48 protein-coding genes are annotated in these 55,728 nt (G+C 70.9%); 18 read left to right on the top strand and 30 right to left on the bottom strand.

The features are described from left to right. Nucleotides 1-549: 549 nt before the first annotated feature. The 4 genes from ACWD3D_RS03455 to ACWD3D_RS03440 are packed head-to-tail and all read right to left on the bottom strand — an operon-like array spanning nt 550 to nt 5,554. On the bottom strand, nt 550-912 hold the full coding sequence (locus ACWD3D_RS03455; RefSeq protein ID WP_451459239.1) for a cupin domain-containing protein: 363 nt from the start codon (nt 910-912) through the stop codon (nt 550-552). After that, nucleotides 909-2,222 carry a diaminobutyrate--2-oxoglutarate transaminase gene (gene ectB, locus ACWD3D_RS03450; protein WP_451459243.1) on the bottom strand — a complete coding sequence of 438 codons (1,314 nt, stop codon included), beginning with the start codon at nt 2,220-2,222 and terminating at the stop codon, nt 909-911. Before ectB ends, ACWD3D_RS03455 begins: the two co-directional genes overlap by 4 nt. Before the next feature lie 51 nt (nt 2,223-2,273). Next, entirely contained in the window at nt 2,274-3,551 is a 1,278-nt protein-coding gene (locus tag ACWD3D_RS03445) for a SidA/IucD/PvdA family monooxygenase (protein ID WP_451459238.1), read from the bottom strand. Then, nucleotides 3,548-5,554: a class I tRNA ligase family protein gene (locus ACWD3D_RS03440; RefSeq protein ID WP_451459242.1), complete on the bottom strand. Its 2,007-nt coding sequence runs from the start codon at nt 5,552-5,554 to the stop codon at nt 3,548-3,550. The genes ACWD3D_RS03445 and ACWD3D_RS03440 overlap by 4 nt, the downstream gene beginning before the upstream one ends. A gap of 167 nt (nt 5,555-5,721) precedes the next feature. Between ACWD3D_RS03440 and ACWD3D_RS03435 the strand changes: the two genes are divergently transcribed. The 9 genes from ACWD3D_RS03435 to ACWD3D_RS03395 all read left to right on the top strand — a co-directional run bounded on the left by ACWD3D_RS03435 (nt 5,722) and on the right by ACWD3D_RS03395 (nt 17,945). Further along, nucleotides 5,722-6,573 (top strand): GNAT family N-acetyltransferase, encoded by an 852-nt coding sequence (locus ACWD3D_RS03435; RefSeq protein ID WP_451459237.1) that lies wholly within the window; start codon nt 5,722-5,724, stop codon nt 6,571-6,573. Nucleotides 6,574-6,652: 79 nt separating this feature from the next. Continuing rightward, nucleotides 6,653-8,728 (top strand): FAD/NAD(P)-binding protein, encoded by a 2,076-nt coding sequence (locus tag ACWD3D_RS03430; protein WP_451459236.1) that lies wholly within the window; start codon nt 6,653-6,655, stop codon nt 8,726-8,728. Next, complete coding sequence (locus tag ACWD3D_RS03425; RefSeq protein WP_451459235.1) at nt 8,715-9,746, top strand: SIS domain-containing protein; 1,032 nt, start codon at nt 8,715-8,717, stop codon at nt 9,744-9,746. Before ACWD3D_RS03430 ends, ACWD3D_RS03425 begins: the two co-directional genes overlap by 14 nt. Next, the gene (locus tag ACWD3D_RS03420) at nt 9,743-11,104 is read left to right on the top strand and encodes a hypothetical protein (protein WP_451459234.1); all 1,362 of its coding nucleotides are present in this window, start codon (nt 9,743-9,745) and stop codon (nt 11,102-11,104) included. The genes ACWD3D_RS03425 and ACWD3D_RS03420 overlap by 4 nt, the downstream gene beginning before the upstream one ends. A 179-nt stretch (nt 11,105-11,283) precedes the next feature. Then, complete coding sequence (locus ACWD3D_RS03415; protein WP_451459233.1) at nt 11,284-12,399, top strand: GNAT family N-acetyltransferase; 1,116 nt, start codon at nt 11,284-11,286, stop codon at nt 12,397-12,399. Beyond that, complete coding sequence (locus ACWD3D_RS03410) at nt 12,392-13,669, top strand: ATP-grasp domain-containing protein (RefSeq protein WP_451459232.1); 1,278 nt, start codon at nt 12,392-12,394, stop codon at nt 13,667-13,669. Before ACWD3D_RS03415 ends, ACWD3D_RS03410 begins: the two co-directional genes overlap by 8 nt. Continuing rightward, nucleotides 13,663-14,943 (top strand): MFS transporter, encoded by a 1,281-nt coding sequence (locus ACWD3D_RS03405; protein ID WP_451459231.1) that lies wholly within the window; start codon nt 13,663-13,665, stop codon nt 14,941-14,943. Before ACWD3D_RS03410 ends, ACWD3D_RS03405 begins: the two co-directional genes overlap by 7 nt. Nucleotides 14,944-14,997: 54 nt before the next feature. Further along, the gene (locus ACWD3D_RS03400) at nt 14,998-16,500 is read left to right on the top strand and encodes a TldD/PmbA family protein (RefSeq protein ID WP_451459230.1); all 1,503 of its coding nucleotides are present in this window, start codon (nt 14,998-15,000) and stop codon (nt 16,498-16,500) included. Beyond that, nucleotides 16,497-17,945 carry a metallopeptidase TldD-related protein gene (locus ACWD3D_RS03395; RefSeq protein WP_451459229.1) on the top strand — a complete coding sequence of 483 codons (1,449 nt, stop codon included), beginning with the start codon at nt 16,497-16,499 and terminating at the stop codon, nt 17,943-17,945. The genes ACWD3D_RS03400 and ACWD3D_RS03395 overlap by 4 nt, the downstream gene beginning before the upstream one ends. 39 nt (nt 17,946-17,984) lie before the next feature. On the opposite strand, the gene ACWD3D_RS03390 is transcribed toward ACWD3D_RS03395, so the two are convergent. From ACWD3D_RS03390 to ACWD3D_RS03355, 8 genes are all read right to left on the bottom strand, one after another. Next, nucleotides 17,985-18,893: a helix-turn-helix transcriptional regulator gene (locus ACWD3D_RS03390; protein WP_451459228.1), complete on the bottom strand. Its 909-nt coding sequence runs from the start codon at nt 18,891-18,893 to the stop codon at nt 17,985-17,987. Between the two features lie 224 nt (nt 18,894-19,117). After that, nucleotides 19,118-20,194: a fatty acid desaturase gene (locus ACWD3D_RS03385; RefSeq protein ID WP_451459227.1), complete on the bottom strand. Its 1,077-nt coding sequence runs from the start codon at nt 20,192-20,194 to the stop codon at nt 19,118-19,120. Nucleotides 20,195-20,324: 130 nt separating this feature from the next. Then, entirely contained in the window at nt 20,325-20,459 is a 135-nt protein-coding gene (locus ACWD3D_RS03380) for a hypothetical protein (protein ID WP_451459226.1), read from the bottom strand. A gap of 223 nt (nt 20,460-20,682) precedes the next feature. Then, complete coding sequence (locus ACWD3D_RS03375) at nt 20,683-21,297, bottom strand: hypothetical protein (RefSeq protein ID WP_451459225.1); 615 nt, start codon at nt 21,295-21,297, stop codon at nt 20,683-20,685. A gap of 477 nt (nt 21,298-21,774) precedes the next feature. Next, on the bottom strand, nt 21,775-22,959 hold the full coding sequence (locus ACWD3D_RS03370) for an ATP-grasp domain-containing protein (RefSeq protein WP_451459224.1): 1,185 nt from the start codon (nt 22,957-22,959) through the stop codon (nt 21,775-21,777). Continuing rightward, nucleotides 22,947-24,233, bottom strand: a complete 1,287-nt coding sequence (locus tag ACWD3D_RS03365; protein ID WP_451459223.1) for an ATP-grasp domain-containing protein — start codon at nt 24,231-24,233, stop codon at nt 22,947-22,949. Before ACWD3D_RS03365 ends, ACWD3D_RS03370 begins: the two co-directional genes overlap by 13 nt. Nucleotides 24,234-24,436: 203 nt before the next feature. Then, nucleotides 24,437-25,105, bottom strand: a complete 669-nt coding sequence (locus ACWD3D_RS03360; RefSeq protein ID WP_451459222.1) for an iron-containing redox enzyme family protein — start codon at nt 25,103-25,105, stop codon at nt 24,437-24,439. Between the two features lie 48 nt (nt 25,106-25,153). Continuing rightward, nucleotides 25,154-26,053 (bottom strand): EamA family transporter, encoded by a 900-nt coding sequence (locus ACWD3D_RS03355; RefSeq protein ID WP_451459221.1) that lies wholly within the window; start codon nt 26,051-26,053, stop codon nt 25,154-25,156. Between the two features lie 623 nt (nt 26,054-26,676). Here ACWD3D_RS03355 and ACWD3D_RS03350 point away from each other — a divergent pair. Then, nucleotides 26,677-26,994, top strand: a complete 318-nt coding sequence (locus tag ACWD3D_RS03350) for a hypothetical protein (RefSeq protein WP_451459220.1) — start codon at nt 26,677-26,679, stop codon at nt 26,992-26,994. 34 nt (nt 26,995-27,028) lie between these two features. Here the strand turns inward: ACWD3D_RS03350 and ACWD3D_RS03345 are convergent. From ACWD3D_RS03345 to ACWD3D_RS03325, 5 genes are all read right to left on the bottom strand, one after another. Continuing rightward, nucleotides 27,029-27,837 (bottom strand): IS5 family transposase gene (locus tag ACWD3D_RS03345; protein ID WP_451459219.1). Its coding sequence is split into 2 segments (ribosomal slippage): nt 27,029-27,490 and nt 27,493-27,837, totalling 807 coding nucleotides; the frame shifts between segments, so codons are not numbered across the junction. Between the two features lie 49 nt (nt 27,838-27,886). Continuing rightward, nucleotides 27,887-29,992: a beta-galactosidase gene (locus ACWD3D_RS03340; RefSeq protein WP_451459218.1), complete on the bottom strand. Its 2,106-nt coding sequence runs from the start codon at nt 29,990-29,992 to the stop codon at nt 27,887-27,889. Nucleotides 29,993-30,112: 120 nt separating this feature from the next. Then, nucleotides 30,113-31,450: an ABC transporter substrate-binding protein gene (locus ACWD3D_RS03335; RefSeq protein ID WP_451459217.1), complete on the bottom strand. Its 1,338-nt coding sequence runs from the start codon at nt 31,448-31,450 to the stop codon at nt 30,113-30,115. Nucleotides 31,451-31,556: 106 nt separating this feature from the next. After that, nucleotides 31,557-32,507, bottom strand: a complete 951-nt coding sequence (locus tag ACWD3D_RS03330) for a carbohydrate ABC transporter permease (RefSeq protein ID WP_451459216.1) — start codon at nt 32,505-32,507, stop codon at nt 31,557-31,559. 5 nt (nt 32,508-32,512) lie between these two features. Next, complete coding sequence (locus ACWD3D_RS03325; RefSeq protein WP_451459215.1) at nt 32,513-33,439, bottom strand: carbohydrate ABC transporter permease; 927 nt, start codon at nt 33,437-33,439, stop codon at nt 32,513-32,515. 289 nt (nt 33,440-33,728) lie between these two features. Between ACWD3D_RS03325 and ACWD3D_RS03320 the strand changes: the two genes are divergently transcribed. Continuing rightward, nucleotides 33,729-34,715, top strand: coding sequence for a LacI family DNA-binding transcriptional regulator (locus tag ACWD3D_RS03320; RefSeq protein WP_451459214.1), 987 nt, complete (start codon nt 33,729-33,731; stop codon nt 34,713-34,715). A 334-nt stretch (nt 34,716-35,049) separates the two neighbouring features. Here ACWD3D_RS03320 and ACWD3D_RS03315 read toward each other — a convergent pair whose 3' ends face one another. The 6 genes from ACWD3D_RS03315 to ACWD3D_RS03290 all read right to left on the bottom strand — a co-directional run bounded on the left by ACWD3D_RS03315 (nt 35,050) and on the right by ACWD3D_RS03290 (nt 40,603). Beyond that, nucleotides 35,050-35,487: a hypothetical protein gene (locus ACWD3D_RS03315; protein ID WP_451459213.1), complete on the bottom strand. Its 438-nt coding sequence runs from the start codon at nt 35,485-35,487 to the stop codon at nt 35,050-35,052. A 158-nt stretch (nt 35,488-35,645) separates the two neighbouring features. Beyond that, a complete protein-coding gene (locus ACWD3D_RS03310) occupies nt 35,646-36,212 on the bottom strand; it encodes a hypothetical protein (RefSeq protein ID WP_451459241.1) in 567 nt (188 codons plus the stop codon). 160 nt (nt 36,213-36,372) lie between these two features. After that, nucleotides 36,373-37,539: an ROK family glucokinase gene (locus tag ACWD3D_RS03305; protein WP_328718577.1), complete on the bottom strand. Its 1,167-nt coding sequence runs from the start codon at nt 37,537-37,539 to the stop codon at nt 36,373-36,375. A 135-nt stretch (nt 37,540-37,674) separates the two neighbouring features. Continuing rightward, complete coding sequence (locus ACWD3D_RS03300; protein WP_451459212.1) at nt 37,675-38,526, bottom strand: ATP-binding cassette domain-containing protein; 852 nt, start codon at nt 38,524-38,526, stop codon at nt 37,675-37,677. Then, nucleotides 38,523-39,587: an ABC transporter permease gene (locus tag ACWD3D_RS03295; protein ID WP_451459211.1), complete on the bottom strand. Its 1,065-nt coding sequence runs from the start codon at nt 39,585-39,587 to the stop codon at nt 38,523-38,525. Before ACWD3D_RS03295 ends, ACWD3D_RS03300 begins: the two co-directional genes overlap by 4 nt. Then, on the bottom strand, nt 39,584-40,603 hold the full coding sequence (locus ACWD3D_RS03290; protein ID WP_451459210.1) for a sugar ABC transporter substrate-binding protein: 1,020 nt from the start codon (nt 40,601-40,603) through the stop codon (nt 39,584-39,586). Before ACWD3D_RS03290 ends, ACWD3D_RS03295 begins: the two co-directional genes overlap by 4 nt. A gap of 240 nt (nt 40,604-40,843) precedes the next feature. Between ACWD3D_RS03290 and ACWD3D_RS03285 the strand changes: the two genes are divergently transcribed. Further along, complete coding sequence (locus ACWD3D_RS03285; RefSeq protein ID WP_451459209.1) at nt 40,844-41,845, top strand: Gfo/Idh/MocA family protein; 1,002 nt, start codon at nt 40,844-40,846, stop codon at nt 41,843-41,845. A gap of 15 nt (nt 41,846-41,860) precedes the next feature. Here ACWD3D_RS03285 and ACWD3D_RS03280 read toward each other — a convergent pair whose 3' ends face one another. Together ACWD3D_RS03280 and ACWD3D_RS03275 are read right to left on the bottom strand one after the other, a co-directional pair. Then, nucleotides 41,861-43,057 carry a cytochrome P450 family protein gene (locus tag ACWD3D_RS03280; RefSeq protein WP_451459208.1) on the bottom strand — a complete coding sequence of 399 codons (1,197 nt, stop codon included), beginning with the start codon at nt 43,055-43,057 and terminating at the stop codon, nt 41,861-41,863. A 156-nt stretch (nt 43,058-43,213) separates the two neighbouring features. Then, nucleotides 43,214-44,128, bottom strand: a complete 915-nt coding sequence (locus ACWD3D_RS03275; RefSeq protein WP_451459207.1) for a DMT family transporter — start codon at nt 44,126-44,128, stop codon at nt 43,214-43,216. A 357-nt stretch (nt 44,129-44,485) separates the two neighbouring features. Here ACWD3D_RS03275 and ACWD3D_RS03270 point away from each other — a divergent pair, with 357 nt between their 5' ends. Both ACWD3D_RS03270 and ACWD3D_RS03265 read left to right on the top strand, forming a co-directional pair. Then, nucleotides 44,486-45,316 (top strand): aldo/keto reductase, encoded by an 831-nt coding sequence (locus ACWD3D_RS03270; RefSeq protein ID WP_451459206.1) that lies wholly within the window; start codon nt 44,486-44,488, stop codon nt 45,314-45,316. Nucleotides 45,317-45,842: 526 nt separating this feature from the next. After that, nucleotides 45,843-46,823, top strand: coding sequence for a DUF2804 domain-containing protein (locus ACWD3D_RS03265; protein ID WP_451459205.1), 981 nt, complete (start codon nt 45,843-45,845; stop codon nt 46,821-46,823). Between the two features lie 103 nt (nt 46,824-46,926). Here ACWD3D_RS03265 and ACWD3D_RS03260 read toward each other — a convergent pair whose 3' ends face one another. Beyond that, a complete protein-coding gene (locus ACWD3D_RS03260) occupies nt 46,927-47,256 on the bottom strand; it encodes a putative quinol monooxygenase (protein WP_451459204.1) in 330 nt (109 codons plus the stop codon). Nucleotides 47,257-47,482: 226 nt separating this feature from the next. On the opposite strand from ACWD3D_RS03260, the gene ACWD3D_RS03255 reads away from it, so the two are divergent. Beyond that, nucleotides 47,483-48,061 carry a hypothetical protein gene (locus ACWD3D_RS03255; protein WP_451459203.1) on the top strand — a complete coding sequence of 193 codons (579 nt, stop codon included), beginning with the start codon at nt 47,483-47,485 and terminating at the stop codon, nt 48,059-48,061. A 59-nt stretch (nt 48,062-48,120) separates the two neighbouring features. Here ACWD3D_RS03255 and alc read toward each other — a convergent pair whose 3' ends face one another. Together alc and allB are read right to left on the bottom strand one after the other, a co-directional pair. Continuing rightward, on the bottom strand, nt 48,121-49,290 hold the full coding sequence (gene alc / locus ACWD3D_RS03250; protein WP_451459202.1) for an allantoicase: 1,170 nt from the start codon (nt 49,288-49,290) through the stop codon (nt 48,121-48,123). Nucleotides 49,291-49,292: 2 nt separating this feature from the next. After that, nucleotides 49,293-50,612, bottom strand: coding sequence for an allantoinase AllB (gene allB / locus ACWD3D_RS03245; protein WP_451459240.1), 1,320 nt, complete (start codon nt 50,610-50,612; stop codon nt 49,293-49,295). A 479-nt stretch (nt 50,613-51,091) separates the two neighbouring features. Between allB and ACWD3D_RS03240 the strand changes: the two genes are divergently transcribed. Continuing rightward, entirely contained in the window at nt 51,092-51,883 is a 792-nt protein-coding gene (locus ACWD3D_RS03240; protein WP_451459201.1) for an IclR family transcriptional regulator, read from the top strand. 277 nt (nt 51,884-52,160) lie between these two features. Here the strand turns inward: ACWD3D_RS03240 and ACWD3D_RS03235 are convergent, their stop codons facing one another. Then, on the bottom strand, nt 52,161-52,463 hold the full coding sequence (locus ACWD3D_RS03235) for a DUF5955 family protein (RefSeq protein WP_328718589.1): 303 nt from the start codon (nt 52,461-52,463) through the stop codon (nt 52,161-52,163). Nucleotides 52,464-52,676: 213 nt separating this feature from the next. Here ACWD3D_RS03235 and ACWD3D_RS03230 point away from each other — a divergent pair, with 213 nt between their 5' ends. Next, nucleotides 52,677-53,288 carry a nucleotidyltransferase family protein gene (locus ACWD3D_RS03230; protein WP_451459200.1) on the top strand — a complete coding sequence of 204 codons (612 nt, stop codon included), beginning with the start codon at nt 52,677-52,679 and terminating at the stop codon, nt 53,286-53,288. Between the two features lie 94 nt (nt 53,289-53,382). Here the strand turns inward: ACWD3D_RS03230 and ACWD3D_RS03225 are convergent, their stop codons facing one another. Continuing rightward, nucleotides 53,383-53,838 carry a hypothetical protein gene (locus tag ACWD3D_RS03225; protein ID WP_451459199.1) on the bottom strand — a complete coding sequence of 152 codons (456 nt, stop codon included), beginning with the start codon at nt 53,836-53,838 and terminating at the stop codon, nt 53,383-53,385. A 226-nt stretch (nt 53,839-54,064) separates the two neighbouring features. Here ACWD3D_RS03225 and aceB point away from each other — a divergent pair, with 226 nt between their 5' ends. Continuing rightward, nucleotides 54,065-55,684 (top strand): malate synthase A, encoded by a 1,620-nt coding sequence (aceB, locus tag ACWD3D_RS03220; protein ID WP_451459198.1) that lies wholly within the window; start codon nt 54,065-54,067, stop codon nt 55,682-55,684. Nucleotides 55,685-55,728 lie beyond the last annotated feature (44 nt).

The raw sequence follows: 55,728 nt of genomic DNA, 5'->3' as shown, positions 1-55,728 counted from the left end.
GCCCCTGAGCCCGCCGCACGCGCGCCTTGCCGACTGTTCCCGTGTTGTCCGGCGGGATCTGCCGGGCGGGGGATCAGTCCGGGATGTCGACCGTCAGGGCGAACTCGGGAATTTCCTCTTCCTGGACCTCTTCGACGTGCTCGGTGCCCTCGTTCATCGCGGACGCCCTTCGCCTCACCGGCGCCCTCACCATCGAAGGGCGTTCACCGGCGGAGCCATCGTTGGCCGGATCGACCGCCGGCGCCAAGTGCGCCTGGATACGCACCCGTACGCACCGGCCGATGCCCTGAAGTCGGGAATCCGCCTTGCCCGCACAGACGAGCGCCGGCCTACCCGGGCCACTACTCCGCCCCCTGCGAAAACCGTTCCGAGGGAGACGGATTCACGCCGCACCCACCCGGGCAAGCCCGCCTTTCCCGCCGAAGCTCACCACCGGTCAGGCCAGGAGATGGTCCGGAAACGCCCTCACCTCCGGCAAGGTCCTGCTCGGCGACATGGACCTGACCTCCTGTGACGAACGGGGTCGTACGGGCCCGTGGGGTGGGTCCGTCACTTCTCCGAGTCGATGAAGAACACCTTGCGCAGGGACTCGGTGACTTCCCAGGTCGTGCGGTCGCCGGCCCGGAACGCTGCCATGTCACCCGGTTCCAGAGTCAGTTCGGGACCGTCCTCGACCTGGACGCGGGCGCTGCCGCGCACCACGACCAGGGTCTCGTTGCGCGGGAACTCCCAGGTGAACCGGCCCGGTTCGCAGTTCCAGACGCCGCGGACCACCGCCCGGTCCGGCGAGGCCCACAGCACGGCGGTACTCATCACGGGGTCCCCCGCGAGCACCTCCCCGGGGAAGCGGGTGTCACGGGTCAGTTCGACGTCCTCGACACGGGTACTGAAGGGAACGGCAGTTGTCGTCATGATGTGCGGATCTCCCAGGAGGATCGGGCTTCGGCCGCGTCCGCCACCGACTCGGCGACGATCTCCAGGCCCTCGTCGAGTTCGGCGTCGGACACGGTCAGCGGGGGCAACAGTTTGAGTACTTCGTCGCGGGCACCGGAGGTCTCCACCAGCAACCCGCGGTCGAAGGCGGCCTGGCCGGCCCGGCGGGCGAGGTCCGGATCGCCGAACTCCACGCCCCACACCAGGCCCCGGCCGCGTACCCGCGCACCGAGGTCCGCGTGGCGGCCGGCCAGCTCGCGCAGCCGCTCCTCGACGTGTCCGGCCCGGTGTGCCGTGCGGTTCTCCAGGGTGCTGTCCCGCCAGTACGAGCGCAGGGCGGCGGTCGCGGTGACGAAGGCGAGGTTGTGGCCGCGGAACGTGCCGTTGTGCTCGCCCGGCTCCCACACGTCGAGCTCGGACTTGAACAGCGTCAGCGACATCGGCAGCCCGTACCCGCTCAGCGCCTTGGACAGGCAGACGATGTCGGGGACGACGCCCGCCGACTCGAAGCTGAAGAAGGGGCCGGTGCGCCCGCAGCCCATCTGGACGTCGTCGACGATCAGCAGCATGCCGTGGCGTCGGCACACCTCGGCCAGTTCACCGAGCCATTCGGGCGAGGCGACGTTGATCCCGCCCTCGCCCTGGACCGTTTCGACGATGACGGCCGCGGGCCGGTCCATGCCGCTGTTGCCGCTGCGCAGCATCGCGTCGAGCAGTGCGGGTCCGTCGACGGTGCCGTCCGCGAAACCGTCGTAGGGCATCCGGTGGACCCCGGCGAGCGGGGTACCCGCCCCGGCCCGCTTGGACTCGCTGCCGGTCACCGAGAGGGAGCCGAGCGACATCCCGTGGAAGGCGCCGGTGAAGGCCACGACCGTGGAGCGTCCGGTGACCTTGCGCGCGAGCTTGAGCGCGGCCTCCACGCTGTTGGTGCCGGTGGGGCCGGGGAACATGACGCGGTAGTCGAGCCCGCGCGGGGTCAGTACGTGCTCCTGGAGCGCGGTGAGCAGCTCGGTGCGGGCGGCGGTGAACAGGTCGAGGCTGTGGGTGATGCCGTCGCCGGCCACGTACGACAGCAGAGCCTCTTTGAGAGCGGGCGGATTGTGGCCGTAGTTGAGGGTTCCGGCCCCCGCGAAGAAGTCCAGATAACTGCGTCCCTGGGCGTCCTCGACACGGGAGCCGCGGGCGTGGGTGAACTGCACGGGCCAGGTGCGGCTGTAGCTGCGCACCTCGGATTCTTTTGCCGCACGGGGCAGTTGGGCAGGGTTGTCGATCGCGGGCGGGGCAAGGATCGCGGACACGGGGTTCTCCTTCGTCGGGCCGGCGGTGGTGGGCGGTCCGGGTCAGCGGGCCAGTTTGCGCAGACCGTCACCGATGGTCCGGGCGCGCAGCGAGAGCAGGCTGAAGGAGCCCGCGTCGCCTATGCCGTGCGAGGACTCGCACAGGCCGTTCAGGAACAGCGGCGGTGTTCCGGCGACCGCCGGCTCCATCGAGTACTCGGCCGAGACGCACGGGTAGCCGTCGGTGTCGTGGGCGAACCGGTCGGCGATGCCGCTCACGGCGCGCGGGAAGCGCTCCTGGCCCGGGCCCGGGCCCAGGTCGCGGAATCCGGTGGCGAGGACCACCAGGTCGGCCCGCCGGGTGGCGCGTTCGCCGGTGATGGTCTCCGTCGCCGTGATGTCGACGCCGTCGGGGCCGCACGTCACCCCGGTGATGTGCTGGTTGCCCAGGACGCGGACGAGTTCCTCGCCGTCCAGCCGGTGCTCGTACATGAGCAGGTACAGCTCGCGCAGGACGTCCCCGTCGGCGGCCGAGTAGTTGGTGGGGCGCATGTAGGCGTCCAGAGCGCGCTTGCCCGCCCGGCTCGCCCGGTAGTAGTAGTCCGTGAAGCCGGGGAAGTAGCCCTCCTCGCTGAACGGGCTGGTGTCCTTCTCGCGCAGTGAGTGCGAGCGCGCGTAGACGGTGACCCGCGCGCCGGGAAAGCGTCGGTTGAGGTCGAGGGTCAGTTCCACGGCGCTCTGGCTGCCGCCCACGACGGCGACGCTGCCGGGCGGCTCGGCGAGTGCGCCGAGGGTGGGCAGGTACTGGGTGAGGTGGCAGACGCGAGGGTCGGCCTCCACCGTGTCGAAGGGGGGCGGCACGTAGGGCGGGCGGCCCGTCCCGACCACGAGCGACCGCGCGTACCGGGTCTGCCCGGTGGAGTCCGTCACCCGGTACACGGAGCCGTCCGTGCCCTGTTCGACCGCGACCTCGGTGACGCGGGTCCCGTACTCCACGTACTCCCCGAATTGCCCGGCCACCCAGGCGATGTACTGGGCGTACTCCTTGCGCAGCGGGAATTCGGCGGGGAGGTTGAGGTGGTCGAGGAGCCGGCCGTGCTCGAAGAGGAAGTTGATGAAGCTGTAGCGGCTGCGCGGGTTGCGCAGGGACACCAGGTCCCGCACCGGGTGGTTCTGGATGTCGGAGCCCGGCAGCATCATTCCGCTCTGCCACGGAGTGCCTTCCGCGGCGGCTTCCAGGAACAGCATGTCGAGTCCGGCGTCCTCCTCCACCAGGGCGATGGCGAGGGACAGATTGGCCGGTCCGAATCCGATACCGATGACGTCGTGGCAGTGGGTCATGCGTTCTTCTCCGGCTTCGAGGGAGAGGCGGTGGCGGGAGAGGCGGTGGCGGGAGAGGCCGTGGCGGGAGAGGCCGTGGCGGGTGCGGTGCCGGAGGGCAGGAAGGTCCAGACGGATTCCCGTACGGGCGTTCCGGTCAGGCCGAGCCACGCGTGCAGGTTCTCGGCGAGGTCGGGGAGGACCGGCCAGGCGAGGGCCGCGAAGGCCTTCGCGGCCAGGTACTCCAGGGCCAGGCTGGTGCGCGTCTCCTCGCCCTGCGAGGCGATCGCCCGCAGCGGCTCCTGGGTGGCCCTGAACTCCTCGGCGCGCTCGACGAAGGTGTCCAGGAGCCGTACGTATCCGCGCGCCGAGAACGCGTCCGGCAGCAGCAGGCCGTCCAGTTGCTCGGTCACCATGCCGAGCTGCCGGTAGAACTCGCGTTGGGCGACGGTCCAGGCGCCGGTGCCCGGAACGGTGTCCCCGTGCCGGCGCCGGACCTCGGCGAAGCCGGCCAGCCAGTTCCGGGCCGCGTCGTACAGCGGGTCGTCGCCGCTGCCCGCCGCCACCTCCCAGGACATGTCGCTGTTCCGGCCCTCGGGGGCCGCGCGCAGCAGACTCGCCCGGACGTCGTCGCGCTCGCCGCGGGCCAGGGCCTCGTCGGCCCAGACGGCGTGACCGCGGCTGGTGGAGAACTTCTCCCCGCTCAGCTGGAGGAACCGGTTGGTGACGTACATCGCCGGAAGGTGCTCCGAGGCTCCCGCGGCCAAGCCCAGCGCGGGCAGCAGGACGGCGTAGAAGTAGCCGTTGTCGAGACCGAGGAAGAGGGCGTTGTCGGCGGGACCGTGCTGTTCGGTCTCGACGCGGGACGCCTCCAGGAAGGTGAACGCCAGGTCGGCCCAGGGGTCGAGGCGCTGGGAGGGGTCGTCGCCCACGGCGCTCCCCCAGGTTCCGGTGCGGGTGAGACGGTACGGGGCGAGCCCGCCCGGCGCGTCCAGGAGGCGCTCCAGCACGGCCCGCAGGTCGGCGGAGAGCTGGACCTTCTTCAGACGTGCGCGCAGCTCCTCGCCGAACTGCGACAGGTCCAGCCAGAGCGCCGTCTCCTCGCGGGTGGTGGCGGGAGTGCCGCAGACGCGGCAGTGCACCGCCCGGAGGTCGCGGGCCTGGTTGGGGTTGGCGCACGCCTCGCAGATCTCGCCGTCGCTGTCGGCCGCGCAGTCGGCGCACTTCCCCCGGGCGAACGCCTGGAACAGCGACAGGTCGCAGGGGGCGCAGTACGCGGTCGGTTCCGTGCGGCGGATCACGGCGGGCGAGGCGAGCAGCCGGTCGAACCAGCCGGCCATGGTCCGCTCGTGGTCGGGGTCGGTGAGCGGCCGGGTGAGCCTGTGGGTGTCCACCCCGGCGCTGTGCAGTGTCCGGACGATGGCGTCGCCCTCGGTTTTCGCCACGGCCGCCGGGGTGCGGTCCGTCAGGCGGCCGGCGGTGGCGACGTAGGACTGGTGGTCGTCGGTTCCGGTGACGTAGCGGGCGGAGCGGCCCATGGAGCGCAGCGCGCGGGCGAAGAGGTCGGCGCGGACGTACGGACCGGCCAGGTGCCCCAGGTGCAGGCCGCCGTTGGGCGTGGGGGGCGGGCAGAACACCCGTACCCGCTCGGGGAGTTGAGCGCGGGCCGGCATCTCGGAGAGGGTGCGGACGGCCGTGGCGGCATCGTCCCAGTAGACCGAGATCAGGTCGAAGGGGGCGTCGGACTCGTTGCGGATCTCGTGGAAGGAGAACGGCGTGAGGTAGACGGACTCCCCCTTGCGCAGCACGCGTTCCTCGTCGCCGAGCACCACCACGGCTTCGCCGTCGAGCACGAAGAAGATCTCGCCGTCCTGGTGCGCGTGCCTCTTCGACGTGGTTCTGGCCGGGACGCTTCCGAAGACGGATCCGAAAGGGAGCCCCTCGATATCCTGCGCGCTCAGCAGCGACTGCAGGTGCATTTCATAGGACCAAGTCATCTGGTCGCGGTCGAACGTTCGCGTCATCACGCTCTGAGCATGTCGGGTGAACTCCGTCGAGTACCAAGGGAATGCGGCGTCCCATTGCTGCCGTGACCCGTCGCGGCCATCCGGAGACACGGTGCGGCGGGCGTGCCGGCTGGCAGGGTCGACGGCGTCGGAGAGCACGTCGGACTTGCGACCGGAGGAATGAGATGAGCGGCGGGATACGGCGGCTCGGGCCGTCGGACGTACCGGCCTGCCTCGCGCTGGCCGTCGACCGCGGCTGGCCCGCGGAGGAGCTCAGATGGCGGCTGCTCCTGGAGGTCGGCGAGGGGTACGGATGGGTCGCGCCCGGCGGTGACGGTCTGGTCGGCGCGGTGGTGCTGACCCGGTTCGGGACGCGGGCCGGTGTGGTGGGGCTGATGCTGGTCCGCTCGGACCACGCGGGGCGCGGCATCGGCCGGGCCCTGATGGAAGAACTCCTGGGCGAAGCGCGGGATCTGGACTCGGTCTTCCTCTGCGCCACCGATGCGGGGCTGCCTCTCTACGAGAAGCTGGGCTTCCGGGGCACCCACGAGGTCGCCACCCACCTGGGCGTGTTCGAGCCGTCCGGGCAGGCGGGTGCGCGACTGCGCACGGACGTGGTGGCCCCCGGCGACGCCCACTGGCTGTACGGTCCGGACGCCGCCGCACTCGGCCTGGACCGCAGCCGCCTGCTGGCGCGGTTGCCGAAGTTCGCCCAGGAGGTCCGGGTGCTGCGGGACCCGGACGGCAGCGCCGTCGGCTACGCGGCGGCCTGGGACAACGCCGGACGCACCGCCGTCGGTCCGGTCGTCGCGCCGGACGTCGCCACGTGGTGCGCCCTGGTCGGCGAATCGGCCCGGCGCACCAGGCAGCCGGTGCGGTTGGAATGCCCGGTCGGCGAGGACGCCACGGCGCGTGCCTGGGCAGCCCGCAACGGACTGCGCGAGACCGGTCGCTGCACGTTCATGGTGCGGGGCCGACCGCTGCCGGCGGACCACCGCACCCACCCCTATGCCCTGTTCATGCAATCGCTCGGCTGATGCCTGGTCGCATCGACCGGCTCGGCCTGCGGCCAGGAGCTCTCGAGCTTCGCCGCCGAGACACGAGGACCCCACACCCATGAGCCCCACCACTGCCAGCCCACCCGCCAGTCCGGCCGGAGAGCCGAACCCGTACGTCGTCGCCGTCGTGGGGACGGGCCCGCGGGGCCTCGCCGCGCTGGAGCGTCTGGCCTGTCACCTGGCCGGGCGACCGCTGCCCCGACCCGTCGAGATCTACGCCATCGACGACCACACGCCCGGCTCGGGCCGCATCTGGCGCACCGACCAGTCTCCCCTGCTGCTGATGAACACCCCCGCCGGGGACGTGACGATGTTCTCCGGCCCGCCCGACGACACCGCCGTCGCCGCACCGGCCCGGCCGGGCGCGGGACCGTCCCTGGCCGAGTGGTGGGACAGCGCCGAACCCGGCACCGGCGGCGGTCCGCACGCGTACGCCGGACGAGCCCTGTACGGGCGTTACCTGGAGTTCGTCTTCCACAGCGTGCGGCGCGGCATGCCCCAGGGCACGGCCCTGCACGCGGTCCGCTCCCGGGTCGAGCGGATGCGGCGCCGGACGGGTGGCGGCTGGACGCTGGCGCTGTCCGGCGGCCGGTTCCTGGCCGCCGACCAGGTCCTCCTGGCCACCGGTCACAGCAAGCCGCGCCCGCACGGCAGGGAGCGCGGACTCGCCGCGTTCGCACGGGAGAAGGGCCTGGTGTACCTACCCGGGGACAGCGCCGCCGACCTGCCGCTCGACACCGTTCCCGCGCGGGCGGCCACCGGCGTCGTCGGCCTGGGCATGGCCTTCTACGACATAGTCAGCCTGCTCACCGAAGGGCGCGGCGGACGCTTCGAGCCCGACGGTCAGGGGCTGCGTTACCTGCCCAGCGGCGCGGAGCCGCTCCTGGTGGCGGGTTCACGCAGCGGCGTGCCGATCCCGGCCCGCGGCGTGAACCAGAAGCCGCCGGACTACGCCTACGTCCCCCGCCTGTTCACCCTGGAACGGATCACCGCGCTGCGGGCGGAGGGACGCCGGATCGACTTCGTGCGGCAGGTGCTGCCGTGGCTGCGGGCGGAGATGAGCCTGGTGCACCACGCGACGGCACTGCGGGGGCTGCGGGGCGCCGCAGCGGCCCGGGCCTACACCGAGGCCGCCGTGCGGGCGGCCCTGCACGGGGCGGACACGGCACCCGACGGCCACCTCGCACCGGCCGACGTGGTGACGGAGGTGGCCGCCGCCCACGGGCTGACCGGTGCCGCTCCCGTGGACCTGGCCGCCTGGGCACGCCCCTTCCGGACGGCCGCCTTCCCCGACCCCGGGTCCTTCCAGCAGGCGCTCACCCATCACCTCCGGACGGATCTGGAACACGCCGTACGCGGAAACGTCGCCGACCCGCACAAGGCCGCCGTGGAGATGCTGCGGGTGCTGCGGCACGTGCTCCGGGCAGCCGTCGACCGGTGCGGGCTCACTCCGCAGTCCCACCGGCGGGACTTCCTCGGCGAGTTCGCCCCTCTGTGCGCCCAACTTTCCAGCGGTCCACCCGTGTTCAGAGTTCAGCAGACACTGGCGTTGATCCGCGCGGGCGTCCTTCGGACGGTGGGGCCCGAGGCCCGCTTCACGCCCGACGAGGCGACCGGACGGTTCACGGCGCACTCAGCGCTCGTCGCCGGGCCACCGGTGCTCCTCGACGCGCTGATCGATGCCCGCATCCCGGTACCCGACGTGCGCGGCGACTCCTCGCTCCTCGTCCAGGACCTCCTCGAACAGGGGACGGTGACCAGCTACCGCAACACCTGGGACGGCGAGGTCTTCGACACCGGCGGTCTTGCCGCCACCGACGCGCCGAACCGGCCGCTGGACGCGCGGGGCCGGATCGTCGAGGACCTCTACGTGACCGGGATTCCGCTGGAGAACGTCCGCTGGTTCACCCAGGTGGGAAGCGGACGGCCGGGCATGTGGACGGACTTCACCCGGGAGGCCGACTCGGTGGCCAGGGCCCTCGCCGAGGCGGCGGCCCGCCCCGGCCACGGCCCACTCTGGCCAGCGCACGCCGTGGACACCGTGACGACGGCTCCCGCAGGATCGCAGACGCAGTGCCCGGCCTCCCTGGTGTCGGCACCTACCCATGAGGGGAACCACGTTGAGCAGCATTGAGTTCAGTCGGCATGTCGCCCAGGCGCCGTCCGTCGTCGCGGAGCTCGTCGGTGACGACGGAGCCGCGGGGGACGTCCCCGCGCTCGACCCCGACCGCCCGCTCGTCCTGGCCGGCATCGGCACCTCGCTCCACGCCTGCCGGGTCGCGGCCACCTGGATCCGCCGGCTGAGCGGCGGACAGCTGCGCCCCGCCGCGCTCGACGCCCACGACCTGGCACTCACCGAATCCCTCACCCCTCGCGACCAGGTCGTGGTGGTCAGCCACCGCGGCACCAAGCAGTACCCCAACGAGGTGTTGCGCAAGGCGAATGCCGTCGGAGCGACCACGGTGTGCGTCACGGGCCGCGGAAGCGCGCTGCCCGAGGCCACGACGGTGCTGCGCACCTGCGACCAGGAGCGGGCCAGTACCCACAGCGTGTCCTACCTGGCGTCCCTGGCCGTGCTCGGCCGGCTTGCCGCGGGGCTCCTCGGCCCCGAGCGGTCGAAGGAGCTGACGACCGCCCTGCGTGCCACGCCCGAGGCGATGCGGCGCACGCTGGACATGGACCTCGCGCCACGCGCCGTGGACGCGCTGGTGCGGTCGGCGCCCCACCCGGTCCTCGTGGCCGGAGGCGGTCTCGACGCCATCACCGCCGACGAAGCCGCCCTGAAGATCAAGGAGGGCACGTACCGCTGGACGGAGGGCCTGCACACCGAATTCGCCCTGCACGGCACCCCGGCGGTGTTCTCGTCCTCGACCACGGGCTTCCTGATCAGGCCGACCGCTCCCGACGGCGGCCGGACCGACGCTCTCGCCGGCTACCTCGGCGCTCTGGACGCACCGGTCCTGATCAGCGACAGTGATCCCGCCGCGGACCTTCCGTTCGCCGACGTACCCGAGCTGGCGCGGCCGTTCGTCACCGTGCTGCCCTTCCTGCGGCTCGTCGCCGCCGCGGCCGGTGAGCTCGGGTCCAGTCCCGACCTGACCCACCTGGAAGCCGAACCGTGGGCCACGGCGGCCAAGGCGGTGCGACTGTGACCGCGACGACGCACCACGCCCCGCTCTCCGGGGCCCAGCGGCACGACCCGGTCACCGACAGCTTCCTGCGGCAGTCGCTGGCTCCCGGCAGTTCTCTGCGCACCGCCGTGCGCGACGCCTCGTACCCGCCGGAGTTCACCCGCTGCTGGGGCGATCGGATGCTGCAACGCCCCCTGTTCGCGAAGGAGTCGGAGGTGCTCGGGTTCGCCGACGATCTCGACGCCTTCATCACGCTCCTGGAGTCGGTCCCCGGCCGCCTCTTCGACGGCGACGTGACCCGCTACTGCGACCATCTCGGCATCGAGCCCGAACGGGGCGCCGTGCTGCGCCGGTTCGCTGTCGGCTCCCTGGTCCGCTACGGGCGGGCAGACGTCTACCACGACGGCACGGGCTTCCGCCTGCTGGAGATCAACATGGCCAGCAATCTCGGCGGGACCGACCGCTGCGAGATGCACCGGGCCCTCACCGACGTGCCGGCCTTCGGCGCCTTCGCGCGGGAGAACGGGCTCGGCCACGTCCACACCGGCGAGCGCCTGCGCGCGACGCTCGCCGCGGCGCGGCCCGCCGGCCAGGGCGGCACGCCCCCTCGCTACGCCGTGATCTGCGGCCGGGACGGCCTGACCACGTACGGACATCTGCTGCGCGGTTTCACCGAGATGATGGCCCGCCTCGGACTGCCCTTCGAACTCGGTGAACTCGACGACGTCGGCGAGCGGGACGGCCGTGTCCTGCTGCACGGCGCCCCGGTCGACGTGGCGCTGCGCTTCTTCAATGTCGACGACGTGTGCTGGGACCGCGGCAGCCGGGCCCGGGCGGAAGTCCTCTTCCGCGCCCACGAGGAGGAGCGGCTGCTGCTGTGGTCCCCCATCAACGGCTCCCTCTTCTCCAACAAGGGCACCCTGGCCCTGCTGTCCGACCCGGCTCTGCGCCCCACCCTCACGGCGGCCGAGGCGGCCGTCGTCGACCGCGTGCTGCCCACGACGTTCCTGCTGACGCCCGAGTCCGTCGCGTACTGCCGGGAGCACCGCGCCGACCTCATCCTCAAGCCGCTGCGGGACTTCGGCGGCAAGGGGATCGTCGCGGGCTGGAGGCTGGACGAACGGGAGTGGCGGACCGTCCTGGAGGAAAGCCCCGAGCGGCACTACGTGGTGCAGCACCGGGTCGTGCCCGCGGCGGAACCGGTGGTGTGCCCCGACAGCGGCAGGACCGAGGACTGGCACGCCGTGTGGGGCATGTTCTTCACGCCCGACGGCTACGCGGGCACCGACGTGCGCGCCGCCCCCGCCGCACACAGCGCGGTCATCAACTACGGGACCAACCCCGAGGTGCGTACGGGATGCGTCTTCACCTACTCCTGAGGGCCACCACCGCTCCTGAGAACCGCCACTCCTGAGTACCACCGCCCTTCCTGAGAACCACCGTTACTCCTGGGAGCCACCGCGCCCGGCCGGCACGTCTTGGCCTGGTCCGGCCGCGGCCCCATCCGGTCAGCGAAACCGCCTGGCCCCCACCGACGCCGCTCGCGAGGATGATCGTCATGAGCACTGAGCGGACCACCCTGAGCACGTTCTCCCGGGCGGCGGACATTCCCCATCCCCGGTGGGCGGCACTGCTGAGGCCCGAGGACCTCTACCTCGGGGAGCGCTGGCTCGCGGTCGCGGAGCGCACCGCGGGCTGCCCGATGCGCTATCTGATGCTCGACGGGGAGGAGGGCCGGTCCGTCGCCGCACTCGCCACCGCCATGGCCGGCGCGGACGCCCCCTGGGTACTCGGGCGCCCGGACACCCTGCTGGAGTTCAGCGCCAGGGACGGCCGTGAAGGCGCCGGGGAGATCCTCGGGCAGCTGCCGGCCGGCCCGGCCGAGAGCCTGCTGCCGTCGCTGGTGTGCGGCGGACGGCACATGGGGCGCAGCCGGGTGCCGCGGCTGCCGGGCACGGGCCGCGCCGAAGTGGAGGCCCTGGTCGCCGAGGCGGAGCGGATCGCCGCCGAACAGGGGGCGGCCTCGGTGGCGTACCCCTTCGTGGAGGAGGACGACACCCTGCTGCGGCAGATCCTGGCCGAGCGCGGGTATCTGAGCCACGAGTCGGGCCGCTACAGCTCCCTGCGGGTCGACGAGGGCGGCTTCGAGAGCTATCTGACGCTGGTGTCCGCGCGCCGGCGCCGCCGCATCCGCACCGAGCGGCAACGCATCGCGGAAGCGGGCGTCGAGCTGCGCATCGAGCCGCTGAGCGAAGAACTCATCCCTCGGCTGGGCGAGTTGGAGGCCCAGTTGATGGCCAAGTACGGCATCTCGTGGACGGCCGACCAGACCGAACAGGTCCTGCGCGAGATGCTCGTGGCGTTCGGCGGCGACGCGCAGGTGTCCCTGGCCTTCGGCGAGGGAGAGGTACGCGGCTTCGCGACCCTGCTGAGGTTCGAGAACCACTGGTACGCACGCCAGGGCGGCTTCGACTACGCCTACCAGGACCGCCTCCCGCTGTACTTCGAGACGGTCTACTACTTCCCCGTCGAGGCGGCGGCCCGGCACGGCATCGAGGCCATCCACTACGGCCTGGGCAGCGAGGAGGCCAAGCTTTCGCGCGGCTGCACGGCCCAGCCCCAATACTCCTATCTGCTGCCGCTGGCACGACCTTCGAGGACCACCCATGACTGACACTCCCACCGCCGGGCCCCTCATCGCGATCGTCGAGACCGGGCGCGGCGAGTACGGACTCCAGCCTCTCCTGAAGGCACGGGAGTCGGGACTCCGGCCGCTGCTCGTCACGGACGACCTCTCGCGTTACGCGACCTCCGACGCGGCGCGCGACCTCATCGAGCGCACCGTCCACGCGATCGTGCCCGCCGACACCCGCGACAGCGCGTCCGTGACCGAGGCGCTGCGCCCGTACGCCGAGCGGGGCGAGCTCGCGGGAGTCCTCGCGGTCATCGACTACTACGTGCCCGTGGTCGCCGAGACCGCGCGCGCTCTCGGCCTGCCCGGTCTGGACCCGGAGGCCGCGCACATCGCCCGCAACAAGCTGCGCACCCGTGAGGTGTGTGCCGGACTCGGTGTTCCCACACCGAAGTTCCACCGGGCCATGTCCCGCGCGGACGCGGTCGCCGCCGCGCGCTCCGTCGGCTTCCCCTGCGTCGTCAAACCGCTCACGGAGGCCGCGAGCATCGGCGTGCGGCTCTGTCGCGACGCCGACGAGGTGGCCGCGCACCACGACGAGCTGACCGCCTCCCCCGTCGACATGCGGGGTATGCCCAAGCCCGGTGGTGTCCTGGTCGAGGAGTACCTGACGGGCTACGAACTGAGCGTGGAGGTGTTCACCACCGGCAAGGGCCCCCAGGTCATCGGGGTCACCGACAAGGCCCTGACCGCGCACCCGTACTTCGTCGAGACCGGCGAGACCTTCCCCACGCAGCTCGCCGACTCCGTCAAGGACATGGCCGTCTCCGCGGCGCTCGACGCGCTGAGCGCGATCGGCCACGACTTCGGGGCCGCGCACGTGGAGATCAAGGTGACCGCGGACGGGCCCCGCCTGGTGGAGATCAACGCCCGGATGGGCGGTGCCCAGATCGGCCGGATCATCGAGGAGGCCACAGGGCTCGATCTGCTGCGGGAGATCCTCCGGCTGCACGTCGGACAGGACCCCGACCTCACCCGCACTCGTACCGGCGCCGCCGCGTCCCGGTATCTGACGGCCACGGACACCGGTGTCCTGCGCGGCTTCGACGGAGAGGAACTGGTACGCCGGCTGCCGGGCGTCCTCGCCATCGACCTGTACGCGGCCCCGGGAGCGGAGGTACGCCGGGCCCGCAGCAACGCCGACGTCCTCGGTCATCTCGTGGTCCGCTCCGACACTCCCGCCGAGGCCGCCCGCTGGGCCGACACCGCCGCGCTGATGCTCACCGCGTCCACCACGGCCACGCCGTGCTGAAAGCGTGGCGGCAGGCGCTGCCGAAGGGCCGCGCGGTCCCCCCCTTCGCGGGCGCCACGTTCGCCAACTCGGTGGGAATGGGCATCTACTACCCCTTCTCCCTGCTCTTCTTCCAGTCCGTCCTGGACACCTCGCTGACCCGGATCGGGGCCGCCCTCACGGTGTCGGCGCTGATCGCGCTGCCGCTGCTGCCGTACGTCGGGCGGCTCATCGACCGCTTCGGCCCCCGCCAGGTGCTGCTCGTCAGCACGACGGTGCGGGCGGGCGCGTTCGCCGGATACCTGCTGGTGGACTCGCTCGTCCCCTTCCTGGTACTGAGCGTGCTCGTCGCGCTGACCATGCGCACCGAGCAGGCGGCCACCCCGGTGCTCGCCAAGGTTCTCGCGGCACGTGAGCCGGGCGACACGTCCGGGCGCTGGATGGCCCTGTCCCGAGCCCTGTTCAACGCCGGGTTCGGCCTCGGTGCGCTCGCCGCGGGGCTCGTCGCGACGGCTTCGCCCGACGTGCTGCGCGGCGTCGGGGCGGGGAACGCCGTATGCATCGCGGTGGCCGCACTGCTCTACCTCACTCTTCCCCCGACGCGCCCCGCCTCGGCGCCTGCCGAGGGCGCGGCGGCGGAGCGGGCCCGACCCTGGCGCAGCGGCCCGTTCCTGCGCGTGGTCGCCGCCGGCGCCGGACTGTGGATCATCGCGGTGAGCGTCGAGACGGCCCTGCCGGTGCATCTGGTGCGCGGCGTCGGGGCACCCGCGTGGACGGCGAGCGTGATGTTCACCCTGAACACCGTGCTTCTCGCGGTGTTCCAGGTTCCGGTGGCGCACCGGGTGGAACGGGTGCGGCCCGCCTTCCTCGTCGCGGTGGGGGCGCTCTTGCACATCGCGCTGCCCGTGGCGCTCGCCGCCGCCGGACACCTCGCGCCGACCGCCCGCACCGTCGCCCTCGTCGCCGCGATGTCGGTCTACACCCTCGGCGAGCTCATCGCGTCGCAGGCCCTGCTGACCCTGCTCACGACGATGGCCCCACAAGAGCGTCGGGGCTCGTACCTGGCGTTCAACCAGCTGTTCATCGGCCTGGCGAACGCGTTGACGCCGCTCCTCGTGACCAGCGGTCTCGACCACGGCGCCGGCATCCTGTGGTGGCTCCTGTCGGGGTGCGCCCTCGTCGTGGCGGTGCTCATGGCCGGAGGTCTGCGCGGCGTCACGGCCGAGCGGACATCGCCCGGTGAACCGGCGGAGCAGCCGCGGCCGACGCGGGCGGACCCCGCGAACTCCGCTTGACGAAGCACCGGCCCCACCGTCCCGCTCTGCCGGTTCCGAAGGAGAAGACCGCCCATGGACCGCGAGATCACCCCGCAGTTCGGGCACGACGAGCAGCGCCGCCTCGCCGAGGCCGCCCTCCAGCGTGCGCAGGAACTCGGTCTGCGGGAGGCCGAGTTCCGGGCCGAGCACGTGCGCGACGCGTCCTGCCGGCTGCGTGACGCCCGGTCCGCCGGCATGTCCGACACGACGACGGCCGGTTTCTCCGTCCGTGTACTGCACGAGGGCGTCCGGGGTTTCGCGGCCCGCACCGCGGCCACGGTCGACGAGGCCGTCCGAGCGGTCGACGAGGCGCTGCTGATCGCCGAGACCGCGCGGCCGCTCGCCCGCCGCCGCGTCGAGGCCGTGCCCGAGCCCGTGCACGGCGACCGGAGGTGGCTGTCCGGGTACGAGACCGATCCGTTCGACGTGCCCGAGCGGGACCGGTCGGCGCTGCTCGCTGAGTACAGCGCACGGCTGCTCGCCGCTCCCGGGGTCACGCACGCGGACGCCTTCGTGCAGGCGGTCAGGGAGTGTTCGTTCTTCGCGGACCTGGCGGGCAACGACATCGTTCAACAACGGGTGCGCGTCCTCGCGGAGTTCACCGCGTACACCGACGATCCGCGCACCGGCGCGCCGGTGAGCCTGCGTACCACGGCGCCGTCCGCGGGGCGGGGCTGGGAGTACCTGACCGGGACCGGCTGGGACTGGGACGGTGAACTCGCCGAGCTGCCGTCCCTGCTGGCTGAGAAAGCGGCCGCGCCGAGCGTCGAACCGGGCACCTACGACCTGGTGATCGACCCCACGAACCTGTGGCTGACGCTCCACGAGACCGTGGGGCACGCCACCGAGCTGGACCGCGCTCTGGGCCATGAGGCGGCCTTCGCGGGAACCTCGTTCGCGACCCCCGACCAGGTGGGCACTCTGCGCTACGGTTCGCCCGCCATGAACGTCACCGCCGACCGGACGGCACCCCACGCCCTGGCCACCATCGGCTACGACGCCGAAGGCGTGGCCGCGCAGAGCTGGGACCTGGTGCGCGACGGAGTCCTGACCGGGTTCCAGGTGGACCGCGCGGGGGCGGCCCGCGCCGGGTACGCGCGGTCCAACGGGTGTTCCTTCGCGGGCGGCTTCGACCAACAGCCGCTCCAGCGCATGCCGAACGTCTCCCTGAGCCCCGCCGCCGGTGGCCCGGACACCGAAGAGCTCGTCTCCCGGGTCCACGACGGCCTGTACGTGGTGGGCGACGGATCGTGGTCGATCGACACCCGTCGGCAGAACTTCCAGTTCACCGGGCAGCGCTTCCACCGCATCCGCGCGGGCCGGATCACCGGCCAGGTCAGGGACGCCGCCTACCGGTCGACCACCACGGAGTTCTGGCGGTCCCTGCGGGCGGTGGGCGGACCTGGGACGTACCTGCTGTGCGGGGCGTTCCACTGCGGGAAAGGCCGCCCGGTCCAGGTGGCTCCCACCGGACACGGCAGCCCGTCGGCGCTCTTCCGCGCTGTCGACGTCCTCAACACCCGGGAAGAAGCATGACATCGGGCACCCCGGCCGCACCGGCCACCACATGGACATCGCGGGACATCGTCGAGCGCGCGCTCGCCCTGTCACGGTCGGCGCACTGCGCCGTGATCGTCGACGACCTGGACGCGGCCTGGCTGCGCTGGGCGGGCGACGAGGTGACCGCTTCCGGCGCGAGCCGCACCCGGCGGGTCACGGTGGTCTCCCGGGGAAGCGGAGGCGACGCGGCGCTCTCCGCGACGCTCGACGACGTGCACGACGCGCGGGATCTGGCGGACCTGGTGCACGCCTCACGGAGGCTGGCCGACCTGACCGGTGCCGCGGCCGGGCACACGCGTCCGGATCCGGTCGAGGGGGACGGTACGGACTGCGGCGCCGACGGGGCCGAGGCAGGTCCCGCCCTCGACGCCCGGGACGAACTGGGCCGGGCCGTGCGGGCGTTCGCGCTGGGTCGGAGCGACCCCGGCACCGTCTCGCACGGCTTCGCCCAGCACCGCACCGTCACGAGCCGGCTCGGCACCTCGTCCGGGGTACGCCGTTGTCACAGCCGCCCGACGAGCACCCTGGACCTCAGCTCCCGTACCCCGGACGAGTCCCGCACCACGTGGTACGGCGCGGTCGCCGACACGTTCCGTGACATCGATCCGGAAGCGGTCCGGACCACCGGCCACCCGCTGCGACACCCGCTGCCCTACCGCGAGTTGCCGCCCGGCCGCTACGAGGTGATCCTCGCTCCCGCGGCCGTGGCCGACCTGATGACCGCCGTCTACCGGGCTGCCGGGGCCTCGGACGCGGCGGGCGGCAGGAGCGTGTTCTCGCGGCCCGGTGGCGGCACGCGCGTCGGGGAGACCCTCGCCTCCCTGCCGTTGAACCTCCGCGGCGACCCACGCGAACCGGGCCTGGAATGCTGCCCGTTCCTGCTGTCGCGCGGCGCGGTGTCGGACATCTTCGGCGAAGCCGCGCAGCCCGGAGCGGACCCCGGCGACAACGGACTGCCACTGTCGCCCACGTACTGGATGCAGGGCGGCACACTCACGGCCCTGCCGGCCTCGCGCGCGGACGGAGAGCGGCTCGGACTCCCGGCCCGCCCGGCCGTCGGCAACCTGATCCTCGACGGAGGCACGGACCGTTCTTTGCCCGAGATGATCCGCTCCACGCGGCGCGCTCTGCTCATCACATGTCTGTGGTACATCCGCCCCACCGACACCAGCACGCTGTCCCTCACCGGGCTGACCCGCGACGGCGTCCACTTGGTGGAGGACGGCCGGGTCAGCGCCTACGTGAACGACTTCCGCTTCGCCGAGTCACCGGTCTCGCTGCTGGCCAGGGCGGTCGAGGCGGGCCGCACCGAGCGGGCCCCGGGCAGAGAGTCCGGCATGCTCTTCCCGCGTACGGCCATGCCCCCGCTACGGGTCCCGGACTTCCGGCTCACGGCACCCGCTCCGTCCGCACGCCGCTGACCGGCTCCGGAACGCCGGGTCAGAGCCAGCCGCGCCGGGTCAGAGCCAGCCGCGCCGGCTCGCCAGCACCCCCATCTGGAAACGGCTGCCCGCCCCCAGCTGGTCGGTGAGGTCGAAGATCCGGCGCCGGACGGTGCGCTGCGACACGCCCAGCTGCCGGCCGACCGCCTCGTCGGTCATTCCCTTGCCGAGCAGTCGAAGCAACTCGCGGTCCCCCGAGTTGAGTTCGTCGCCGGCGATCTCCTGGCGGATCTCGCCGAACAGGGTGGCTTCCTCCCAGTACCGCTCGAAGAGGGTGAGGAGGGCGCAGAGCACGCCGCTGCCCGTGACGACCAAGGCGCCCGCACCGCGGTCGGCGGGGTCCACCGGCAGCAACGCGGTCTGCCGGTCGAAGATGAGCAGGGCCAACGGGAGCACAGGAGTGGTCCGCACCTCGGCACCGCTATCGGTGAGCCAGCGCGCGTGGACCCGCATGGGCGGGTGGTTGCGGACGCTGTCCAGGTACAGGCCGCGCAGCACGACACCGCGCTCCAGGGCGGCACGGTCGGTGGAGCGCCCGGCCTCCAGGGCCTGCTCCTCGTACATGCCCGGGTTGAAGGAGACGATCTCCTCCGTGCTGCGGCAGGCGAGCTCCTCGATCCTGGTGCGCACCGCGTCGATCCCCTTCAGGCGCTGAACACCGTTGTCCCCGGGCACGAAGCCGACCGTGGTGTACTCGGAGACCAGTTCGGCCAAGGTGGCCCGCCGCCGCTCCAGTTCCTGCCGGGCGCGCAGCAAACTCTCCTCCTGGCCGGCCAGGAGCGCCCCCACCGCGACCTCCGGGCTGATGGGCAGGACGAGTTCGGCGTCCTCCCAGGAGCGGCGGATCAGGGCCATGTCCGCGAGCCGGCCGATGGCCTCGCGCACCGAGGACTCCTCGGCTCCGAGCGTGGCGGTCAGCTCACGCACCCGTTGCCCCGACGCTTTGAGGATTTGCCGGTACACCGACTCTTCCAAGCCGTCCAAACCCAACACGAGTCCCCCTCATGGTCCCTATCAGTGCCCGGTGACTCTATGTCAGTGCTCACACACGCATGCAAGTCCTGTCTCACGCAATGGACCGGGCAGGCACGCGCCTCCCCGGTCCACGCGCACCGCGTCGAACTACGGCGCCAAGGGCTGCGGGACCCCCCTCAAGCGGCCGGTTCCAGGTTCGTGTCCGACGCCACCGGGCGCCCGTCCCGCTCGCCCAGGCCGTGCACGATCTGCCGCATGGCGGAGTCCTGCCCCTGCGGCCCCTTGGTGAACAGGCCGCCCGCCTGCGCGTCCCAGCGCGCGTACTCCTCGTCGAGCATGCGGAGTTGGTGGGCCTTACGGATGTTCCAGTACGGGGTGCGCGTGTCCAGATGGTGGTCCAGGTGGAAGTTCTCCCGGTGCATCGCGGTCAGGAACCGCTCCACACCGCGGCTCTTGCGGTTCCGCGTCATGTAGAGGTTCACGTCGTGGTCGCGGACGAGAGGGGTGTGCTCCGCCAGCTCGATGTACCAGCTGATGATCTGGAACGTGGTGAGGAAGGGCACGATCCAGAACAGCACGAAGGCGACGAGGAGTCCGTTGAGGGCGAGCAGCCCGAGCACCGCCACCCAGAAGACGACGAAGGCCACCTTGTCGCGACGGGCCTTGACCCAGTGGTCGGGGCGTACTTCCGCCTCTTCCGTGTCCTTGGCTCCGCCCAGCCGGTTCATCAGCAGATACTTCACGACAGCGAGGGTGCGGGCGCCCAGCGCCGGAAGCACCACGAGTTTCATCCAGCGCCGGCGCTCGCTCAGACCCTCCTCGTAGACACCCTGCTCGATGAAGAAGATCAGGTCCGGATCGACGTCCGGCCGACCCAGCTTCGGGTGGTGGGTGGCCACATGGGTCTTCTTGTACGTGTAGTGCATCTGGAAGATGGGGTACGCGGACAGCGCCGTGCCGAGAACCAGGTTCCAGGCGCGGTTGCGGGCGAGGATGCCGTGCGCGCTCTCGTGCAGCAGGGTCGCCAGCGCACGCATCCGTGACCCCACCATGATCAGGGTGACGGGGTAGAGCCAGTACGAGACACCGACGCTGAGCCACACGGCGGTCGCGACCCAGAAGACGTCGGAGGCGAAGGCGACCAGCCCGTGCCAGTTGTCCAGACGGTTCAACTCACGTATGCGGTCCCGGATCTCCTTGTCGAAGCGGTAGGACTGGTAGCGGCCCTTCTGCACGGCCCATTGGGTGGACATGGTCATCCTTCAGTCGGTTCTGGGTTGCGTCTGGCGTGGGCGCCGTGCGGGGCACCCACGCAGAACCGGCATGCCAACCGGTTCGGTCGGCATGCCGGTGTGCTTCGTATCCGCTCGGGCAGAGCCCGTCTCACCACTCGGTGACGTTCGGGGACACGGTCACCGGGGCCTCGTCGACCGTGCCGGCGGTGCTGACCCCGGCCCCCAGGGTCACGACGGCAAGAGCGGTCATCAGCGAAAGGGCGGCCCGACGGACGAAGCGCATGATATTTCCTTCTTCTTTCGATGCTCTTGACAGATTTGAGTGGTGCGGCACATCTGCGGTGGCGGGATTCACGGGTATCGACGAACCGTTCCTGCCCGCACGAGAAATTCTGTCCGAACCAGGCCTGCCGAAGAAGAGGATCGCCGCGTCCGCAAATGCCATTGGCCCTCTTAGGACACCCGCGGGAAGATCGGATTCCGGAATCCGGAATCCGGAGGGAAAGTCAGACGACAGGCAGGACCGGAACGACGAAATAGCCCGGGAGACCGGGGCGTAGCGGGGCATCCGTGGACAGGAGCCTCGGGCCGTCGGCGGCGGGCGGCCAGTGGACACCGCGCGCCATCCCGAGCTGCGCGGCGACGAAGGCCGACCAGCCCGGCATGACGGGCCGGATCACCACGACCAGCGTGGCCAGGAGTTCCAGATGGGCGAAGAGCAGGGACCGCCGGGTCGCCGGCCCCATCAGTCGCGCGGAGGCGATCCGCCGCAGGTCGTACCGCGCCTCGACGACCGCACGCACAAAGGCCGCTGCCGCCAGGTCGGGCTCGAAGGAGTGGGGGGAGAGCCGGTCGCGCACCTCGTACGGGGCCGTCGCCAGCAGTCGGGCGACAGCCCCGGTGGGGAGTGCGGCGCCCTGACGCCAGTCCGGTGGGCGGACACCGGCCACGTCGACGAGGTGTCGCAACAGCCCGTCGGACCACCGCTCCAACTCGTCGATCAGAAAGAGCTGGACGGTCTCGGCCAGCTCACGGGGATGAACAGCGGTCGGCGAACAGCCAACCGAAAGAAGGCAGGCATGGAAGCGCAGTGCATCACTGTGCGCGCTGTCTACTGCCACCTGGATCACGCCACCGCATCGCGTACGAAATTATTTCCGGCAGTGCCACTCCGCCATGCGCATATTCCGTGGCAGGACACGCCGGACCTGAACGAATTCCTGATTCCCGAAATGGGCTCTGGCGGAATCACGGCGACCGGCCCCGGTCCCCCGGGACTGCGGAGCTCGCCACACTCACCACACTCGCCACGCCGAGGAGCCGCCCGGACGGGGTCGTACCCACCGGATGCCCGGACGGGTGTCTGTCGCCTCCCGGTACGCGCCGCGCAACCGCGCCGGGGGACGTGCCCCGGATCTCGCCGGCGCCCCGGAGTTCACCGGACGCTCGCGACGGCGTTGACCGGCCTTCGGTGCGGGAGCGCGGCCAGGGCAGCGCGGTCGGTGGATGCCCGCCCCGGCCGGCCCCCGCGACGCCACGCCGCCGGGAGGACGGCCGACGGGACATACGGCTACGGCCTGGTGGGGCCGAGGGTAACCTCACACGGCTTCCAGTTCGTAGGTGTACTCGGAGGCAGTACGCACGATGGCCTGTTCGACAGCTTCGGGAGAGGGACCCCGGTACCGGAAGCGGCCGAGGATCTCCTCGTAGCCGCCGTCTCCGGTGAAGACCCGGCCGGGCTCCGGGAGCTGCTCGGCGTACAGGTGGGGGACCTCCCCGAGCATGGAGGTACGCGCGACCAGACGGTGACCGACGGGTTCCGGGAACATCAGGAAGCCCGCATGGCCGCCCCGGACCGCCGGGACCGTGGAGGGGCTCTCGCCGAGGACGATCCGTACCCATTCGGCGAAGAGATCCACTCCGTACACGTCGCGGACCGTGAAGGGAATCTCGCCGCCACCCACCCGCGCGCCCACCTCCAGGAAGACGAAGCCGTCCCGGTGTTCTATGAGCTCCAGGTGATACGGGCCGTCGGTGAGCCGCAAGGCGTCGAGAGCCCGCGCCGCCACCGCCCTCGCCCGCTCGGCGGCGGGCCCCTCCTGCACCACTGACCCCAGCCACTGCCCCTTGGTGAAACCCAAACAGGTGTTCAGGTACCGGGAAGCGAGGGTGAAGGTGTCCTTGCCCTGGTGCCGGAGCCCGTCGATGTGCCAGATCGGCCCCTCCAGGTACTCCTCGGCCTCGTAGTCGGTGAGGTCCAGACCGCCCAGCACCGCCGCCACGTCGGCGCCCTCGGCGATCACGTGGCAACCGGTCGAAGCCGCTCCCGAGCGGGGTTTGACCACCACGGGCCCTGCCAGACCAGCGGCGAACGCGGCGACTTCCGCGAGGGAGTCCACGGTCGCGAAGCGCGGCGATCCGACACCGGAACCCGCCAGGGCCGCCTTCATCCGCGCCTTGTCCCGGAAGAGCAGGGTCGCCGTGGTGTCCATGCCGGCACAGCCGAACTTCTCACGGACCTGGGCCGCGGTCAGCAGGTCGAACTCCGACATCGCGAGCACCGCGTCGAACCGCCCGGCTGCCCGGTGGCACAGGCCCGCCGCCACCACCACGGAGTCGGTGTCGGAGACGTCGGCGACGATCTCGGTGTGCCCCGAGGTCTCGGGGATCATCGGCGCGTGACCGGCCACGGTCACATAGCTCACCGCGTGGAGACGGTGGTCGAGGTACTTGGCGTAGTCCGCGAAGTCGTCGCTGTAGCGGTTGATGATCAGGATGTGCACAGTCGTTCCTCCCTCTTCACTGCGGCTGCGACGATTTCGTCCAGCTCGGCGAACGCCCTGTCCAGACCCGGACGGTCGTCGGCCACGAAGACGGCGTGCCCGAACCGGCCCCGGAAGTCGGTGGCGGGGGCGAGCCGCCCGTCGCTCCCGACCGTGACCCTTGCCTCCAGGCAGCCGTCGAGTGCGCTCATCTCCGCTTCGAGCCGGCAGGGATCGTCCAGGGTTGCCGCGTCCGGGACGGTGAGGAAGCGGACACCGGCAACCCGCTTACGGACAGGGGCGGCCGGCGGCACCACCGGGCGGGCGCTCAACACCTGGAGCATCGTCGCCGGCAGATCGACTCCGTGGGCCAGCGTCACGAGTCGCTGGATGTGATCGCCGCCCAGACGCGCCGCGACCTCGATGACCACGGGGCCTCGGGGGGTGAGCCGGGCTTCGAGGTGGAAGGCTCCGACGTTCATGCCGAGCGCGCGGACGGCCGCCGTCGCGACGTCCGCGAGTGCGGTGCGCACCTGAGCCGCGAGGCCGGGGTCGACGATGTGACCGGTCTCGACGAAGTGCGGTTCGGGCCCGAGTTGCTTCTGCGTGATGGCCACGACGTGCGGAACACCGTCGCGCGCGTAGCCCTCTACGCTGAACTCGGGTCCCGGTACGTACGATTCGAGCAGGAGGGACTCCCCCAGCCACAGCCCCATGTCGTTCATGGGGGCCAGACGGGCCCTTTCGACGCAGTCGGCGAGTTCCGCGTGATCGTCGATCCGGCGGACGCCGAGGCTGCCCGAGCCGTTCACCGGCTTGAGGACCGCGGGGAACCCGACGTGGCCGGCGGCCCGCCGGTGGGCGGCCTCCTCTCCTCGGCGTGCGGAGATCGGCACGCCCCGTGCCACGGGAACGCCCGCGGCGGCCAGGGCCTGCTTCATCTCGCGCTTGTCACGCAGCAATTCGGCGGTGGTCGTCGTGATGCCGGGCAGTCCCAAGCGGGCAGCGGCGGCGGCGACCACCGGAACCGCGTACTCGAAACCGGGCACGATCGCGGCCACGTCGTTCCGCTCGGCCAGCGCCGAGGCCAGTTCCGCCACCGCGCCCGCCGAGCGTGTGTCCACCCGGTCATGTACGGCGATCCCCGCCTCGACCGCTGTACGTACGGGCGCCGGAAGGAGGTGAAGAGGCCTGCCGTCGACCACCCGGACGCTGAGGCCGAGCTCGATCGCCGAAGGTACGAGCTCGATGCCGGAGGATTCCGGCTCGACTATGAGGGCAGTCGGGGTGCGCATGTTCCTCCTCGGATGAGGGACGGTCCGACGAATCGGGTCGACGACCCGGCACTGTCCGACGGACCGGCCCGGGCTGAATCGCCGACCGTGGGTGGCCGGCGGAGGAGCGTCCGCGCACTGGACGTACGCGGACGCTCCTCACACACCGGCGGTGTGCCCCGGAGCGTGTTCCGCACGTCCCGCCAGAAATCGCGGGACGGCCTTCAGGCGGTCACCGTCGACTCGTGGAGCTCGGTGAAGTACAGCGCGATCAGGTCGATGAAGTTGACGAGATGACGCTCGGCATCGGCGAACTCGCCCCAGCCGGCGACCGCGCGCTCCACGGTGGACCACATCAGCTCGTCGTGGTCGTGGGCTTCGTCGTAGTCGATGTGGGCCTGCGATCCCTTGACCATGTCCAGGCCGAACTCTTCGGCGGCGTTCCTCGTGATGGTCGGGTTGTACCTGTCCGAGTACCACTCGACGAACCAGTTCCACACCGCGGTGGGCAGCGGCCCGTCCTGGTTGATGGAGAAGTAGAGGTAGCCCATCAGGTACTCGGTCGACGCGAACGGCCGCGTCGCGTCCAGGTCCTCCTTGGACAGCCCGAACTTCTTCAGGTCGCGCAGGAACATTCCCTCGTGGTTGTTCTCTTCCGCGAGATACCGGGCCAGCGTGGCCGCGAGCCGGTGGTCCTTGTAGCCGACCTTGTAGAGACCATAGGCGTCCACCTCGTTGTTCAGGCGGATGCGCAGCACGGTCTCGACCAGATGCCTGCGGTAGTAGTCCTTGTCGATCCATTCCCCCGAGTGGAACTCCCGTGCCCTCGGGACCTTCGCGAAGAGCTTCTCCATGTGCTCTTCAGCAATCTTCTCAAGGCGTTCACGCGACATGACGGCTCCATTCCTTCACACGATGTTGGCGTACATGAACCCGGGAAATCAGGGTGCTTCCGCACCGGCCGTGGAGAATTCCGCGGCGTTCGCGGGCGGGACGGCGTCTTCCTTGTGAGCGTCTTCCTGGTGCGCGTCTTCCTGGTGAGGGGCCCGGCTCCCTCTGCGCACAGCGCCCAGACTGGCCACCATGACGCAGGCGATTCCCACGTATTGCAGGACGTCGCCGGACTGCGACAGCAGCAGGAGACCGATGATGGCCGCGACGGCCGGCTCGAAACTCATGAGCGTGCCGAAGGCCCCGGTGGACAGGCGCCGTAGCGCGATGAGTTCCAGCACGTACGGCAGCACGGGCAGAAGCAGTGCCGCTGCCGCCGAACCGGCCAGGATGCGCCAGTCGAGCAGGTGGCCGGACGCCTGGGGAAGACCGAAGGGTGCCGCGCAGAGTGCCGCCACGGAAATCGAGATGGCGATTCCCTCGACACCCGCGAACCGGTCTCCGACCTTCTGGGTGAAGACCACATAGCCCCCCAGGCACACACCGGCGAGAAACCCGAAGAAAAGACCGAGGAGTTCCGCTCCGCCCTCCCAGGGGCGAGTCAGCACAAGGACCCCGGTCGCGGCCAGTGCCGGCCACACCAGGTCGACGCGTCGGCCACGCAACCCCACGATCGCGACCGCGAGTGGTCCCAGAAACTCAAGGGCGCTGGCAACACCCAGGGGAATCCGGTCGATCGCCAGGAAGTAGCAGATCGTCATGGCCGCACTCATCAGACCGAGTGCGCTCACGACCAGCAGATCGGAACGGGACCGACCACGCAGCGTGGGCCTGGCCCACAGCAGCAGGATCAGCGCGGCCCATGCCAGTCGGAGGAAGGCGGTTCCGAGTGGCCCCGTCTCCTCGAACATCCAGGTGGATACGGCCGCACCCAACTGCACACTGGTCATCGCCGCCACCGCGATGGCGGCGGGACCCAGGGTCCCTGACTGAATTCGCGTTGGCCGCACGCCGACTCCGCTTCGTCGTCCCGTCACCGTCTTGCCCGGGATTGATCACTGCGGCAAGTCTGGTCGACGCGGCGCGCCGTGTCAGCGTGCGACTGCGGCAGCAAGTACCCATGGCCGCGATGGGCCAGCCCGCGGACGGCTCCACGGCGGGCCCGGCGGATCCTGACGCGCGCCCGTCCAGCGTACGGCCCGCCGTGCTGCGGAGCATCGGGTCCCGGGCAGGTACGGGCGGACGCCCCCGGGCCCTGCCGTACGGGTGCGCCCGCGCGCATCCGCCGTCCGGATGCCCGCCCGGGACCTCCAGGGCGTGACGTGAAAGTGCGCCGTCCGCCCGGAGGGCGGTTCCGGCGGCGTCCGGTGCGTGCGATCGCAAGGCGGAGGGTCACCCCGATACTGAATGTATCGGGGTGACCCAGACAACGCGGCGAGGTGCGGTAGTTTGCCGTCGCGCACCCGCCGGGAATCGCGGGAAAAACTTTGACGTCGTCTCATTTGGTGCGAGCGCGTAGGGCTAGTGCCAGTCCTGTGGCACGTATCCGACCTGGCTGCGCCATACTCCACGGGTGACTACACCGATAGGCCCCGTGATCCTCTTCGATGACGACCATTACATGTACGTCCTGCAGGACCGCGCGTTCGCCGAAGCGTGGTGGGAGATGCCCGACGAGTACGCCTGTGGGTTTGATGCTCTGGCCCGACCGTTGCTCATGACGGGTGAGCCGCACAAGGTAGTCCTTGAGCTCAGTGGTGATGAACCTGCCGACGCAGACCTGCGCCGTCTCGTCGCCGACCACTACCAGCGGTTTCTTCATGGGCAGGCGCCGCCGAGGGCCTCCGTTCTTTCAGAGTTCGTGGCGGGGCTGCCTGTCGAGTACTCGTAGAGCGAGGGCCTTCGTTCTGTACCACGCTGGCGAATCAGGACGTGAGTCTGCGGTAGCAGATGTGGGTGCAGGCGATTCTGGTAAAGGCGAGGAAGTGGTCGGCTTTGCGTTCGTAGCGTCGGTGGAGGCGGCGGCAGCCGGCGAGCCAAGACATGGTGCGTTCGACGGTCCAGCGGTGGCGGCGCAGCCGCTGGAAGGACTCGATTCCCTTGCGGGCGATGCGGTGGGTGATGCCGCGTGCGCGTAACCATCGCCGCAGGCGGGTGTAGTCGTAGCCCTTGTCCGCATGGAGTTTGCCGGGCTTGCGCCGTCGGCGGCCGCGGCGCGAACTGATCGGTGGGATGCCCTTCACGAGCGGCATGAGGGCCTGGCTGTCGTGCAGGTTGGCCCCGGAAATGCCGACGGATATGGGCAGACCTGATCGTTCCGTGATCAGGTGGATCTTCGAGCCGTACTTGCCCCGGTCGACAGGATTCGGACCTGTCAGGTCCCCCTTTTCAGGGCCCGCATGTTCACCGAGTCGATCGCGCACCTTGACCAGTCCAGCTCGCCGCGGGCACCGAGTTTGTCGAGGACCAGGCGGTGGAGCTTGGCCCACCTCCTGGCCTTCGACCACTCCGAGAACCGCCGGTGGGCGGTCGCTCCCGACGGGCCTAACGACGCCGAAGGCAACTGCGGCCAGGTACAACCCGACGTGGCCACGAAGACGATCGCTGCCGGCACTTCCCGGTCACCGTGCCGACGCCGACCACCACCCTGCGGCCGCGACGGCGCCTCCGGCACCACCCGCTGGAACAACTCCCACAACTCGTCCGGCACCAGCCGCTCGACGATCCCCGCCATGACGCACAGAATACCGAGGTGCCCAAACGAGATGGCCTCTTACGGCGTGTCAGTGCGTCCGGTGCGGCTCGGGCACGGTGTCCGGTGCTGCGGTCTGCCGCAGTACGGCGACCTCCCGGGGGCGCAGGACGAGCGCCTCACCGGCCGGCGGCCCCACGAGCACCTCGCCGGTCACTCCCGGCAGCGGGACCTCGGCGTCGCCATGGTTCACCAGGAACACGTAGCGGCTCCCGCCGTCGCGGCGCACGACCTGCTCGACCATGCCCCGCGCCTCCTCGGGCAGTTCGCCGGCGACCCCGGCGGGCGCGAGCAGCCCGGGCAGCAGCGCCGCCAGGCCGTCGGCGCCCAGACGGGTGGAGACGTACGTCGCCGAACCCTGGTCAGGGGTGCGGCGGCGGGTGACGGCCGGGCGTGCGGCGTACGTCCCGGTGCGGTAGCGGGCGAGGATCTCCACGTCGGGACCGGTGACGTCGATCCGGTCGGTCCAGAGGCTGCCGGTCATGGCTCCGTCGACACCGGCGGCGGGGGCGGGGTCGAGGTCGACCGTGTCCCCGTCGGCCAGCGGGCCGAACTCCTCGACACGGATGCCGAGCAGGTCGCGCAGAGCACCGGGGTAACCGCCGAGCCACACGTGGTCGTTCTCGTCGACGACACCGGAGAAGTAGGTGGTGACGAGGTGCCCGCCCCCTTCGACGTAACGGGTGAGCTCCTTGGCGAGCGTCTGCGGCACCACGTGCAGGACCGGTGCGATCACCACGTCGTACGGGCCGAGTGCGGTGCGGTGGGCGGGTACGACGTCGGCGCGGACACCGAGACGCAGCAGCGCGGAGTACCAGTCGACGGCCTCGCGGTGGTAGTCGAGGAGGGAGGTGGGGTGCGAGTCCTGCTCACTGGCCCACCAGGAGTCCCAGTCGAAGAGGATCGCGACCCGGGCGGGTTCGCGCTCGCTGCCGTTGAGGGGTGCGAGCGCCTCCAGGGTCCGGCCCAACTCCACCACGTCACGGAAGAGTTGGCTGTCCTCGCCGGCGTGCGGAACCATCGCCGAGTGGTACTTCTCGGCGCCGGCCGCGGACTGGCGCCACTGGAAGAAGCAGACGGCGTCGGCTCCGTGGGCGACGTGGAGCAGTGAATCGCGCGCCAGCTCACGGGGCTTCTTCGGCAGGTTGATGTGCTGCCAGTTGACCGCGCTGGTGGAGTGCTCCATGAGGAACCAGGGGCGGTGTCCGGCGATCCCGCTGGTCAGGTTGGCGCAGAAGGAGAGCTCCTCGCGGCTGCCCGGCCCGGTGGTGGTGTAGTGGTCGTTGGAGACGAAGTCGACCGCGTCCGCCCAGTCGGCGTAGTCCATCCCCTTCGTTCCGCCCATCACCATGAAGTTGCTGGTGACCGGGGTGCCGGGAGTGATCTCGCTCAGGATCTCGCGCTCGGCGAGCAGGTAGTCCTTCAACGCGTCGGAGGAGAAGCGCTTGAAGTCGAGCTGCTGGGTCGGGTTGGGGTGCGAGCCCGCCAGACGCGGCGGCAGGATCTGCTCCCATTCGCTGTAGTGCTGGGACCAGAAGTTGGTGCCCCAGGCGTGGTTGAGGGCGCCGAGCGTGCTGTACCGGCGGCGCAGCCAGTCACGGAAGGCGTGGGCCGCGTCGTCGGAGTAGTCGTAGACGTTGTGGCAGCCCAGTTCGTTGCTGACGTGCCAGGCGACGAGGGCCGGGTGGTCCGCGTAGCGCGTCGCCATCTCCCGTACGAGGCGCAGTGCGTGGCTGCGGAAGACGGGTGAGGTGGGCCGCCAGTGCTGTCGCGCGCCGGGCCAGACGGTCGCTCCGGTGGCGGTCACCGGAAGGATCTCGGGGTGCGCGGTGGTCAGCCAGGGCGGCGGGGAGGCGGTGGCGGTGGCGAGGTCGACACCGATGCCACCGGCGTGCAGCAGGTCCATGATCTCGTCCAGCCAGCCGAAATCCCAGCTGTCGGAGGTGGGTTGGAGTCTGGCCCAGGAGAAGATCGCCAGAGAGACGGTGTTCACCCCGGCCTCGCGCATCAGTCTGACGTCCTCCTCCCACACCTCCCGCGGCCACTGCTCGGGGTTGTAGTCGGCGCCGTAGCCGAGCCGGCGGCTGCCGTCGGGGCCCTTCGCGTACGGGAAACGGGAGGTGCGGGGGGAGGTCATGCGCGTCCTTCCACAGGCCGGGGTTGAGAGAGGGCCACTGGGCGGTGCCGGGCGGATCAGGGGCGGGCGCGCCGTGGCCCCTGCCGTGATCCGCCGGACACCACCGAGCGGCCTCGGGTGCTACTTCTCGACGGTGAAGCCCTGTTCGCCGCCGTACTGGAGCGACTTGTCCTGCCACGACTTCAGCCCGTCCGACAGCTTGGTCGAGGAGATGTACGCCTTGCCGACGGTGTCGTTGAAGATCGAGTTGGAGTACACCTGGTACGGCAGGTAGTTCCATCCGCTGGGCACGTTCTTCGCGGATTCGGCGAAGATCTGGTTGGCCTTCTGGCCGCCGAAGTACGGGAACTCCGTGTTCTGGAACTCCTGCGAGTTCAGGTCCGCGGTGGTCGCCGGGAACGCGCCGTTCTTGACGCGGGTCTGGACGCCCGCGCCGGAGTTGGCGTACTCGACGAAGGCGTAGGCGAGTTCCTTGTTCTCGCCCTGCGCGGGCAGGGCGAGTGAGCTGCCGCCGTTCTCGGCGCTGGAGTTGGCTCCCGCATCCCACTGCGGCAGCGGGGCGACCCGCCAGTCACCCGCGGCGTCCTTCACACCGGAGGCGAAGTTGGCGGGCATCCAGGCGCCTATCGGCAGGGTGGCGATGGTGCCGTCGCCCAGGCCCTTGTACCAGTCGTCGCTCCAGCCGGCGATCGGCGCGACGAGCTTCTCGTCGATCAGCTTCTGCCAGGTCTCCGTGTACTTGGCGGCGCCCGCGTCGGTGAAGTCGATGCCGACCTTCGTGCCGTCGACCTTGTACGGGTGCGAACCCGCCTGCCAGAGAAGGCTGGTGGTCAGACCGGCGTCGCCGAGGTCGCTGGTGATGTACGCCTTCGGGTCCGCCTTGTGCAGCGCGCGGGCGGCGTCGACGTACTCGTCCCAGGTCGTCGGCACGGCGATCTTGTACCTGTCGAAGACCTTCTTGTTGTAGAAGAGCGCCATCGGTCCGGAGTCCATCGGGAGGCCGTAGACGCCGCCACCGGAGGAGACCGAGTTCCAGGGGCCGGGCGAGTACGAGTCCGACAGCTTGTCGGCGCCATACGCCTTGAGGTCGGCGACCTGCTTCGTCAGGGCGTACTGGCCGAGCGCGTAGTACTCCAGCTGGGCGACGTCGGGGACGCCCTTCTTCGCGGAGATGGCGTTCGACAGCGCCTTGTACTCGTCGTTGTTGGTCCCCGCGTTGACCAGCTTGATGTCGACCTTCGGGTACTTCTTCTCGAAGTCCTCGGCGACCTGCTTCAGGGTGGGCTCCCACGCCCACACCGTGACGGTGCCGCCCTTCTGCAGCGCGGACTGGATGTCGGACGTACCCACCGGCTTCTGGCCGGAGTCGTCGTCCGAGCCGCCGCAGGCGGTCGCGCCCAGGGCCAGGGCGCAGACAAGACCGAGGCCGCGCAACAGGCGGCGTGAGTGCTGGGACATGGCGGTATTTCCACTTCCTCGTGGTTCGATCGACATGACGTGGCGGGCAGTGAGAGGGGCGGGCGGCACACCGGGACAGGCGCACGCGTGACGCCCCCGGACCGGGCTATTCCTTGACGCTTCCGGCGGCGAGGCCGGACTGCCAGTACTTCTGGAGCAGCAGGAAGGCGGCGATCAACGGCACGATGGTGAGCAGCGAGCCGGTGACGACCAGGTTGAAGACGGCCTCGCCGCCGGCCGTGGCAGCCTGCTTGTTCCAGGCGTCCAGGCCGAGGGTGAGCGGGTACCAGTCGGGGTCCTTGAGCATGATCAACGGCAGGAAGTAGTTGTTCCAGGTCGCGACCGTGGTGAACAGGAGCACGGTGACGGTGCCGGGGGCGAGCAGCGGCAGCGCGACCTGGAAGAAGGTGCGCAGTTCGCCGGCGCCGTCGATGCGGGCGGCCTCCATCAGCTCGACGGGGACGGCCTCGGTGGCGAAGACCCACATCAGGTACAGCCCGAAGGGCGAGACCAGGGAGGGGATGATCACCGCCCAGGGGGTGTCCGTCAGTCCGATCTTGCTGAACAGCAGGAAGGTCGGGACGGCGAGCGCGGTGGTCGGGACGGCGACCGCGCCGATGACGACCGCGAACACGGCGCGCTTGCCCGGGAACCGGAACTTGGCGAGTGCGTAGCCGCCGAGTACCGCGAGGAAGGTGGCGCCGCCCGCTCCGACGACGACGTAGAGAAGGGTGTTGAGGAGCCAGCGGCCGAAGACGCCGTCCTGGTAGGTGAAGGTCCGGCTCAGGTTGTCCCACAGCGCGAAGTCGCCGTCGAACCAGAGGCCGAACGAACGGGCCAGTCCCGACTGGGACTTGGTGGCGCTGATGACCAGCCAGACCAGCGGGAGCAGGCTGTAGACCAGGACCACGCCGGTGACCACGGTCAGCAGGACACTGCGCCGTGGGCGGCCCGGGGTGTGCGCGCGGCGCTGTGCGCGCAGGCGCGGTACGGCGGCGCTCCTGGGCGTCGCGGTCGCGGTGGGCCCTGCGGTCCCGGTCGCACTGTTCGTCGTCATCACGCTCACGCTTCCTTGCGCATGCCGCGCAGTTGGACGACGTAGGCGACGATCATGGTGATCACGCCCATGACGATGGCGACCGTCGCCGAGTAGTTGTGCTGCTGGCCGGAGAAGGACAGCGAGTACGTGTAGTAGTTCGGGGTGTAGTCGGTGGTAATGGCGTTCGGCGCCAGCTTCTGCAGGATTGCGGGCTCGTTGAAGAGCTGGAAGCTGCCGATGACGGAGAAGATCGTCGCGATGACCAGGGCGCCCCGGATCGCCGGAAGTTTGATCGCCGAGACGACCCGCCACTGACCGGCCCCGTCGATCTCGGCGGCCTCGTAGAGGGAGTGCGGGATCACGCGGAGCGCGGAGTAGAAGATCAGCATGTTGTAGCCGACGAACTCCCAGGTGACGATGTTGCCGATCGAGGCGAGGACCAGCGAGGAGGAGAGCGGATCGGGCAGGTGCACGCCGAACGCGTCGTTGATGTCGCCGACGAGACCGAAGCGGGGACCGTACAGGAAGCCCCACATGAGGGTGGCGACGACGGCGGGCACCGCGTAGGGCAGGAAGACGGAGATCCGGAAGAACTCCTTGCCGTACAGGCGTCCGCTGTCGATGGCGAGCGCGACGAAGAGCGCGATGCCGAGCATGATCGGCACCTGGATCAGCAGGAAGAGTCCGACCCGGGCGACTCCGTCCCAGAACTGCGGGTCCTGGAAGGCCTGTTGGTAGTTGTCGAAGCCGACGAACGTGGTGCCGCCGATCAGCTGGGTCCGGAACAGGCTCAGGTAGACCGAGTATCCGAGCGGCACCAGGAAGACCAGGGCGAAGACGAGCACGAACGGGCCGATGAACCCCCAGCCCGCCCATGAACGGCGGGGCCGTCTCATCGGCGGTCCGGCCGGGCGGGCCCCTGTGGCCGCCGGCGGTTGCAGCGTCGTCATCTCGCGCCCCTCGCTCGTGCTTCACCGGACCGAATGGGACCTTCACGCACACGTTTCAGGCCGGTCGCCCGGCTCGCCACGGCTGACCGCCTGGCATTATGTTTACGTAAACATTCGGTGGCGGCATGTCTACACTGCCCCCAGATGGGCGGTCAAGAGCCGCACACGAAAGCGACATCCGATGAGGGAGACGGTGGACGAAACAGGCGTACGCCCCCCAGCCACAGGCTCGTCCCCGACCGGGCGGGGCCCCGGAAACGGGAGCCCGTCGCGGCGCAGAACCGCCTCGATGGCGGACGTGGCCCGTGTCGCGGGGGTGTCCTCCCAGACGGTCTCCCGCGTCTCCAACGGCTTCCCGGGTGTGAACGAGGAGACCCGCCGACAGGTCCTCGCCGCGATGAAGGACCTCGGTTACCGCCCCAACAGCGCGGCACGCGCGCTCAAGCGCGGGGAGTTCCGGACCATCGGCGTCATCACCTTCACGCTCTCCACCACCGGCAACGTGCGCACCCTGGAGGCCATCGCGACCTCGGCCGCGCAGGAGGGCTACGCGGTCACCCTGCTGCCGGTCGCGATCCCCACCCAGGACGAGGTCCGGGGCGCCTTCTCGCGCCTCGGCGAACTCGCCATCGACGCGGCCATCGTCATCATGGAGGTCCACCTCCTCGACGAGGCGCGTCTCTCGCTGCCGCCGCACGTGAAGGTCGTCGTCGCGGACTCCGACGCGGGGGACCGCTACTCCGTCGTCGACACCGACCAGGCGGGCGGCACGCGCGACGCGGTCAACCACCTTCTGGGCCTGGGCCATCGCACCGTCTGGCACCTCGCGGGCCCCGAGGACTCCTACGCGGCGCAGCGCCGGACGGACGCCTGGCGCGCGGCGCTGGAGAAGGAGGGACGAGTGCCACCGCCTCTCGTACGGGGTGACTGGTCGGCGGATTCCGGCTACCGGGCGGGGCTCCGCATCGCCGAACAGGCCGAGTGCACCGCCGTGTTCGCGGCCAACGACCAGATGGCGCTCGGCCTGCTGCGCGCCCTCCACGAGCGCGGTCGCAGGGTGCCCGAGGACGTCTCCGTCGTCGGTTTCGACGACATCGCCGAGGCCGGCTCCTTCCAGCCGCCGCTGACCACCGTCCACCAGGACTTCGCCGAAGTGGGCCGCCGCTGCGTCGCGGGCGTCCTGCACCAGATGCGGCAGAGCGGGCCCGAGCACGGGACGACCCTCGTACCGACGCGGCTCGTCCTGCGGGAGAGCACGGCTCCGCCGCCGGGGTAGGCCGGGTCGGGGGAACGCTCACGGATCAGTCCGGTCGGCGCTTCGGAACCTCCCACCCCGGACATCGTGGACTTCTTCGAAGCGTCCATCAGCGCGCACGCCTACGACATCGACGCATGACTGCGCGCGGTCGCGGCGTCGGCAGAGGTGGGGCGGGGCGGGGCGGGGCGATGGACGGGAGCACGGAGAGCACGTACGGCGCACTGCGGAAGCCCTTCGCGGCACCGTTTCACCGGCCAGGGTCGGTGTGGTCGGCCACGGCGCTCGGGGCGGCGGTGTTCCGTGGCGTTGCCGCATGCCGGCCTCGGCGCCCGTGGGCGAGCGGAATCGTTGGTCACACGTCTTCGCAGAGTGCGCGGGCGTGGTCCAGGTCCTTCATCACCGTCGCGTCGAACTCGAAGGTGATCGCATGGCGGTCCTGGGAGTGGCGGATGGCCTTGGCGAGCGGCTCGTACCGCGTATCGCCCGCTGCCGCCGACGCGGACAGCACGCCCGCCGCCGCGTAGCGGTTGAACGCGATCTCCCCTGCGGATCCCTTCGCGGTGAACCGGCCCGGGTCGAATCCGTCGAGTGCCCGGCACGCCGCGCGCGCGTCCGCGGCCGGGCCTCCGTCGGAAGGGGCGTCGCCGCCGCTCAGCGCCCACGCGACGCCCGTTCCCGCGGCGCCGAGCACCAGCCCGGCGACGAGGGGAAGGAGCACGGTCCTGATGCGGTCGCGTCGCTGCTCGGGGGCCGCCGGTTCGAGGGCGATGTGAGGTTGCTGTGGCTGCATCCGGCCAAAGGTAGCGGGCATCACCCGTGCGCGAGCCGTGGGGGTGGCCCTGATGCCCGATCAGCGCGGCACGCAACGGCCATGCGCGCAGGGCGGGTTCACCCGAAGGACGCCTGCGGCGCGGACCCCGGCCCCATGCCTCGCACCGGGGCGGGGCCTCAGGGCGTCGCCGCCGACACCACGTAGACGACCGGCGACGCCGGGTCGGTCATGTTGACGGTGATGTTCTGGGTGGGCCGGGGGTCCTTGTTCTTGTGGGTCGTCCCGGCCCACTCGGGGCCGGACCAGAAGTTCCAGTCGGTGATCCGGATGTCCCGCTGGGAGATCGTGATCTTGCCGGTCTTCAGGGCCGCGCGGTCGGTGCCCATCCCGCTCAGGAAGCGGTCGAGACCGGCGGAGGTGGTCCGGAACTTGAGGTACATCCGGCTCGCCTTCCAGTTGTTGGTCTCGTAGTACTGCACACCGGTCGCGTTTCCCGGGACGGGCACCTCGAAGATCCGCCGCTGCATGCGTGACGGCCAGCTCGCGCGCAGCCCCTGGGCCGCCGCCTCGGCCTCCTTGTCCTTGCCGGACCTGCGGCTCTGCCCGGCCGAGACCAGCAGGTAACCGGCCGGGATGCCGATCAGCAGCACGATGATGGTCGCGGTGATCAGCCGTCTGCGGAAGACCCGGCGCGGGTCCCGCACGGGTTCGCCGTCCCCCGGTACGCACTGGCGCGGCACCATGGGATGCTCGGCGGCTTCGGCGATCGCGGTTCCCTCGGAACTCGGATGCTCGGCTGCGGTCATGATCTTCGGATCCCTCGGAGCTTCGGTACGCGGGCGGGGTTACGGGGCGGCCTCGGGCGGCGGGCGGGAGTGGGGCCCCGCGCGGTCCGCCCGGCGGTCAGTCGCCGGTACGGGCGCTCCGCGTGCTGCGCAGGGTGCTGGCGGCCTGGTCGTAGATCTGCGCGTAGCGCTCGTACCGCTCGACCCGGCGGCGGTTGGCGCGGCGGAAGCGGCGGGCGACGAGCCGGGCGAGGTCGGCGGCCCCGACCATGCCGGCCTCGGGGCCCAGCTGGGCCCGGACGATCCGGGCCTCGGGGCGGTAGCCGCGGCCGGTGAGGTGGCGCTTGAAGGCGTCCCGGGCGGGGTTGATCAGCAGGTCGTCGGCGGCACTGACGCCGCCGCCGATGACGAAGCAGGAGGGGTCGAGCGCGGCTGCGAGGTTGGCGATGCCGACGCCGAGCCACTGGCCGATGTCCTGGAAGAGCTCGATGCACATCGCGTCGCCCTCGCGGGCGAGCTCGGTGATGAGCGGCCCGGTGATCTCCGGGATGTTGCCCTTGACGCGCTCGATGAGGTTGTAGGCGACCGGGGAGTCCGCGGCGGCCAGTTCCTTCGCCTCGCGGACCAGGGCGTTGCCGGAGCTGTACTGCTCCCAGCAGCCCCGGTTGCCGCAGGGGCAGCGGTGGCCGCCGGGGACTACCTGCATGTGCCCGAACTCGCCGGCCACGCCGTACTTGCCCCGCTTGACCTGCCCGTCCTCCAGGATCGCGCCACCGATGCCGGTGCCGAGGGTGATCATCACCAGGTGGTCCTCGCCCCGGCCGGCACCGAAACGCCATTCCGCCCAGGCGGCGGTGTTGGCGTCGTTGTCGACCATGACGGGGACGACGAGGCGGGAGGCCAGCGCGTCGCGCAGCGGTTCGTCGCGCCAGGCGAGGTGCGGGGCGAACAGCACCTTGGAGCGGTCCGCGTCGACCCAGCCGGCCGCGCCGATGCCCACGGCGTGCACGTCGTGGCGGTCGGAGAGGTCCAGCACCAGTTCGACGATGGTGTCCTCGACGACCCGGGGGCTCTTGGACTTGTCGGGCGTCTCGGTCCGGAGCTGTTCCAGGATGTTGCCGTCCGCGTCGACGACGCCGGCCATCACCTTGGTACCGCCGATGTCGATGCCGACGGTCGGGACGCGGGGCGCCGTCAGGTGGGAGCGCCGCTCCCTCGTACCGACGGTCTTGAGGACGGTGGCGCGGGCGGAGCCGCGGTGGGTGAAGTCGCGGTACGTGCTCATCGTCCCTGCGGTGTCTGGGGTGGCCGGCGGGTCAGTGCTGCCGGCGGCGGACGGCGCCCACCTCGATCGATTCTGCCACTGCCGTCCGCTCCGAGCCGCCTCGACGGTTTCCGCCGAGGCGGTGGCGGCGCCCGGTCACTCGGTGTCGTCGTCCACCCGGTGACCGCCGATGGAGGTCGGCGCGGGGGCGCGCTCCAGCTCGTGGCTGAGCTCGTCGAGCTCGCTGCCGCCCGCCATCTGCCGGGTCAGCTCGTCGAGCGTGACGTCGGTCTTGGTGTGGCTGCCGGCCATCGCGCCGCGCTTGAGGAGGACGAAGCGGTCGCCGACGAGGTACGCGTGGTGCGGGTTGTGCGTGATGAGGACCACTCCGAGTCCGGCGTCCCGGGCGGCCGCGACGTACTTCAGCACGACCCCGGACTGCTTGACGCCGAGGGCCGCCGTGGGCTCGTCCAGGACGAGGACCTTGGCGCCGAAGTGGACGGCCCGCGCGATGGCCACGCACTGCCGCTCGCCGCCGGAGAGGGTGCCGATCGGCTGGTCCACATCGCGCAGGTCGATGCCCATGCGGAGCAGTTCGGCGCGGGTCGTCTCGCGCATCAGCCGGACGTCCAGGCGCTTGAACGGGCCGGAGCCGACGGTGGGCTCCGAGCCGAGGAAGAAGTTGCGCCAGACCGGCATGAGCGGGACGACGGCGAGGTCCTGGTAGACCGTGGCGATGCCCCGGTCCAGGGCGTCGCGGGGGTTGGCGAGGGTGGTCTCCTCGCCGTCGATCCGGAAGACGCCCTCGTCGTGCCGGTGCAGTCCGGCGATGATCTTGATGAGGGTGGACTTTCCGGCGCCGTTGTCGCCGAGTACGCAGGTGATCTCGCCCGCGTGGACCTCCAGCGAGACGTCGGTCAGGGCCTTGATGCTGCCGTAGAACTTGGACACGTGGTCGAGCTGGACCAGCGCCTGGGGGGCCGTCGCCCGCTTGTCCGGGGCCGTCATGTCGTCGCCTCCGCGCGCTTGCGTACCCATGCGTTGAGCAGGGTGGCCAGGAGCAGCATCGCTCCGAGGAAGAACTTGAACCAGTCCGGGTTCCACTCGGCGTAGACGATGCCCTTGCTGGTCATGCCGAAGATGATGGCGCCGACCGCCGAGCCGATCGCGGAGCCGTAGCCGCCGGTGATCAGACAGCCGCCGATGACCGCCGCGATGATGTAGATCAGCTCGTTGCCCACGCCCTCGCCGGACTGGACCACGTCGTAGCTGAAGAGCAGGTGCTGACCGGAGACCCAGGCGGCGAACGCCACCCCGAGGTAGAGGCCGATCTTGGTACGGATCACCGGGACGCCGACCGCGCGGGCCGCGCTCTCGTCGCCGCCGACCGCGTAGATCCAGTTGCCGAAGCGGGTACGGAGCAGAATCCAGGTGGCGACGGCGACCAGGCCCGCCCACCAGAGGATCGTCACCTTCAGCTCGACGTCCCCGAGCGTGAGCTGCGAGGCGAAGAGCGCGTGGGCGGAGTCGAAGCCCCACATGTCACCGATCGCCTTGGTCGACACCGTGTCGCTGATGAGCTTGGTGACGCCGAGGTTGAGTCCGGTCAGCATGAGGAAGGTGCCGAGGGTGATGATGAAGCTCGGCAGCTTCGTCCGGGTCAGCATGAAGCCGTTGAACGCCCCGAAGCCCAGGGTGACCAGCAGCGAGACGAAGACTCCGACCCAGACGTTGGCCGTCATCTGGTAGCTGAACATCGAGGAGACCAGCGCCGAGCTGGTCACCATGACGCCGGCCGAGAGGTCGAACTCCCCGCCGATCATCAGCAGGGCCACGGGCGCGGCCATGATCCCGATGGTGGAGGCCGCGTAGAGCACGGTGCCGAAGCTGGACAGCTGGAGGAAGCTGTCCGCGATCACGGCGAAGAAGAGGAAGACGGCGAGGGCACCGACGATCGAGCCGAGTTCGGGACGGCCGAGGAGCCTGCGCAGTGGTGAGGTGCGCAGCAGCCGCTCGTCGGCCCCGCCCGGCGCGGGGGCGGGGGCCGTGGGCTGTCCGGTTCCCGTCATCGGGTGCCCCGGGCGGTGTACTCGGCCAGTTCGTCGGCGTCGTCGGCCGTGATGATCTGCGGGCCGGTGAGGACGGGCTGGCCGCCACCGAGGACGTTGCGGTTGAAGCGGTAGAGCCAGAGCAGGTCGATGGCTTCGTAGCCCTGGAGGTAGGGCTGCTGGTCGACGGCGAAGCCGAGGGTCTCCGCCTTGAGTCCGGCGGCGACCTTGGCGTTCAGGTCGAAGGTGTCGATCTCGGCGTCGCTGCCGGCGGACTTCTTGGCCTGCACGGCCGCGTCGGCGAAGGGTGCGCCGAGGGTGACGACGGCGTCGATGCTCTTGTCGGTCTGGAGCTTCGCCTCGATGGACGCCTGGACGTCGGGCATGTTGGTGCCGTCGACGTAGAGGTTGGTGGTCTTGCCTTCGAAGTCCTTCTTCACACCGGCGCAGCGCTGCTCGTGGCCGACATTGCCCTGTTCGTGCAGGACGCAGAGGGCGTTCTTGCGGCCGCGCGCGTTCAGCTCGTCGCCCACCGCCTCGCCGGCGATCGACTCGTCCTGGCCGATGTGGGTGATCGCGCCGTAGGCCTTGGATTCGGCGGAGCCGGAGTTCACGGTGATCACCGGGATGCCGGCCCTGGTCGCCTTGGCGACGACGTCCTTCATCGCCTCCGGCTTGGCGAGCGAGACGACGATTCCGTCGACCTTCTTGTCGATCGCGGCCTGGACGAGCTGCGCCTGCTGCTGCGCCTCGTCGTTGTGCGAGTACAGGAAGTTGATGTTGTCCTTGCGGGCCGCCTCCTCGGCGCCCTTCTGGACGATGTCCCAGAAGGTGTCACCATCACCCGAGTGGGTGATCATGGCGAACGTCCAGCGGGGCGTGTTCACGGCCGAATGGCCTTCGGAGGCGGCCTGGGATGCTGCCGCGCGTTCCTCCGCCCGCCTGCCGCCGGTGCTGCTGCATCCCGCGAGGGAGGCCCCGAGCACCACTGCCAGCACGGCGCCCATCGCGCGTACCCCTGTCCGAACCCTTGCCACGAAGCCGTGCCCTTCTTGTGCCGCTCACTGTGCCGCCTGGTGCGCCGCGGACGTGTGGAGTCCCGGCCCGGCTGCCCAAGTATCCCCGAGGTTCGACGGGCGGCACCCGGCAGGGCCCGGGCAAATGAATGTGTCGCGCGGACGCGCCGGTGAATTCCCAGGTCGCGGGGGACCGAGGGGGCGGCTGGGACCCTTTGCTCGTGCTTGACACGGCGACAGGGCGGACGCCACCGTGAGGCCATGCGTATCGGACTGGTCGGAACGGGACGTATCGGCACTTTCCACGCGGAGGCGCTCAGCCGTCATCCCGAGGTGGATTCGCTCGTCGTGGCGGACGCCGATCCCGCACACGCGGCCGCCGCGGCGGCCCGGACCGGCGCCACGGCGGTGGAGGTCGACGAGGTCTTCGCGGGCGGGGTGGACGCGGTGGTGATCGCGTCGGCCACGGCCGCGCACGCCGGCCTGATCGGCCGTGCGGCACGGGCGGGGCTGCCCGCGTTCTGCGAGAAGCCGGTCGCCCTGGACCTGCCGGGGACGCTGGCCGCGCTGGCGGAGGTGGAGGCGGCGGGGTCGGTACTCCAGCTCGGTTTCATGCGCCGTTTCGACGCGGGGTACCTCGCGGCGCGCGAGGCGGTCCGCGAGGGGCGGCTCGGCCGGCTGCACACGGTGCGGGCCGTCACCTCCGATCCCGCCCCGCCGCCCGCCGCCTACCTCCCGCTCTCCGGGGGGCTCTTCCGGGACTGCCTCATCCACGACTTCGACATGGTGCGGTGGGTGACCGGCCGCGAGGTGAGCGAGGTGTACGCCACCGGGTCGGACGCGGGCCCGGCCGCCTTCCGCGAGGCGGGCGACGTGTCGAGCGCCGCCGCCCTGCTGACCCTGGACGACGGGACCCTGGTGACGGCCACGGCGACCCGCTGCAACGGCGCCGGGTACGACGTACGGATGGAGCTGGCGGGCGAGCTGGACCAGATCGCCGTGGGTCTGGACGACCGCACCCCGCTGGCCTCGGTGGAACCGGGAGGGCCGGGCGCACCGCTGAAGGCGTGGTCCGGCTTCCTGGAGCGGTTCGCCCCGGCGTACGAGGCCGAGCTCGACGCCTTCGTCCGGCTGGCGGCGGGCCGGGCGGACAATCCGTGCGACGGCCGTGAGGCCTTGGCCGCGCTGCGGATCGCCGAGGCGTGCGAGCGCTCGCGGCGGGAGCGACGCCCCGTGGCGCTCGCCGAGGTCGCCGGCGGCTGACCGGCCCCGGGGGCCTTACCAGGCGATCGGCAGGTGCTCGGGGCCCCGGATCAGCATTCCGGTACGCCAGACGAGCCGGTCCGGATCGGTGTCCAGCCGTAGTCCGGGGCAGCGCGTCAGCAGCGAGCCGATCGCCACCCTCGCCTCGACGCGGGCGAGGGGTGCGCCGAGGCAGTAGTGGATGCCGTGGCCGAAGGAGATGTGGCCGCGCGCGTCACGGGTGATGTCGAAGCGGTCGGCGCCCTCGAAGCGGGCGGGGTCCCGGTTGGCGTCCGCCATCGCGACGAGGACGAGTTCGCCGCCGCCCGGGATCACGGTGCCGCCGACGTCGAGCGGCCCGGTGGTGAAGCGGAACGTCGGGGTCTCGACGGGGCTGTCGTAGCGCAGGATCTCCTCCACCGCGTTGCCGAGCAGCCCGGGGTCGGCGCGCAGGGCCGCCAGCTGGTCCGGGTGGGCGAGGAGGTGGAGCACCCCGTTGGTGATGAGGTTGACGGTGGTCTCGTGTCCGGCGACGAGCAGCAGCCAGGCCATGCCCGCCAGTTCGTCACCGGACAGCCGGTCCCCCTCCTCGTCCGCGGTGTGGATGAGCGCGCTCATCAGGTCGTCGCCCGGCTTCTTGCGCTTGTCGTCGAGCATCAAAGCGATGTACGCGTTCATCGAGGTGACGGCGGAGCGGCGCACCTCGGCGTCGGTCGAGGAGAGGGCGGTGTTGGACCACTCCCGAAAGCTCACCCGGTCCATGTCGGGTACGCCGAGCAGCTCGCAGATCACCGCCATGGGCAGCGGGAACGACAGCGCGTCGACGAGATCGGTGCGACGGTCGGGCTCCGCCAGCATCGCGTCCAGCAGATGGTCCGTCATGTTCTGTATGCGTGGCGCGAGTTGCTCCATCCGGCGCGGGGTGAACTCGCGGCTGACCAGCTTGCGCAGCCGGGTGTGGTCCGGGGCGTCGGAGCTGAGCATCGACCGTCCGGCCGTCATCTGGTGGAGGTTGAGGAGCGGCGAGGCGTTCCTCCACTCCTTGGAGAGCCGCTGGTCGGCCAGGAGTTCGCGTCCGGCCTCGTACCCCACCACGAGCCAGGCGGGTGTTCCGCCGGGCAGGACCACCCGGTGGACCGGTCCCCGGGCGCGGAGTTCGGCGTAGCAGGGGTACGGGTCCCGGGTGAACGCTTCGCCCAGTGCGCCGAGATCCAGTATCGCTTCGGTGGTCACTGCGGTTCCTTCCGGAGGTCCGGGCGCCGCGTCGGCAGCGTACGGACCGCGGTCGGCGTGGCGGCGGCGGGAGCGGCCCCGCCCCCGTGCGAGTCCCTACCTCAACTCTGGGCGGTCCAACCCTCTTGGTCCCGGACGCGGTTGCACATGGCCGGTTCAGACCTGTGCACCGCGCCGCCCCCAGGCCGTTCCGGCCAGCACCAGCACGGCACCGACCGCCCCGAGAACACCGAGCCGCTCGCCCCCGATCGCGATGCCGACCGCGGCGGCCCACAGGGGTTCCGTACCGAGCAGCAGGCTGACCCGGGACGGCGAGGTGCGCCGGACCGCCCACATCTGCACGAAGAACGCGAAGAGCGTGCAGAAGGCCGCGAGGAACAGCAGTCCGGCCCACTCCCCCGCGCCGAATCCGGCGGCCACCGTCCAGGGCGCGGCACCGGTACCGGGTGCGGCGGCGAGCACGGCGAAGACGGCCACCGCGCTGCCCAGCTGGACGGTGGTCAGGGGGAGCGAGTCGGCCGACTGGACCGCCTTGATCCGTGCCATCGCGAGGACGTGGACCGTACGGGCGAGTGCGGCGAGCAGCATCAGCAGGTCACCGCCGGACGGGCTGGTGAACCCTCCGCCCTGCGTCAGCAGCACCACGCCCAGGACCGAGAGCCCGGCGGCGAGGAGAAAACGGCCGGTCGGGCGGGTACGGGTGACCGCCGACTCCGCGAGCGGGGTGAAGATCATGGTGAGGCTGATGATCAGTCCGGCGTTGGTGGCCGAGGTGTGCACGATCCCGTACGTCTCCAGCAGGAAGATCCCGCTGAGGATCAGCCCGAGCAGGCCCGCGCCCCGCCACTGGGCCGCCGTCAGGGCACGGAGCCCGCGCGCTCCGGCGACGACGAGGACGGGCAGCACGACCGCGAAGCGCAGTACGAGGACCGCGACGACGGTCTGCGGGGTGGTGATGCCCTTGGCGGCGAGGTAGCTCGATCCCCAGACGACGGCGACCGCCAGGACGGGCAGGTCGGTCGACCAGGCGGGACGGGACGGGGCGGCGGCGGGCACGGCGACAGCGGACACCTGGTACTCCTGGATTCTCCACGACGGGAAAGAAGCGTGGAGACCTCGCTGGCTCGCACACCGACCGGCTCACGCTACCGGGCGTCACTCCCGCGCGGAACCCGCCTTCCGGGCCGTGGTCACCCGTTCGCCCCGCCCTCGTACGCCGCTCCGCCGTCCCGCACGCTGCCTCTCCCGCCGCGACCTGCCCGGAGCCACCGGGCGCCCTACCCTGGCGGCACCGGTCCGAGTCCCGGATTCAAGATCACGAATCATGGACAGACGGATCACCGACAGACGGACCGCCGACCGACGGACCGCCGACAGACGGACCACGGACCACGGACCACGGACAGACGGATCATCGAAAGGACGATCATGAGCGCCGTCCCCCAGCTCCCCCTCCTGGACCACCGCAGCCTCCCCGCGGTCGGTCTCGGCACCTACCCCCTGGACGACGACGAGGCGGAGAAGGCCGTCGCCGGGGCGCTGGGCCTCGGCTACCGGCTCGTCGACTCGGCGAAGAACTACGGCAACGAGCGCGGCACCGGCCGCGGGATCGCCCGCAGCGGTGTGCCGCGCGAGGAGATCACCGTCACCACCAAGGTCCCGGGCCGCCACCACGGCTACGAGGAGACGCTGGCCTCCTTCGAGGAGTCGCGGGCCGCGCTCGGCGTCGAGTACGTCGACCTCTACCTCATCCACTGGCCGCTGCCTCGGGTCGACAAGTACGTGGACACCTGGAAGGCGATGATCAAGCTCCGCGAGGATGGCCTGATCCGCTCCATCGGCGTCTCCAACTTCACCCCCGCGCAGCTCGACCGGCTGGAGCGGGAGACCGGGGTGCTGCCCGTGGTCAACCAGATCGAGCTGCATCCGCTGCTCCCCCAGGACGAGTTGAGGGAGGTGCACGCGGCGAAGGGCATCGTGACGGAGGCCTGGAGTCCGCTGGCGCGCGGCCGCGAGGTGCTGGAGGCGACGGAGACCGTGGCCATCGCCCGCGAGCACGGGGTGACGCCCGGCCAGGTGGTGCTGCGCTGGCACACCCAGCTGGGGGTCGTACCGATCCCCAAGTCGGCCGACCCCGGGCGGCAACGGGAGAACCTGGACCTGTTCGGCTTCGAGCTGACGCCGGACCAGATGGACCGGATCGGCTCGGGAAGCCGGCACCGGTTCGGCGGCGACCCGGACGACCACGAGGAGTTCTGAACCGCGACCGACGGGTCCGTGGATCGGAAGGTTCATGTGGCATGAGCCCGCTGGGGGGGCGGGGATTCCGGGTGGGGAGGCACGCGGGTTCCCTCGCGCGTCGTATCCGGCAGGATGAGGCCCGGATCGGATCGGTCGGGGATGCCTCGGAACGATGACGAGTCGCAGGCGGTCATCGCGGGTGACGAGTCGCCGCGCGCCGCGTCACGGGAGGTTCCTGGATGCCAGGTGGTCCGTGAGCTTTTTCCAACCTCATGCTGAGGCTTGGTGAAGTACGAGGTTGGAAAAAGCTCAGTGAGAAGAATTCCACGAGGAAATTCCTGAACGGCTTGCCCTCTTGGCGTCGGGCGGTCTCACCGTCGCAGGCCTTCCACTGGGGGCCCATGGCGGCTTCGTGCCTCTCGGCTGAACCCGTGGCCCCCTGCACAGCCCTCGCCGGACGGAAGTCCGCGGAGCCCGCAGCCGCTTCCGGGACGTTCGGATCTCCGTACGGATGACGCGACGGCCGGGGTCCTATCCTGCGCGGATGACGCATGAGACCGAGCTGACGTCCCCCGTCGACCTCTGTCGGCCCGACGGACGGTTGAACCCCGCGGCGGTGGGCTGGACCCGGCGCCCCCTGCACACCGCCAACATACGTGGCTGGGGCAGGGGGAAGCGCTGGGAGTACTGGGGCATCGTCACGCCGGACCACGTGGTCGGCCTGGTCGTCTCGTCACTGGACTACGCGGGCGTGCACGGGCTCTACGTGCTGGACCGTGCGACCCGTGCCGAGCACAGCACCGACGTGGTGGCCCCCCTGGCCCGCGGCACGGTGTTGCCCGCGCGCAGCGGCGAGGGCGAGGTCTCCGTACGGGCCGGCGCGTTGGAGATCGGAATCGCGCAGGGCCCGGACGGCACCACGATCCGCGCGACGGCACCCGGCGTGCGCCTCGACGTGGAGGTGCCCCTGCCCGAGGGGCACGAAGCGCTCGGGGTGGTCGTGCCGTGGAGCGACAGGCGGTTCCAGTACACCGTCAAGGATGTCGGCCGGCCCGTACGCGGCACGCTCACGGTGCACGGGCGGACCCATGAGGTGGGCGGCCCGGACGCGTTCGCGGTACTGGATCACGGCCGCGGCAAGTGGCCGTACGCGGTTCGGTGGAACTGGGCGGCGGGCGCGGCCCCGGGGCGCGCGATCCAGCTGGGCGGCAAGTGGACCGACGGCACCGGCAGCACCGAGAACGCCCTGATCGTCGACGGGCGCCTGCACAAGATCGGCGAGGATCTCCACTGGAGCTACGACAGGCGGGACTGGATGCGGCCGTGGCACATCGCCGGAGAGCGGGTGGACGTGTGGTTCCGCCCCTTCCACGAGAAGCGCGGCCGGACGAACCTGCTGGTCGTCGCGAACGAGACGCACCAGTGCTTCGGCACCTTCAGCGGCTGGGCCATGACCGACGACGGGGCGAGGACGGATCTCGACGGACTGGTCGGCTGGGCGGAAGAGGCGCGCAACAGGTGGTAGCACCCGGGGCGTTGCCGGCCACGGCGAGGGGCCGGCGGGAGCGCCCGGGTTCCGGGCGATCGCTCCCGGGGTTCCTGGCGCCCGCACCCCCGCCGCGCACCCGTCATCGGTTGACGGGCGTCACCTCCGCCATCCGGGACCAGCCCTCGCCCGGCACCTCGACGTTGATGATCTCGGGGACCTCGGCGACCAGCGACGACATCGTCTTGATGGCGGCCTGGAAGTGGGCGGACTTCACGTGCGCCTCGCCGGCCTCGGCCGACGCGAAGGCTTCGAGCAGCACGAACTGGTTGGGGTTCTCCACGCTGTACGACCAGTCGAAGAACAGGTTCCCCGGTTCGGAGCGGGTGGCGACGGTGAACTCCTCCACCGCGGGGAGCCAGTTGTCGCGTTCGGCGACGAGGACGGTGAACTTGACGGCGATGAAGATCATGGCTGCTCCTGGTCGGGACGTACGGTGACGTGCCGCCGGGCGCCGGAGGCCCGGGTGGCACCGCGACCAGGGTGACATACCCTCCCACACCGACCCTTTCGGGCGCACCGGGCAAGCTCTCGCCACCCCCTCGCCCGCTCGGGGTGGCCCCTGGAACGTCAGTGGCTCGTGACACGCTTCCTCAGCGCACCGGGCAGACGGGTCCTGTGCGACGAAGGGGGCGTGCGTGAACAGGGTGGGGTGGGCTGCCGCCGGTGCGGTGACAGTGATGCTGGGTGTCTCGGGCTGCGGGGGCGACGGGGCCGACCGCAAGGAGGCGGACGCGGTCCCCGCCACCGTCATGGCCGCGCCGGGGCCGGAGGACTCCGGTCGGGTCACCCGGGAGAAGATGCGCGTGGTGCTCGACAAGATCACCGCGGGCGTGGGCGCCCCGCCGAACGATCCGGACTGGGCCCGGATGGAAGCGGAGCCCCGGCCCGGCTCGCTGCGGGAGTGCTCCGTGAGCTACCGGGGGTTCGAAAAAGCCGAGGCCAAGACCTTGGACACGAAGCGCACGGACGCCCTGTCGGCCGCACTGATCGATCGTGGCTGGACCAAGTCCCCGAAGCAGGAGACCGAGACCGACAAGGACGGCACGGTCTACATGACTCAGTCGGTCTTCAAGAAGCGCGGCTGGAGCCTGGTCATGGAAAACAGGCTGTCCCACACGGGTCGCAACCTCAAACTGAGCGCCTTCGACGACGAATGCGTCAAGGGGGCCACGGTCGCTCCCGAGGTGCTCGACCTCCTCCACACGGCACAGTGACCGCGCTCGCGGCTCCGTCGCCGGACCGCCCGCCGTCTCCGTGACACGCGGGACCCGGCTCAGGCCCCCGACTCGTGGTGACGGGCCGCCAGTCGGTCCGCCCCTGCCTCGGTGAGGGAGCCGAAGAGGCGCAGCCGGGAGATCCCGCCGTCCGGGAAGATGTCGATGCGCACCCGGGTGGCGCGTACCGGGGTCTCCAGGACGAACCGGTGGTTGGTGTCCGGCTGGAGACGAGTCCGGGGCAGGAACTCGGTCCACGCCTCGCCGTCGCCGTCGTCCGCTCCCGCCTCGCCGTCCGCTCCCGCCGGGCCGTCGCCGAGCGAGAGCGTCGCCCAGCCGGCCGCGTTGCCCTTGAGGCAGGCGGTGTCGATCTCCACCGCCCGGATCTCCGCCTGTGCGGGCAGGGTGTAGCGGATCCAGTCGTTGCCCTGGTCCCTGCGGCGGCGGGTCTCCCAGCCGTCGTCCATCCGCCGGGAGCGGCCGGGCTGGATGCTGTTGGTGGGCGGTGAGTAGAAGCGGTCCGAGGCGTCCTCCACCCGGCCGCCGTTCTCCAGGGCCAGCAGGTCGAAGGTGCCGAGCGCGGTGAGCCACGCCGGATCGGGCACCACCTCGCCGTGGACCCGGAGCCGGGCGATGCCGCCGTCGGGATGCTGGTTGACCCGCAGGTGAGTGAAGCGCTGCTCGGAGTCGACCGTGAAGCCGTTGGCGGCGTGGCCGCCGATCTCCGTACGGGGTACCAGCGTCGTCCACTTCACGTCCGGTGCCAGCAGTTCCCCGGGCGAGGGGGAACCGGGCAGCGCGGTGGCCTCGACGGAGACCGCGCGGGGGTAGTTGCCGCGGAAGTGGGCGGTGTCGACGACCAGTCCCCGCACGATGCCGGGGGCGCCGAGCCGTACGAGTGCCCAGTCGTGGTCCTCTTCCTCGGGGTGCGGTCGGTCCGCGCTCGCACCGCGGCGGCGGCGGGTCTCCCAGCCGTCCATGATCTTGCCCTTGTGCCCGAAACGTTCGGGGTCGAAGACGGCGGGGCCCGGGTTCAGCAGGTTCTCCCGCTCCGCGAAGAACTCGTCGTTGGCGGCGACGACCCCGGCGCCGAGTTGTCGTCCGGCGAGGTCCACCAGGTGGCCGAAGGGGAATCCGGCGGAGCCCGGGGTGCGGTAGTCGGCGTACGGGTCACCCCCCGTGTACGGGAGGGCGTCCCCGGTCCAGCGCGGCAGCACGGGCTCCGTCATGGTCAGTGGTTCCTTTCGAGCAGACGGCCGGATGGGTCGGCGAACACGCCTTCGTGGAAGACCCGTTCACCGCGCAGCCAGGTGGACACGACGACGCCGCTGAGAGTCCGGCCCGCGTAGGCGGTGACCTGGTTGCGGTGGTGGAGGGCGGCGGGATCGACGGTGAAGGTGCTCTCGGGGTCGAGTACGGCGAAGTCGGCGTCGCGTCCCGGCTCGATGGCGCCCTTGCGGTCCAGTCGGGCGAGCAGGGCGGGGCCGGTGGACATCCAGCGCACCACGTCGTCGAGCGAGTGGCCGCGTCGGCGGGCCTCGGTCCAGATGGCGGGCAGCCCCAGCTGGAGGGAGGAGATGCCGCCCCAGGCGGAGGCGAAGTCGGGCGTCTTCAGATCGGTGGTGCACGGTGAGTGGTCGGAGACGACGCAGCCGATGACCCCGTCGGCGAGTCCCTGCCACAGCGCGTCCTGGTTGGCCGCCTCCCGGATGGGCGGGCAGCACTTGAACTCGGTTGCCCCGTCCGGCACTTCCTCGGCGGTGAGGGTGAGGAAGTGCGGGCAGGACTCGACCGTGACGCGTACGCCCTCGCGTTGGGCCGCCGCGATGAGCGGCAGCGCGTCGGCGGACGAGAGGTGCAGGACGTGGACACGGGCGTCCAGCCGTTTCGCGTGCGCGATCAGCCCCTCGATCGCGGCGTTCTCGGCGGCCCGTGGGCGGGAAGCCAGGAAGTCGGCGTAGGCGGGGCCGCCTTGCTGCGGGGCCGCGTCCAGATGGCCGGGGTCCTCCGCGTGGACGATGAGCAGACCTCCGAAGCCCGCGATCTCGGCCACCGACCGCCCCAACGCTTCCTGGTCGAGGTGCGGGAACTCTTCGACCCCGGAAGGCGAGAGGAAGCATTTGAAGCCGAAGACGCCGGCCTCGTGGAGCGGGCGCAGATCCTTGACGTTCGCCGGCACCACCCCGCCCCAGAAGCCGGTGTCCACATGCGCCTTGGGGGCCGCCACCCGCTGCTTGGTCCTCAGGTGACCGACCGTGGTGGTCGGCGGGAGGGAGTTGAGCGGCATGTCGAGGAGGGTCGTGATGCCGCCGGCCGCCGCCGCCCGGGTGGCGCTCCAGAACCCCTCCCACTCGGTACGCCCCGGGTCGTTGACGTGCACATGAGTGTCGACCAGCCCCGGAAGGAGGGCCCGGTCACCGAGTTCCTCGATCCGGACGCCCGGCGGCGCTTCGGTGTCGTGGGGCAGCACCGCCTCGATCCGCCCGGCGACGACCGCGACCAGCGCGGGGCGTGTACCCGTGGGGGTGACGACGCGGGTCGAGCGCAGCATCAGATCCGGGCCCCGGCCTGCCGGGGTCCGCCCCTCGGCGTTCAGGCCCTTCCGCACGTCCGCACCGAACACCCGTACTCCTCGCTCCGCTTGCTTGCGCCGGAACAGCCGCGACGATCCCTCGGCGATCCCTGGCGGCCCTCGGCGAATTCAACGAACTGTTGAAGGGGGCTCCATGCGGGGAGTCTTCATGCGGAGTTCCCCTCCGTCAAGACCCGTCCTCCGCCGGAGTGCCGCGCACACATCCGTCCGGGAGAGGAGGCGAGGACAGGCCGAAACTTCCGTGAAACAGAATCAAGCTTCCGCATTTCGGAATGCTCACGGAGCAGGCGGTCGTCGGGGGAGGAGCACCCGGGGTTCGCCGTCGAAGCCGGGAAACGGCCTCTGACCGGCAAATACACCGTGCCACGACCAGTGCGCGGACCGCGACGGTCCCGGTACGCTGCTACCTTGCCTCCCGCTTCGAAAGGACCGTTGACGTGCCGCCGTCCGACGCCAGCACTTCCGACTCCAAGACCGCCGGTTCCAGCGGCGGGGTGCAGTCCCTGGAGCGCGCCTTCGACCTGCTGGAGCGGATGGCCGACGCCGGGGGCGAGGTGGGCCTGAGCGAACTCTCCGCGACCAGCGGCCTGCCGCTCCCCACCATCCACCGCCTGATGCGCACACTGGTGGCCTGCGGGTACGTACGCCAGCAGCCCAACCGGCGCTACGCCCTGGGCCCCCGGCTGATCCGCCTGGGCGAGTCGGCCTCCCGGCTGCTCGGCACCTGGGCGCGGCCCCACCTCCAGCACCTGGTGGAGGAAACGGGCGAGACCGCGAACATGGCACTGCTCGACGGCGACGAGGTGGTGTACGTCGCGCAGGCCCCCTCGAAGCACTCGATGCGGATGTTCACCGAGGTGGGCCGCCGGGTGCTGCCGCACTCCACCGGCGTCGGCAAGGCGCTGCTCGCGCACGCGTCGCCCGAGGAGGTACGGGCCTTGCTGGCGCGTACCGGAATGCCTGCCGCCACCGAGAAGACGATCACCACCCCGGACGGCTTCCTCGAAGCACTGGAGCAGGTCCGCCGCACCGGTTACGCCATCGACGACAACGAGCAGGAGATCGGGGTGCGGTGCCTGGCCGTCGCCGTGCCCGACTCCCCCACCGCCGCCGCGATCTCCATCTCGGGCCCGGCCGGACGAGTCACGGAGGAGGCGACGGAACGGATCGTCCCGATCCTCCAGCAGACGGCGAAGGAGCTCTCCGAGGTTCTCGCGGCGGGGGGTTGAGCGGCGGGGCCCTCACGGCGGGCGGACTGAAGGCCGGTTGGACGGACCCCGCCCGGGCGAACTCCGGTTGGGCGAACTCCGGTTGCGTGTAATCCGGTTGAGCGAACTCCGGTTGGGTGAACTCCGGTCGGATGAGCGGGGACGGCACCCGGCCCCCTCACCCGCCCCTCTCCCGACGTCCCGACGTACCGACGTACCGGCCGTCGGGAGAGGGGCGGCGGGCCACGATGCCCGCCCACCTCTCCCGACGACCCACGCACACCGGCCGGGTGACGCGTCAGCCGCGCGGCGGCTCCCCGAAGAGGTCCACCGCGTTCCGTACCGCCCGGAGCCCGGGCGCCAGCGCGCTCACCGAACCGATCGCTCCCGCGATCAGCAGCAGGGAACGGCGGAGCCGGGGAATCTCCGGCACCCCACTGACCGCCATGGCGTCCAGCGCGGCCAGCTCGTCCTCCGCGATTCCCCGGTCGGAGAACTCCGCGGGATGTCCGGCAAGCTCGCGACGGAGCTTGGACACCGATGTCCGCAACTCCGTGACCCTGGGGTCCTCGCCGCTCCCGGTCACCCGCTTCTGCTCCACACTTCGCAACAATGCACTCCCCCTCGCACGCCATCGTGCCGTATGCCTTTCGCGCTCCGGCGCATGGTCAAGTGCTCCGGAGTGGAGGCAAGTTAACGCCATCGAAGGCGACCGGCGCCACTCCGTGACGGAAAATCGGGGTTACCCCTGAGAGTGACCCCACCTTCGCGTGTACGAGCCCGTTCGAGAGCATGCCGGTGATATCCAGTACACATGGTTCCTGTGCGGAAGAACCCCCTGGTCACCGGAGTGCTGCTCGCCGCCGGCGGCGGCCGGCGCCTCGGCGGTCGGCCCAAGGCGCTCCTCCTCCACCGCGAACGGCCGTTGATCGAACACGCGATTCGATCACTGCGCGACGGCGGCTGCGACCGGATCATGGTGGTGCTGGGCGCCGCCGCCGACGAGGTACGGACCCGGGCCTCGCTCGCGGGATGCGAGGTGAGGGTCAATCCGGAGTGGCAGCAGGGCATGGGCGGTTCACTGCGCACGGGTCTGGAGGCGCTCACGGATACCGGAGCGGACGCGGCGCTCGTCTTCCTCGTCGACCAGCCCGGCGTCGGCGCCGAGGCGGTCTCCCGGCTCCGCGCGGCCCACACCTCCCGGGCGAGCCTGGCGGCAGCCTCGTACGACGGCACACGGGGCCACCCGGTACTCCTCGGCGCCGACCACTGGGCGGCGGTAGTGGCGGGAGCCACGGGCGACCAGGGGGCCCGCGCCTATCTGGGGGAGCACCGGGACGCGCTCACGCTCGTCGAGTGCGGTGACGTGGCTCAGGCGTACGACATCGACACCCCGGAGGACTTGGCGCACCTGTCGGACCGGTGAGGAGCCGCCGGGACACCGCCCGCCGATCCGACACGAATGGTCAGACACGTGCGTGCCAGGCGTCGCCGGACAGGCGGGACTTTCGCAACACGATTCACAGGCCCAGCCGGTCGGCGAATGCCGAGAAGGCGGGCGCCACGACCCGCCACCGGCACCGATCGGCGGCCGTCCAGAAGTCGGTGCCGACGACCCGCGGGTCCGAAGGTTCGGTCCGGTAGTCGAGCGCGAGGGCGCCGTCGTCACCGGGATTGCGCGTGACGGCGATGAGCACAGCCCGATCGGCGTCCAGCCACGACAGGTCGAGCGGGGCGCCCGACCCGCTCCCGCGTCCCACCCTGAAGTAGTCGGAGTGCGGATCGTCGGCGAACATGTCCAGCGACTGGGACGCATACATCATCTGCTCCGGGTCCCTCACGAAGGCCAGCGGATCTTCGAACCACGGGATGACTTCCGCCAGTACGGCATCGCCCGGGTGCCGCCAGAGGCCCCGCTCGACAAGTGACGTCAGTCGAGCGGGCAGGGGCAGTCCTCGGACCGTCGAAGGCGTCATGGCGCGCATTCTCGCATCGCCACCGAGGAGACCGAGGGTCGACGCCGGCAGGGTTTGCCCCGCCGCGCGCCACGCCTTCGAACCATTGAGGTTCCACGATGAGGAAACTATTATCCACTAGCCAGAAGACAGAGCCGCCCGAGAGTCCGCAGCCCCCAGCACGCCCCCTTACGCCCATCAGCCCCACCGCCCGCACGTTCACAGCTCGCTGAAGGAGTGACAGCTCATGTCCGCACCGGCGCCCTCCCCGCTCGCCATCGTCGATGCCGAGCCCCTGCCCCGGCAGGAGGAGGTGCTGACCGACGCGGCCCTCGCATTCGTGGCCGAGCTGCACCGGCGGTTCACGCCCCGCCGCGACGAGCTTCTCGCCCGCCGGAGCGAGCGCCGCGACGAGATCGCCCGCACCTCCACCCTGGACTTCCTGCCGGAGACGGCCGGCATCCGCGCCGACGACTCCTGGCGGGTGGCGCCCGCGCCGGCGGCCCTGGACGACCGGCGGGTGGAGATCACCGGGCCGACGGACCGGAAGATGACGGTCAACGCGCTCAACTCCGGCGCCCGGATCTGGCTCGCCGACTTCGAGGACGCCTCGGCGCCCACCTGGGAGAACGTCGTCCTCGGGCAGCTCAACCTGATCGACGCCTACGAGCGCCGGATCGACTTCACCGACCCGAAGTCCGGAAAGACGTACGCCCTGCGGCCCGCCGACGAACTGGCCACCGTCGTCACCCGCCCGCGCGGCTGGCACCTGGACGAGCGTCACCTCCAGCTCGACGGAACCCCGGTCCCCGGTGCTCTGGTCGACTTCGGCCTGTACTTCTTCCACAACGCCCAGCGGCTGATCGATCTCGGCAAGGGCCCCTACTTCTACCTCCCGAAGACCGAGTCCCACCTGGAGGCGCGCCTCTGGAACGACGTCTTCGTCTTCGCCCAGAGTTACGTCGGCATCCCGCAGGGCACGGTCCGCGCGACGGTCCTCATCGAGACGATCACCGCCGCCTACGAAATGGAGGAGATCCTCTACGAGTTGCGCGACCACGCCTCCGGACTCAACGCCGGACGCTGGGACTATCTCTTCTCCATCGTCAAGAACTTCCGCGACGGGGGTACGAAGTTCGTCCTGCCGGACCGCAACGCGGTCACGATGACCGCCCCGTTCATGCGCGCGTACACCGAACTCCTCGTCCGTACCTGCCACAAGCGGGGCGCGCACGCCATCGGCGGTATGGCGGCCTTCATCCCCTCGCGCCGCGACGCCGAGGCCAACAAGGTCGCGTTCGAGAAGGTCAAGGCCGACAAGGACCGCGAGGCCGCCGACGGCTTCGACGGTTCGTGGGTCGCCCACCCGGACCTGGTCCCGATCGCCCTCGCCTCCTTCGACGCGGTACTCGGCGCGAGGCCGAACCAGAAGGACCGGCTCCGCGAGGACGTGTCGGTGGCGGCGGGCGACCTGATCGCCGTCGACAGCCTGGACGCCCGCCCCACGTACGAGGGTTGGCGCAACGCGGTCGCGGTCGGCATCCGCTACATCGAAGCGTGGCTGCGCGGCACGGGCGCGGTCGCCATCTTCGGACTCATGGAGGACGCGGCGACGGCGGAGATCTCCCGCTCGCAGATCTGGCAGTGGATCAACGCGGACGTCGTGTTCGAGAACGGCGAACACGCCACCGCCGACCTGGCCCGCCGGGTCGCGGCCGAGGAACTCGACGCCGTACGCGCCGAGATCGGCGAGGAGGCGTTCACCGCCGGTCGCTGGCAGCAGGCCCACGACCTGCTGCTCCGGGTGGCCCTGGACCCGGACTACGCCGACTTCCTCACCCTCCCCGCGTACGAGCAGCTGCGCTGATCGCACCCCGCTCCCGCCCGCGCGCCCGCCCCCGGCACCGCACC

The organism is Streptomyces sp. NPDC002690 (assembly GCF_053592415.1).
The sequence above is the reverse complement of the archived record's forward strand: the minus strand, read 5'-3'. Positions and strand labels throughout refer to the sequence as shown.

What these genes read in the sequence shown, in the direction of transcription:
- ACWD3D_RS03455 (WP_451459239.1), bottom strand. Translation starts at nt 912, where the DNA reads ATGACGACAACTGCCGTTCCCTTCAGTACCCGTGTCGAGGACGTCGAA.
- ACWD3D_RS03445 (WP_451459238.1), bottom strand. Translation starts at nt 3,551, where the DNA reads ATGACCCACTGCCACGACGTCATCGGTATCGGATTCGGACCGGCCAAT.
- ACWD3D_RS03440 (WP_451459242.1), bottom strand. Translation starts at nt 5,554, where the DNA reads ATGACGCGAACGTTCGACCGCGACCAGATGACTTGGTCCTATGAAATG.
- ACWD3D_RS03435 (WP_451459237.1), top strand. Translation starts at nt 5,722, where the DNA reads ATGAGCGGCGGGATACGGCGGCTCGGGCCGTCGGACGTACCGGCCTGC.
- ACWD3D_RS03430 (WP_451459236.1), top strand. Translation starts at nt 6,653, where the DNA reads ATGAGCCCCACCACTGCCAGCCCACCCGCCAGTCCGGCCGGAGAGCCG.
- ACWD3D_RS03415 (WP_451459233.1), top strand. Translation starts at nt 11,284, where the DNA reads ATGAGCACTGAGCGGACCACCCTGAGCACGTTCTCCCGGGCGGCGGAC.
- ACWD3D_RS03410 (WP_451459232.1), top strand. Translation starts at nt 12,392, where the DNA reads ATGACTGACACTCCCACCGCCGGGCCCCTCATCGCGATCGTCGAGACC.
- ACWD3D_RS03400 (WP_451459230.1), top strand. Translation starts at nt 14,998, where the DNA reads ATGGACCGCGAGATCACCCCGCAGTTCGGGCACGACGAGCAGCGCCGC.
- ACWD3D_RS03395 (WP_451459229.1), top strand. Translation starts at nt 16,497, where the DNA reads ATGACATCGGGCACCCCGGCCGCACCGGCCACCACATGGACATCGCGG.
- ACWD3D_RS03385 (WP_451459227.1), bottom strand. Translation starts at nt 20,194, where the DNA reads ATGTCCACCCAATGGGCCGTGCAGAAGGGCCGCTACCAGTCCTACCGC.
- ACWD3D_RS03380 (WP_451459226.1), bottom strand. Translation starts at nt 20,459, where the DNA reads ATGCGCTTCGTCCGTCGGGCCGCCCTTTCGCTGATGACCGCTCTTGCC.
- ACWD3D_RS03365 (WP_451459223.1), bottom strand. Translation starts at nt 24,233, where the DNA reads ATGCGCACCCCGACTGCCCTCATAGTCGAGCCGGAATCCTCCGGCATC.
- ACWD3D_RS03360 (WP_451459222.1), bottom strand. Translation starts at nt 25,105, where the DNA reads ATGTCGCGTGAACGCCTTGAGAAGATTGCTGAAGAGCACATGGAGAAG.
- ACWD3D_RS03355 (WP_451459221.1), bottom strand. Translation starts at nt 26,053, where the DNA reads ATGACCAGTGTGCAGTTGGGTGCGGCCGTATCCACCTGGATGTTCGAG.
- ACWD3D_RS03340 (WP_451459218.1), bottom strand. Translation starts at nt 29,992, where the DNA reads ATGACCTCCCCCCGCACCTCCCGTTTCCCGTACGCGAAGGGCCCCGAC.
- ACWD3D_RS03335 (WP_451459217.1), bottom strand. Translation starts at nt 31,450, where the DNA reads ATGTCCCAGCACTCACGCCGCCTGTTGCGCGGCCTCGGTCTTGTCTGC.
- ACWD3D_RS03330 (WP_451459216.1), bottom strand. Translation starts at nt 32,507, where the DNA reads ATGACGACGAACAGTGCGACCGGGACCGCAGGGCCCACCGCGACCGCG.
- ACWD3D_RS03325 (WP_451459215.1), bottom strand. Translation starts at nt 33,439, where the DNA reads ATGACGACGCTGCAACCGCCGGCGGCCACAGGGGCCCGCCCGGCCGGA.
- ACWD3D_RS03320 (WP_451459214.1), top strand. Translation starts at nt 33,729, where the DNA reads ATGGCGGACGTGGCCCGTGTCGCGGGGGTGTCCTCCCAGACGGTCTCC.
- ACWD3D_RS03315 (WP_451459213.1), bottom strand. Translation starts at nt 35,487, where the DNA reads ATGCAGCCACAGCAACCTCACATCGCCCTCGAACCGGCGGCCCCCGAG.
- ACWD3D_RS03310 (WP_451459241.1), bottom strand. Translation starts at nt 36,212, where the DNA reads ATGGTGCCGCGCCAGTGCGTACCGGGGGACGGCGAACCCGTGCGGGAC.
- ACWD3D_RS03305 (WP_328718577.1), bottom strand. Translation starts at nt 37,539, where the DNA reads ATGAGCACGTACCGCGACTTCACCCACCGCGGCTCCGCCCGCGCCACC.
- ACWD3D_RS03300 (WP_451459212.1), bottom strand. Translation starts at nt 38,526, where the DNA reads ATGACGGCCCCGGACAAGCGGGCGACGGCCCCCCAGGCGCTGGTCCAG.
- ACWD3D_RS03295 (WP_451459211.1), bottom strand. Translation starts at nt 39,587, where the DNA reads ATGACGGGAACCGGACAGCCCACGGCCCCCGCCCCCGCGCCGGGCGGG.
- ACWD3D_RS03285 (WP_451459209.1), top strand. Translation starts at nt 40,844, where the DNA reads ATGCGTATCGGACTGGTCGGAACGGGACGTATCGGCACTTTCCACGCG.
- ACWD3D_RS03270 (WP_451459206.1), top strand. Translation starts at nt 44,486, where the DNA reads ATGAGCGCCGTCCCCCAGCTCCCCCTCCTGGACCACCGCAGCCTCCCC.
- ACWD3D_RS03265 (WP_451459205.1), top strand. Translation starts at nt 45,843, where the DNA reads ATGACGCATGAGACCGAGCTGACGTCCCCCGTCGACCTCTGTCGGCCC.
- ACWD3D_RS03260 (WP_451459204.1), bottom strand. Translation starts at nt 47,256, where the DNA reads ATGATCTTCATCGCCGTCAAGTTCACCGTCCTCGTCGCCGAACGCGAC.
- alc (WP_451459202.1), bottom strand. Translation starts at nt 49,290, where the DNA reads ATGACGGAGCCCGTGCTGCCGCGCTGGACCGGGGACGCCCTCCCGTAC.
- allB (WP_451459240.1), bottom strand. Translation starts at nt 50,612, where the DNA reads ATGCTGCGCTCGACCCGCGTCGTCACCCCCACGGGTACACGCCCCGCG.
- ACWD3D_RS03230 (WP_451459200.1), top strand. Translation starts at nt 52,677, where the DNA reads ATGGTTCCTGTGCGGAAGAACCCCCTGGTCACCGGAGTGCTGCTCGCC.
- ACWD3D_RS03225 (WP_451459199.1), bottom strand. Translation starts at nt 53,838, where the DNA reads ATGACGCCTTCGACGGTCCGAGGACTGCCCCTGCCCGCTCGACTGACG.
- aceB (WP_451459198.1), top strand. Translation starts at nt 54,065, where the DNA reads ATGTCCGCACCGGCGCCCTCCCCGCTCGCCATCGTCGATGCCGAGCCC.